Genomic DNA, 57,671 nt, shown 5'->3' on the forward strand with positions numbered 1-57,671 from the left:
TGATTTTGGTGATTTGAAATCTGATCTACCAATTCATACTCAGGATTTAGTATTTCTATATATTTTCCCCAGTAATCAACCTGAGTTTTTCCAAAAAGTTTTATCTTTTGTTTTTCTTTAAAAAGTTTTTTTAAAAAAATCTGGTTAAACCACTTTGCTTTTAGAAAGCCTGTTCCATCTGATATCACTATTTCTATAATTGATAGTTTAGTTTTTGTTTTGATTTCATTAATCTGAACTATCTTACCTTCCGCAGTAACAAATTCACCTGGTTTTATCTCAAAGATATTTTTTTTATTTCTTCTGTCTTCATACTGGTAAGGTAAATAATATAAGGCGTCTTTAACTGTTTCTATGCCTAATTTTCTAAGAAGACTTGCTTTTCTAGGACCTACGCCTTTTAGATATTGAATAGGAAGGGTTAACCCGTGAGTCAGCATTTATCTTGCTATTCATTTTTTTGCTTCTGACTGTTTTCTTTTAATGATTCTTCTGTTTCTTTAAACTTCATCTGGGTATACTCAGATTCACTTAATACATCAATACTCCAACCTGTTAATCTTGATGCCAGCCTTACATTCTGTCCCTTTTTGCCAATTGCTAAAGAGAGCTGGTCATTTTCAACAACTACCACTGCTGTTTTCTCGTTTTCATTGGTACCAACCTTAAGAACGGTTGCTGGAGTGAGAGCTTTTGCAATAAAAAAACTCATATCTTCACTATAAGGAATTATATCAATTCTCTCACCTTTTAACTCTCGAACAACAGCCTGAACTCTGGTTCCTTTCATGCCAACGCATGCTCCAACAGGATCTACTGAAGTATCCTTTGAGTAAACAGCTATTTTGGTTCTTTCTCCAGGGTCTCTTGCAATACCTTTTATTTCAACTATTCCATCTTGAATCTCGGGTACCTCTAAATTAAATAACCCTATTACAAAATTAGGATGCGTTCTTGAAAGTTTTATTACTGGTTCCTTTATCGCCTGTTTTACTTCATATATGTATGCTTTTACTAAATCTCCTCTTTTTAAATTATCCTGTGGAAGTATCTCTTTTTCCGGGAGTATAGCCTCTGCCTTACCCACAAGGATATAAAAATTGCCCTTTTCCTTTCTAAGCACTGTTCCGCTAACAATATTACCAACTTTATCTTTAAATTCTTCATAAATAAGAGATCTTTCAATTTCTCTTATTTTCTGAAAAAGTACATGTTTTGCAGTTTGCACCGCAATTCTTCCAAAATCTTGAATCGATAAAGGAACTTCTACTGTATCACCAATCCCCTTATCTACATAGTTTTGTTGTGCCTCTTCAATTGAAATTTCTGATGAAGGATCGGTAACCTGCTCCACTACTTTTTTAATTTCAAAAATATTAATATCAAAACTTTGAGGATCAATCTTTATTTTAATTGAAGATTTATTACCATATTTTTTTCTTATTGCGGAAATAAGAGCTGTCTCAAGAAGCTCAATAACAGCATCTTTGTTAATCCCCTTTTCTCTCATTATCTGTTCTACTAAAAATTTAAGTTCTTTTCCCATAAAACTACCCTATATAAATTTGTGCTTTCAGTATTTTATTAAAAGGAATAAATAAAAGTTCGGTTTTTTCTTTTTTCTTAATTCCTTTTATTTTTGGGTTATAAATTTCTATTCTCACCCAGTCATCTCCTGCTTCAAGGATTTTACCTATAAAAAAAGTTCGGTCTGCTATTTTTTCTTTTGTAGTAATCTGTACATTTCTTCCTATATTTCTTAAAAAATCTCTCTTATCTTTAAGAGGTCTATCAAGACCTGGAGATGAAACCTCAAGAGTATAAGAGCTGTTTATTGGATCCTCAACATCCAGGATAGCTTCTATATCTCTTGAAAAATGTTCACAATCTTTTATGGTTACTCCTCCTTCTTTATCAATAAAGATTCTTACAATTAATCCCCTACCCCCGGGATATATTTCTACACTACGAAGTTCAACTCCCTCCTGTTCACTTACTATAGTTGCATAATTTGTTATTATTTCTTTTAATTCTTTAAAATTCATCTTATGATTATTCAAAATAAAAGAGTGGGATAACCCACTCTTTTGAAGAAGTTTAACATTTTTAGATAGTTTAAAGCAACACCAGGAAACATCCCGGTGCTGCTTTTGTAGTTACTCCTTATAAAACTATTTTTTCTCAGGAGCTTTTTCAGGAGCTTTTTCAGGAGCATTTGGAGCTTCAGGAGCTTTTGGAGCCTCAGGAGCTTTTGGAGCCTCAGGGCCTGGTGCAGGAGCTGGTGCTGGTGCAGGAGCTGGTGCTGGTGCCTCTGCTGGTTTCTGCTCCTCAGCCTTTTTGCATCCTAATGCAAAGCTAAAGGATACCATTAGAATTAAAGAAAGTACTAATGCCAATAATTTTTTCATCTTATTTAGTCACCTCCTTTCTACTTATTTTTAAACTAAAAACTGAAATCCCTTTGATTTATTTTTTTACCATTGGTTTTATCTTTTTGTCAACTCTTATCAATTATTACTATTTCACCGCTACTTTATGGCCTGTAAGATTGATAATTAACACAACTAACGCTATAATAACAAGGGCTAAAATTACCGCAGCTCCTGCATCTCCTGCTACTTTTAATTCATCAATCTTCAAAGCAAGCTCGTGAATTGTCTGTTCATCAAGTGTAGAAAGTCTATCCATAATCTCTTTTTCAGAATAGCCTAAATCTTTAAGTCTCTGTGATATAACTTTCATTTCAAGAGTTTTTTGAATTTTTTCAATGTCCTGAGTTTTTGTGTTAAGTGTTAAGTCAGAAGGAATAAAAGCAGCACCTGCAGACTGAACCATTCCGATTGTCAAGATTGCTACTGCTAAATAAATAACAAGAAATTTCTTAAACATAACCATACCTCCTTATATGCTTTTTACAACCAATATGGTTGATTTGTTTAATATAAAGCATTTTATTCATATTGTACTTTCAGTTTTTGGATTTTTTCAATTGTATCCTCATAAATTTTAACTTTATCAGCATTATTTTTTTCAATTTCGATTGCTTTTTTTACTAATTCTTCAGCTTCATCAAGATTTTTTCTTTGTAAACAGTAAACCCACGCAAGATTATTATAAGCATCAGCAAGTTTATCGTTTTTTCTGATTGCTTTTTTATAATATTCTTCAGATTTATCATAATTATTTTTATTCAAATAAAGATTACCAAGAAAAAGAAATCCCTTTGCATCTTCTTTGGATGCTTCTTCATAATGTTTTATAGCATCTTCAATAAGCCCCTTTTTTTCATAACTAAGTCCGAGTTGAAGATGTTCTTGAGGCGTTAAAGGGTCATGTAAAACAGCAATGCTTGGCATGCTGCAGCCTGTTATTATAAGACAGCCTATTATCAGGTATTTAGATAACATTGACTAACATTATATCATAACTTTTACTCAAATTCAACGCCACGAAATTGTTGGGATAGAGTAAAATATTTTGCTCTATCCCAACAAAGGCTTTATAGAATCAAATTTTTCAAAAATGGAATGTCAGTATGCCAGAGATAGGAAAAATGACAAAATTAGAAGAAGCACTTGAAGAGTTTATAATAAGCGTAAGTATAGAGTTTCATAAATCTTACAACTGTAAACTTCGCACTGAATCTGAAAACAATCTATTTTCTTGAAAGATTAAGTATCTATAAATTTTTTAAATAAAAGGGACGCATTTGTTCCACCGAAACCGAAGGAATTACTCATAGCATATCTTACTTGTTTTTTTCGTGGTTTATATGGAACATAGTCAAGATCACATTCAGGATCAGAGTTATCAAGATTAATGGTTGGAGGAACGATATCCTCATAAATACTCAATATGGTGAAGATTGCTTCAACTCCACCCGCTGCACCAAGAAGATGTCCTGTCATTGATTTTGTTGAACTGACAGAAAGTTTATAAGCATGTTCACCGAAAACTGTTTTGATGGCTTGGGTCTCAAGTTCATCTCCCTGTTTTGTGCCCGTTCCATGTGCATTTATATAATCTACTTCCTCTGGAGATATACCAGCGTCATTTAGTGCCATTTTCATACAGGATGCTCCACCTGTTCCAGCTGGTGCAGGTGCGGTGATATGATAGGCATCTGAACTCATTCCATATCCAACGAGTTCTGCATAAATTTTAGCTCCTCTTTTGATTGCGTGTTCAAGTTCTTCGAGGATAATAATACCAGCTCCTTCACCCATGACAAATCCATCTCTGTTAAGATCAAAAGGTCTGCTCGCTTTTTCTGGTTCATCATTTCTGGTTGAAAGAGCTCTCATAACTGCAAATCCTGCAATAGCCATAGGTGTAATAACAGCTTCTGCTCCTCCTGCGATAATTACATCCGCATCTCCATACTGAATCATTCTGAAGGCTTCACCGATTGAATGATTACCTGTAGCACAGGCAGTTGTTACTGCAAGAGTTGGTCCCTTTATTCCATATCTTATTGATATCTGTCCGGCAGCAAGATTAACAATCACCATTGGAATAAAAAAAGGACTTACACGTTTCCAGCCTTTTTCAAGCAATATCCTATGATAGTATTCAATAGCCGGCAGTCCACCCATTCCAGAACCAATAACAATTCCTGTTCTTTCAGCATTCTCAGGAGTAATTTTCAGCATGGAATCCTCAAATGCCATATGAGTAGCAGCAACTGCAAAATGTATGAATCTGTCCATTTTCTTTACTTCTTTAAGTTCAATATAATTGGAGGGATCAAATCCTTTTACTTCAGCCGCGATTCTCACTGAATAATCACTTACATCAAAATGAGTGATATATCCAACTCCTGATTTACCTTCAATAACAGCCTTCCATGAAGACATCAAATCAAGACCGAGAGGGGAAACCATTCCCATCCCGGTAACAACAACTCTTCTTTTAGCCATAAACTATTATGCCTGATCTGTTTTGTTTTTTATGTAGTCAATTGCGTCTTTTACTTTAGCAATTTTTTCAGCATCTTCATCAGGAATCTCAATACCAAATGCCTCTTCAAACGCCATAACTAGCTCAACAGTGTCAAGTGAGTCTGCTCCAAGGTCTTCAACAAATGATGCCTCCGGTGTTACCTGAGAAGCCTCAACTCCAAGCTGCTTTGCTATGATTTCTTTTACCTTTTCTTCTACCATTACTTACCTCCCTTTTCTTTTTTATACGTACATTCCGCCATTTACATGAATAACCTGACCGGTTATATATCCTGATTCTGGCAAAGCCAGAAATATTATAGCATTTGCAACATCCTCAGTTGTGCCAAATCTTCCAAGAGGAATCATTCTTAACATCTCCTCTTTAACTTTTTCAGGTAACTGCTCTGTCATGGCTGTCTGAATAAACCCAGGTGCAACTGCATTCACAGTAATTCCTCTTGATGCATACTCTTTTGCAATAGTCCTGGTTAAAGCTACAAGCCCAGCCTTTGATGCTGAATAGTTAACCTGGCCTGGATTACCCATAAAAGCAACAACAGAGGCTAGATTTATAATTCTACCATATTTTATTTTTGACATAATTTTAACAGCTTCTCTTGAGCATAAAAAAGCTCCTTTTAAATTAATGTTAAGCACAGCATCCCATTCTTCATCTTTCATTCTTATTAAAAGATTGTCTCTCGTTATACCTGCATTGTTTACCAGAATCTCTATTTTGGAAAATTTTTTAACAGCTTCATCAAAAAGTTTTTTTACATCATCTGATTTAGAGATATCAGCTTTTATCCCAAGTGTTTCAACTCCATACCGGCTTTTAATTTCCTCTGCTACTGTCTCAGCATTGCCTCCATTTATATCAACAATTATTATATTTACGCCTCTTTTGGCAAACTCTTCGGCAGTTGTTCTACCTATTCCTCTTGAAGAACCTGTTATTATTGCTGTCTGTCCTTTCATGAAAACCTCCTTATGCATTATTCAGAAAATCAAATTATAAAAAAATTTTATCTAAAATTTCTACTCCTGAAATTGACCGGTGAACTATTGAAGCTAGTAATTCTAAATATGTATGATATAATATTACTTATGCCTTACATTGGAATCGATATAGGTGGCACTAATATTAAAATTGGAGTAATATCCACAGACTGGGAAATCATTAAAATATCTAAATGTCCAACCGGTAATAATCCTTTTGACTTAATCTTACAGGAAATAAATAACATTTTAAATGAATATAATATTGAAGGAATTGGTATTGGCATAGCTGGCCTGGTGGATACAGATGGTAATGTTATTAAAGCTGCCAATATACCCTTTTTTAACAATTTCCCCTTACATAAAGAATTGGTAAACAGATACCATTTAAATCTAAAAATAGAAAATGATGCAACAGTAGCAACAGTTGCCGAAGCTTTATTTGGAGAAGGCAAAAACTGTAACAGATTTATTATGCTTACTCTTGGAACAGGAATTGGAGGAGGATTGTGGTTTAATGGAGAAATTGCCCCGTTTCCAATGGAAGTTGGACATATAAGCATTGATTATCATGGAAAATCATGTAGTTGTGGTAATGCAGGATGTTTTGAAATATACGCTTCAGCAAGAGCTATAAAAGATAGTTTAATATGGAACATTGAAAACAGCAAGGAACTTTCCATTAAAGAACTCTACGGAGGCAATTTTTATAAACTAACATCAGAAGACATATATAAAATGGCAATGGAAGGCGACCCTCTGTGCAGAAGTGTTCTTAAGGAAGCAGGAAAAGCTTTAGGAACAGGAATGGCAAATTTAATAAACATTTTCGGTCCTGAAAAAATCATATTAACAGGAGGGCTTTCCAATGCTGTTAACATTTATCTTGAAACAGCAATTCAGGAAGCTAAAAAAAGAGCAATGAAAGGGCTTGCTGAAAATACTGATATAGTTCAATCATCACTGGTTGATAAAGGCGGGATATTAGGTGCTGTTGCAATTCTGAGAAATCAGGATGAGATAAAACTTTGATGCAAAAAATAAGAAATTTTTCAATCATTGCTCATATAGATCATGGTAAATCAACTCTTGCTGATAGACTTCTTGAAATTACTGGTGCTGTTAATTTAGGTGGCAAAATGGGGCAGATTCTTGATTCTATGGACCTTGAAAGAGAAAGAGGCATTACAATTAAAGCTCATGCTGTAAGATTACACTACAAAAGTCAGGATGGTCAAACATATATTCTGAATCTTATTGACACACCAGGTCATGTGGACTTTTCCTATGAAGTATCACGATCTCTTGCATGCTGTGAAGGCAGTCTTCTTGTGGTTGATGCAACACAAGGAGTAGAGGCTCAAACTGTTGCAAATGCTTATCTTGCAATAGAACACAACCATGAAATAATTCCTGTAATAAATAAAATAGACCTTCCTCAAGCTGATCCTGAAAAGGTTAAAAAACAAATAGAAGATATTCTGGGAATAAGTTCTAAGGAAGCGATACCGGCTTCTGCAAAGGAAGGAACTGGTGCAAGAGAGATTCTGGAAGCAGTTGTAAAAAAAATACCTCCGCCAAAAGGTGATCCTGAAGCACCGCTTCGGGCTATGATATTTGATTCATGGTTTGACAACTATCTCGGGGTTATTGTTCTTGTGCGAGTTTTTGATGGAATAATCAAGCAGGGAATGAGGATAAAATTCTTTGCAACTCAAAAGGAGTATGAGGTTCAGAGACTCGGTATTCTCACTCCACTTCCTAAGGATATTGAAAAGCTCACAGCAGGAGAAGTTGGATTTATCATAGCTGGAATAAAGAATATTGCTGATACAAAAATAGGAGATACAATTACTGATGCAGGCAATCCTGCAAAGCAACCACTGCCAGGCTTCAGAGAAGTTAAACCAATGGTATTCTGTGGACTCTATCCAACAGAAACTCATCAGTATGAAGAGCTAAAACTCAGTCTGGAGAAACTCAGACTTAATGACTCGTCATTCTTTTTTGAACCGGAAACCTCAGCAGCTCTTGGTTTTGGTTTTAGGTGCGGTTTTTTGGGATTACTTCATATGGAAATCATTAAAGAACGTCTGGAAAGAGAATTCAATCTTTCCCTTATAAGCACCGCACCCACTGTAAGATATAAAGTTGTCGATAAGAATGAAGAATATCTGATTGATAGCCCGAGCAAAATGCCAAAACTCTTTGAAAGAATTGAAGAACCCTTTATGAAAGTTTCAATAATCGTTCCAGAAGAATTTGTGGGAGAAATTCTCAAACTCTGCCAGGAACGAAGAGGAATTCAAAAAGAATTCTCATACATAACAAAAGACAGAATTCTTCTTGTTTATGAAATGCCTTTGAATGAAATTCTCTGGGATTTTTACGATAAACTAAAATCACTTTCCAGAGGATATGCATCAATGGATTATGAGTTCAGTGGATATCGACCTTCTGATCTTGTAAAGCTTGATATTCTTATTAATGGGGAACAGGTGGACGCTCTGTCAGTTATTGTTCATAAAGACAAAGCTTACTATAAAGGTCGTGCAATAGCTCAGAAATTAAGAGAAGTTATTCCAAGACAGCTTTTCGAAGTTGCCATTCAGGCAGCTATTGGTGGCAAAATTATAGCAAGGGAAAGCATTGCTCCATTGAAAAAAAATGTTCTTGCAAAATGTTATGGAGGCGATGTAACAAGAAAGAGAAAATTGCTTGAAAAACAGAAGGAAGGTAAAAAAAGAATGAAGCAGATAGGACGGGTTGAAATACCTCAGGAAGCATTTCTTTCAGTTTTAAAAGTTGAGTAAGGAGAGAAAATGACAGGCAAAAAAATTCTTGAATACATAAAAAGTATCGGTATCGCTATATTAATCGCTCTGTTTATAAGAGCATATATTGTTCAGGCATTTAAAATACCTTCCGGATCAATGATTCCAACTCTATTAATAGGTGATCATCTTCTTGTAAATAAATTTATTTATGGAGTAACACCTCCGCTTTCAGAGAAAAAATTTTTAGTTCTGGACAAACCTGAAAGAGGAGACATAATAGTTTTTAAATATCCTGAAGATCCAAGTAGAGATTTTATAAAAAGGGTTATAGGAGTCGGTGGAGATACTGTGGAGGGGAAAAACAAAAAAATTTTTGTTAATGGGATTGAGATTAAAGAACCATATGTCAGACATACTGATCCCAGCATTCACCCAAGAGATCTTGACCCAAGAGATAATTTTGGACCTGTAAAAGTACCTGAAGGAAAGCTCTTTGTAATGGGAGATAACAGAGACCAGAGCTACGACAGTAGATTCTGGGGCTTTGTTGATTTGAAGGCTGTAAAGGGTAAAGCGCTTATCATATACTGGTCATGGGACAATGATAACAACAAGCCAAGACTTCAAAGAATTGGTAAACTTATAAAGTAATGTTTACGGGAATTATTGTTGAAGTTGGAATGGTTTATGAAATTCAGAAATTTGCTCAAGGAGCAAGAATAAAAATATTTTCAAAAAAAGTTGTACCCCGTTCAAATCCTGGTGATAGCATTTCTGTTAATGGAGCCTGTCTTACTGTTTCTGAGATAGATAAATCAAAAAGTATCTTTTCTTTTGATGTATCCCATGAAACACTGGATAAAACAACACTTGGCATGCTAAAAAAAGATGATCCTGTTAACCTTGAACCAGCTCTCACACTTAATACTCCACTTGGTGGACATCTTGTAAGCGGTCATGTTGAAGGAGTTGGCAGAATAAAAAAAATTGAAAGCATCGGAAATGATTTAAAAATAGAAATTAACGCTCCTGAAGACATCCTCAGATACTGTATAAAAAAAGGTTCAATTGCTGTAGATGGAGTCAGCCTTACAATTGTTGACCTTTTTTCAGATTCCTTTACAGTAGTTATAATTCCTCATACTGCAAATACAACAACAATAGGAGCAAAAAAAATTGGAAGCTCAGTTAACCTTGAATCTGATATAATTGCCAAATATGTAGAGAAATTTGCAAATCAAGCACCAAGAGATAAGGAAGATAGGTTTATAGAAAAACTGAAAAATTATGGATTTATTTAAGCAGGAGGAACAATGAAATTTATAGTTCTTGCTGGTGGTTCAGGAACAAGGCTATGGCCTCTTTCAAGACAAAACTTTCCAAAGCAGTTTTTAAAACTTCCAACTTCAACTAACCACGAAAATGAAAGTTTTTTTCAGAACACATTGAAAAGACTCTGTCTTTATCCTGAAGTGCATATTTTTGTCATAACAAATGAAAAATATAAATTTTATGTAATCAATCAAATAGAAGAAATATCAGATAAACTGAAAAATAAACCTGAAATAGAGCTTGTTTTTGAACCAGCATCAAAAAATACAGCACCTGCAATTGCCCTTGCCATAAAATATGCACTAGAAAAAGGAGTTTCTCCAGAGGAAGTCTTCTTTGTATGTCCATCAGATCATCTAATTAAACCAGATGAAAGATTTATTGAATACATAAAAGCTTCTAAAGAAGTTGCTCAAAAAGGATATATCGTAACATTTGGGATAAAACCATCCTGCCCTGAAACAGGCTATGGCTATATAAAAGTCAAAACAATTTCAAAAATAGAACCATTTTATAAAGTCGAAAAATTTGTTGAAAAACCGGATATTGAAACAGCAAAAAGATATGTTCAGTCAGGAAATTATTTCTGGAACTCCGGTATATTCGCCTTCAGAGCTGACACAATAATTGAAGACTTCAAAAGATATACTACTCAATTAGGTGAATTTTTTGAAAAATCATATGAAGATGTACTGAAAAATTTTCAAAATCTTGAGGATATATCCATTGATTACGCCATTATGGAAAAAACAGATAAATCAGCTTTAGTTGAGCTTGATGTATTATGGTCTGATATAGGTTCATGGGAAAGTCTTTATGATATCCTTGATAAAGATGAACATGGTAACGCAATAACAGCCAGATCAATAAATATAAATACAACGGGAAGTCTCATTGTTGGCACTAAACGATTAATCACAACACTGGGTCTTGAGGATGTAATAGTTGTTGAAACAGAAGATGCTCTGCTTATTGCCAGAAAAGGTGAATGTCAGAAAGTTAAAGATATTGTAAAAATTCTCTCTGATAAAGCAATGCCTCAGGTTAAAGATCATCTCACAGTTTATAGACCATGGGGAAGCTATACTCTTCTTGAAGAGGGATTAAGATATAAAATAAAGAGACTTACAGTAAAACCTGGAGAAATGTTATCCATGCAGATGCATCATCATCGCTCTGAACACTGGGTTGTTGTAAAGGGAACCGCAAAGGTAAAGATTGGTGATGGAGAAATATTTGTTCACGAAAATGAGTCAGTGTATGTGCCCAAAAGTACTCTTCACAGACTTGAAAATCCAGGTAAAATACCATTAGAGATAATAGAAGTTCAGGTAGGAGAATATGTAGAGGAAGATGATATAAAAAGAATTGACGATATATATGGAAGAGAGAATCTTTAGAGAGTATGACATAAGAGGTATTTATGGAAAAGACCTCACAGAAGAGATTTCCTGTTTAATTGGGAAAGCCTTTGTCTCTTTAGCATGCAGGGAACTCAAAAGAAAACCTGAAAAAATCTCAATTGGAATGGATGCAAGGCTTTCATCTGAATGCCTGAAACAGGCATTAATGCGAGGAATTACAGAATGCGGAGTGAATGTTGTGGATATAGGGCTTTGTCCAACACCACTTCAGTATTTTTCCCTTTTCAGACTTTCTCTTGATGGTGGAATAATGGTAACAGGAAGTCATAATCCGCCTGAATTCAATGGATTTAAACTGAGCATCGGTAAGGATACTATTCATGGAGAAAAGATAAAATCATTAAAACAGATTATTGAAAAAGAGGATTTCATTAGCTCTCCTGTAACAGGTCAAGTAGAACAATACAATATAATGAATGACTACATTGAATATATGTTAAATCAATTTTTATCTTTCAAAGGAATAAAGGTCGTTCTGGATTCTGGAAATGGCACAGCAGGTATTGTTGCGCCTGTTATTCTAAAAAAACTCGGCGCAGAAGTGATAGAACTCTACAGTGAACCTGATGGTAGATTTCCAAATCATCATCCTGATCCCATTGTTCCTGGTAATATCATAGATTTAAGAGAAACGGTTTTAAAAGAAAAAGCACATCTAGGGATTGGTTTTGATGGTGATGCAGACCGCATAGGAGTAATTGATGAAGCAGGAGATGTGGTATGGGGTGATAGGCTTATGATTATATTTGCAAGAGATATCTTAAAGGAAAATACCGGAGCAAAAATAATTGGAGAAGTAAAATGCTCAAATTTAATGTATGAAGAAATCCAAAAAATGGGCGGTGTAGCAATTATGTGGAAAACAGGGCATTCTCTTATAAAGAGAAAAATAAGAGAAGAAAAAGCCCTACTTGCAGGTGAGATGAGCGGGCATATATTTTTTAATGATAGATATTTTGGATATGATGATGCCATCTACGCATCTTTGAGACTTGTTGAAATATTAAAAAAATCAGGCGAACCATTTGGATTAAAAAAATTTTTTAAAGATTTAAAAAAAGTGTACAGCACTCCTGAAATAAGAATCGACTGCCATGATGAACAAAAATTCATGATTGTGGAAAAAATCAAGGAATATTTTAAAGAATTTGAATGCAATTTTATAGATGGAGCAAGAATAAATTTTCCAAATGGATGGGCTTTAATAAGGGCTTCCAATACTCAACCTGCACTGGTTATAAGATTTGAAGCTGAAACAGAAGATGACCTTGAAAATATTAAAGATCTTGTTCATCAAAAGCTTTTTGAAGTATTTCAAATTTCTAAAATTTTATGATATACTTAAAAACTTTGTTAACAAGAGGTTCTTTGTGAAAAAATTCAAAGTTGCTCCGATTTTACTCTCTTTAACTCTTCTATTATTTTCACTTCAATCCTTTGCAGAAGAAAACCAACAGGAACTTCCTTTAATTACAGGTATTCAGATAAAAGGACTTAAAAGAATTGAAGAGGGAGCTGTAAAAAATAGAATTTCTATTAAACTTGGAGAAGTTATTTCCAGAGAAAAAATTTCTGAAGATATAAAATCTATCTATAAAATGGATTATTTTGAAGATGTAAAAGTTGATATTGAACCTTTTGAAGGTGGAGTAAAAGTAATCTATACAGTTAAAGAAAAACCAACAATTGTTAAAGTAAGTTTCGAAGGTAATAAAGAATATAATGAAGATAAACTCAAGGAAATTGTAACCATTACTGCCGGTGCAATTGCAGATGTAACTCTTATTAATGACAATGCTTTAAAACTTAAAGCCTTTTATGAATCAGAGGGCTATTATTTTGCTAAAATTGTTCCCGTATTAAAGCGAAAAAATGATGAAGAAGTTGAGCTAACTTATGTGATAGAAGAAAATAACAGAGTTAAAATAAAAGCAATAAAATTTGTAGGTAATAAAGCCCTATCCGCAAGTAAAATTAAAAAAGCCATGTCAACATCTGAAAGAAAATTTTACTCTTTCATAACAGGAAGTGGCTTTTATAAAAAATATGAAATGCTGCAGGATTTAGAAAAAATAAAAAATCTTTACTATGACAATGGATTTCTCAAGGTTTCTGTTGGAGAACCAAAAATTGAATTTTCTGAGGATAAAAAGTGGATGACATTAACAATTCCAATTTCTGAGGGACCTCAATATAAAGTATCTTCAGTAAAAATTACTGGATACAAAGATCAGAAAGAAGAGGCAGAACTTAAAAAACTTATCAAGCTTAAACCGGGTGAAATTTTTAGCAAATCAACAATGCGTAAGGATATTGAATCCATAACATCATTTTATTCAGATAAAGGCCATGCACTTGTATCAGTATCTCCAGATATTATGCCAAATGAAGAAAAATTAACAGCAAATGTAATTTATAATATCCAGCCAGGTAATAAATTCACAATTGGAAGAATAAATATCTCAGGAAATACAAAAACAGTTGATAAAGTAATAAGAAGAGAAGTCAGAGTCGATGAAGGGGAAGAATACTCTGCTTCAAAAATACAGAAAAGCAAAAAAAGACTTGAAGACCTTCAATATTTTGAAACAGTTGACATAAACCAGAAACCTGATCCTGATAAAAAAATAGTTGACTTGGATGTGAATGTTAAAGAAAAGGAAACAGGATTTTTAACATTAGGAGGTGGATACAGCTCTATTGATAATGTTATTGGAATGGCTGATATAACACAGACAAATTTATTCGGAAAAGGTTATATTTTAACCTTAAGAGGAGAGCTCGGTGGACAGAGCAATTACTCTACTCTAATTTTTAGAGATCCCTGGTTTCTGGACAAACCTCTTCTTTTTGGTGTAAGTGCTTACAGAGACAACAGAGAATATGAAAACTATACAAGAAATGCATTAGGACTTGCTATTACATTCGGCAAGAGATATGGAGAAGACTGGTCTACATCAATAACTTATGATATTGAAAGATCCCATGTTACAGATATTGATGACGATGCTGATTCAATAATAGAAGACATGGAAGGAAACCTTATTACAAGTTCGATTACTTTTGACGTTACAAATGATACAAGAGACAGTATAATTGATACTACAACAGGTAGAAAACATTCGCTAAGTGTAACAATGGCAGGACTTGGAGGAAATACAGCTTTCTGGAAGAGTCTGCTAGATTTTGGTTGGTATTTACCGGTCTTTGAGGAGTCAACTCTGCATTTAAGAGGAAGATTGGGAATGTCTGCAATGATGTTCGATAAAAAATATCCACTTTATCAGAGATTCTACGTTGGTGGACCTGATACAATAAGAGGACTGGATTATGGTGAGGCTGGGCCAAAAGACAGCGATGATGACCCTATTGGAGCAAAAAAAATGATGGTATTTAATGTTGAATACCTTTTTCCACTGGTAAGCGAGATGAAACTTAAAGGACTTGTATTTGTTGATACTGGTAAAGGATGGAATAACGGAATATTGAAACTTGGAGAGTCAGAAGATGCTGATATAAAATATACATCTGGAGTAGGTATCAGATGGATTTCTCCATTTGGTCCAGTTAAAATAGACTATGGAGTAAATCTTAATAAAAAGAAAGGAGAATCCGGATCCAAAATTGAATTCGGATTTGGTTCATTTTTCTAAAACTTTAATAAAATCAGGAGGAACAAATGAAAATCATTGTATCTGTCGTATGTGCTTTAATTTTTGTCATGTCTTATGTTTCACTTACTCATGCTGAGGTAAAAATAGGAGTTGTTGACTTGTACAAGATTTTAAATGAATCTGAAGAAGGCAAAAAAGCTGTAAATGATCTTCAAGTAATGCTGGAGCAAAAACAAAAAGCTCTTTCTGATAAGCAAAATAAAATCCAGTCCCTTAAAGAGGAGCTTGAGAAGAAACGAGCAGTTCTCAGCGAGGATATTAGAAAATCAAAAGAAGAAGAGATTGAACGTCTAAGCAGAGACTTTCAGAGAACAGCAACAGATTATCAGGTAGAACTTCAGAAAAAACAAAATGAAATTACTCAGAGCATGCTTAAAGAAATAAGACAGCTAATTAATGAATTTGCTCAGAAAGAGGGTTATAATCTAATCATTGAAAAAGCTGAACAGATAATTCTCTATACGACTCCAGAAGTTGAGATTACAGACAAAATTATCGCTATTTTTAATCAGAAAACTCAGCAACCGAAAGGTAAAAAATGAAACTTTCTGAGATAGCCAGAATTCTCAATGGAAAACTTGAAGGAAACACAGACATTGAGATCTCAGGTGCAAAGGGAGCTCAGGATTCTCAAGAAGGTGATATTACTTACATAACAGGTTCAAAATATATTGAAGTTGCTAAAAAATCAAAAGCATCAGCTTTTATAGCAAAAGAAAAAATAAAAGAACTGGACAAACCGCAAATAATCGTTGAAAATCCTCAACTTTCTTTTGCTAAAGTTCTTGAACTCTTTTATGTAAAACCACATCCATACAAGGGAATCAGTGAAAAAGCATTGCTGGCTTCAACAGCAAAAATTGGGGAAAATGTCACTATTTATCCATTTGTTTATATTGATGACGATGCGATAATACAGGATAATACTGTAATTTATCCTTTTAGTTTTATTGGGAAAGGAAGTTTTATAGGTTCAAACTGCATGATTTATTCAGATGTAACAATAAGAGAAGGAGTAAAAATCGGAAACAGGGTAACAATTCATGCTGGAAGTGTTATTGGCTCGGATGGATTTGGATATATTTTTCATGAAGGTAAACATGTTAAGATTCCTCAAATAGGAGGAGTTATTATTGAGGATGATGTGGAGATAGGTGCATGTGTAACAATAGACAGAGCAACTACTGGAAATACAATTATAGGTAAGGGCACAAAAATTGATAATCTCGTTCAAATTGCACATAATGTAAAAATTGGACAGAATGTGATAATTGTATCACAGGTTGGTATTGCTGGAAGTTCTTCAGTTGGAGATGGATGTATTCTTACTGGACAGGTGGGCATTTCAGACCATGTAGAAATTGAGGCGGAAACAATCATTACAGCTCAATCAGGAGTTATGCCAGGCAAGGTTCCTAGAGGTATTTTTTCTGGTTCTCCCATAATGCCTCATAGAGAATGGCTTCGAGCAAATGCAATTTTTCAGAAACTTCCTGAGCTTTATAAAAAAATAAAAGAACTTGAAGAAAAAGTAAAAAAACTGGAGGATAGAAATGATTGATATTAAAGAAATAATGAATATTCTTCCTCATAGATATCCATTTCTTTTAGTTGACAGAGTTTTAGAGCTAATTCCTGATAAAAAAGCAGTAGGCATAAAAAATGTTACCATGAATGAACCATTTTTTCAGGGGCACTTTCCAGGAAATCCTGTTATGCCAGGAGTTTTAATTATTGAAGCAATGGCTCAGGTAGCTGGAATTTTAGCCTTTAAATCAGGAATTGAGGGAACAGGAGTTTTATTTTTAAGCATCGAAAAGGTTAAATTTCGCAAACCAATTACCCCAGGGGACCAGATCAGATTTGAAGTTAATGTTATGCACAGACGTGGTGGAGTATGGAAGTTTTCAGGAACAGCAAAAGTTAATGATACCTTAACAACAGAAGCTGAATTCACAGCAATGGTTACACAGTGAGGTAAGATTTAATGAAAAACATACACAAAACTGCAATTATCAGCCCAAAAGCAGAACTTGATGAGAATATAATGATCGGTCCTTACTGCATAATAGGAGATCATGTCAAAATAAGCAAAGGAACAGAACTTGTAAGTCACATTCAGATTGAAGGTAAAACAGAAATAGGACAGAACTGTAAAATATTCCCATTCACTATAATTGGCTTTCCACCGCAGGATACAAAATACAACGGAGAACCCACAGGAGTCAAAATTGGCAACAACAATATCATCAGAGAATATACTACAATCCACAGGGCTTCTGTTTCAGGTGAGGGTTGGACTGTGGTTGGAGACAATAATTTTATAATGGCTTATGTTCATATCGCCCATGACTGCAATATAGGTAATTCAGTAATTATAGCAAATCTCGCAACACTGGCAGGGCATGTTTTAGTTGAAGACTGTGTGTTTATTGGTGGATTAGTAGCTGTGCATCAATTTACAAGAATAGGTGCATATGCTATGATAGGAGGATTCAGTGGAATAGGACAGGATATTCCTCCTTTTACAATGGCTTCAGGTCCAAGAGCAAAACTCTATGGACTTAACTCTGTAGGACTCAAAAGAAGAGGATTCAGCGATGAAACAATCAATATTCTTAAAAAGGCTTATAAAATACTTTTCAGGGATAAACTAACTTTGAAAGAAGCAATTAATAAAATCAAAAAGACTCTCCCTCCCATTCCAGAAATTAAACATTTATTAGATTTTATAGAGGTGAATAAAAGAGGAATATGCAGATAGGAGTCATTGCCGGTTCCGGCATTATTCCTCTTATAATTAGCAATGCACTTAAAAAAAAAGGTTACACAGTTGTTGTGCTTGCGTTAAAGGAACTCGCCAATGAAGAGCTCACAAGATACAGTGATATAATTCAATGGATCAATATCGGCAAAGCCGGAAAAATTATAGATTTTTTAAAAACTAACAATATAAAAAACGTAATTCTCACAGGCAAAGTACCCAAGAAGATGATTTTTGAAAGAGAAAAAATCAAACCTGATATCAGAGCACTAAAAATTATTTTTTCAGCCAAACTCAGAGGAGATAATGAGTTACTTAAAATTGTTGAGAGAGAACTTTTAAAGGAAGGAATAAAAATTGTTGATATGTCTGAATTCTGCCCTGAGCTTCTAACTCCGCATGGCATTCTAACACAAAAAAAACCTGCTAAAGATGAATGGAAAGATATAGAATATGGATTTAAAATAGCAAAAAAAATCGGACAGCTTGATATCGGACAGACTGTGGTGGTCAAGGAAAGATCCGTGATTGCTGTAGAGGGAATAGAAGGAACAGATGAAACAATTTTAAGAGCTGGAAGATTTGTAAAAAACACTGTTGTGGTAAAGGTCAGCAAACCTCAACAGAGTTTAAGACTTGACCCTCCTGCTGCTGGAATGGATACAATAATAAATATGGGAAAGGCAACTGCTAAAATTTTAGCGCTAGAAGCTGGAAAAACCATTCTGATAGATAAAGAAAAAGTTATTGAAAAAGCTAATGAAATGAATATAAGTGTGGTGGGTCTATAAAAACTGTGAATCTTTTTACCTGTATAAATGATGCTTTAAAGACAGTTCATAAAAACTATCAGTTACTGTTTATTCATTTCTTATTTTTATTTTTCACATTCTTTGGTTTGTTTTTAATACTGAGCATTCCCCTTGGAATTCTTTTTGTAGTATTCGGGATTGATATGACAGATATCCTGAAAGGTAGTTTTATTGAAATATTTTTATCTTCTATAAATCTCATAAAAAAGTTTTTAATTTTTGCCATTATTTTCATGTTTTGCCTTTTTGTTTATGTTATATTTATCATCAGTTTATGGATTTATATTTTTTCGGGTACAATTGGCATAATGTGTCAATATTTACAAAAAGGAATCATATTTAATTTCAAGGATTTCAATAAATATGGTAAAAAATTCTTCTGGAAGGTTGCCTTTTTCGCTTTGTTCTCTGCTTTGGTATTTATTCTTTTAACTGTTTTATTTGGATTTATAAGCGAAATAAGTTCAAAAATAGTAATGTTTTTGAATCATTACAGCCACGCTATCTCAGTATTTTTCAGTGTTTTTATTTATTTATGCATTCTGTTAGCAGGTATCACCACATTCATTCTATGGATTACCTATACACTTTTTGGATTTTATGGCTTGTTTATAAAAAATTTTACAGTGAAGGACTCTATCAAAGAAAATTTGAAATTTATTATTACCTATCCTCAATGTATTGGAAAAGCAACATTGCTGTTTATAATCTATATTTTAACTGGTGGTATTATTCTGTCATTCAGCTCATTACTGGCAATAATTCCCAATATAGGAACTTTTCTGGTGGCGGTTTATCAATTTATCATTCAACTGGCTCATGTTTATATCAGTATGGTTGTATTTGCGGCTTTTCTGTCCTATTACATCAGGCAGGTTGCTTTTTCTGTAGAAGCTTCTCAGCAAGAACCAGTTCTTTCTTCTGAAGACAATCAACAACAACTTCAAAACCCTCCTCCTTCAGAACTCTCTTAATATTTTCCTGAAAAATTTCAATATTAAACTCACCAAACAATTCCTTTATTCCTGCTATATTGTTAAGGTCTTCTGAATTGCATAAAAAAACTTTGCTCAACAATTCTCTGTCTACAGTGAGAGGAATGGTACCCTGTTGTAAGAAACCATCAGTCCATCTTTTTTGAGCTGAGCCTATAATTTTTATATTTTTAAAACATATTTCTCCAAAAGATGAGCGAGCAAAACAAACAGAACTTCTATTGAAATTTCTTTTCTCTCTGATAATCTCTACATCAATACCTGTTAAATAAAAAGCTTTTGCAAATATACGGCTTAAGATTTCATAAGCTTGAAAGAGATTTCCTCTGAATCTTTCTTCTCTTCTACAGGAAAAACTATAAGTCACATCCTCATTGTGTAAAATCCCCTTGCCTCCTGTAGGTCTTCTTATAACCGGAATATCATGAAGAATGCAAAAATTCTGATTGATTTCTTCCAGATTCTGAAACTCTCCAATTGTTATTGCCCGTTTATTCCATCCATAAAATCTGAAAGTCGGTAAAAGCTCGCCTTTGCGCACAAAAATACTTATTGCTTCATCAATAGCCATGTTTAGACGTGGGTCATAGTTCTCAAACTCAATAAACCGAATAAGCATTAATCTTTTAAATTCTTATTTGTCCTCTTGAAGAATAATTTTATGATTCAGTAAGGACATTTCTTTGATTTTGCCTTTAAAAACCTTCTGCTCTCCAAATATGTTTCTGAGATATATCTCTTCTCCTTCAGGCCGAATTATATCAACAGATTCCAGATAAATCTCTTCTTCACCGTTTTTGATAATATATGCATTTGCTTCACACATTGAACTCCTCCTTTATATGAAGGATCAGTTTTTCCACAAGATGTGGAAGAGGTTCTTTAATACAACCTATAACATCGATTCCTTCCTGATTAACAGGTAATAAAATTTTTCGTGCAGGACTGCTTCCTACTGCCTCTGCCATTTTTGAAGTCAACTCTCCAATCATTCCATTAGCCACAAGAATACTCAAAGAACCTATAATCAGGTCAACTCTCTGAACATTCCATACAATTGCATTCGGTCCGGAAGCCCCTTTATTTGCCTTACATTTCATCATATTGGCTGTAGCTGCAGCGTTAGTTCCAAGTGCTAGAATTTCTATCTTATCGCCAAAAGCTTCTCTTAAAGATTTTATAATATAACTACCTATCCCTCCACCCTGACCATCAATTACCGCGACTTTTAACATATTGATAATACTACAAACTTCAGAAAATAAATGTCAAACTTATGAAGGTCTCACCAAACAATTCCAGCTTTAATTTGCGGTTGTCATGAATAAAAATTTTTGATATACTTATAAAAAAGATTGGAGGTAAAAATGTCTTTAATCTTGTGGTTAAATCAAATAAGCATGAAAGATATTCCCCTCGTTGGAGGGAAAAACGCATCACTTGGAGAGATGATAAGAAACATCTCTTCGAAGGGAATAAATATCCCGGATGGATTTGCTGTAACAGCAGACGCATATAAATACTTCATAAACGTAAATAATCTCAATGAACCAATAAAGAAAATTCTTTCAGATCTTGACAAATCAAATGTAGAGGAGCTGAAAAAAAGAGGAAAAAAAATAAGAAACTTAATTCTTTCAGGTAAAATGCCCGAAGATCTTCAAAATGCCATTATTGAAGCCTACTCAGAAATGGAGAAAAAGTATGGAAAGAATGTTGATGTGGCAGTTCGTTCATCAGCAACCGCTGAAGACCTCCCTGATGCATCTTTTGCAGGACAGCAGGAGACATATTTAAATATTCAGGGAGCTCAAAATGTTATTCAGGCAGTAAAAAAATGCTTTGCTTCCCTTTTTACAGACAGAGCAATATCTTACAGAATAGATAAAGGCTTTAATCACTTTTCAGTCTATCTTTCTGCAGCTGTTCAAAAAATGATTCGTTCAGACAAAGCTTCTGCAGGAGTAATATTCACCATTGATACAGAAACAGGCTTTAAGGATGTTGTATACATAACAGGCTCATGGGGACTCGGTGAATACGTTGTCAAGGGTGTGGTAAATCCCGATGAATTTTATGTTTTTAAACCAACTTTAAAAGAAGGGTACAGAGCTATTATTTCAAAAAAACTCGGTGCTAAACAGCAAAGGCTAATTTACAGCGATGATCCTTCAAAACCAACACGTGGTGTCAAAACATCTTCAGAGGAAAGACAGAAATTTATTTTAAATGATGATGAAATATTAACACTTGCTAAATGGGCAGTGATGATAGAAAATCATTATGGAAAACCAATGGATATTGAATGGGCAAAGGACGGTGATGGTGTAACCACAGGTAGCGGTAAGCTTTTCATTGTTCAGGCAAGACCTGAAACTGTGCATTCCTTGAAAAGACAAAACTATTATGAAATTTACGAGCTTAAAAGCAGTGCAAATGTTTTGTGTACTGGATTGGCTGTTGGAAGCAAAATCGGACAGGGCAATGCATGTCTAATAAGAAACCCTTCAGAGATCAATCTTTTTAAACCAGGACAGGTTCTTGTTACTGACATGACAGATCCTGACTGGGAGCCAATTATGAAAATTGCAAGTGCAATTGTGACAAACCGTGGTGGAAGAACATGTCATGCTGCGATAGTATCCCGTGAGCTTGGAATTCCATGCATAGTAGGAGCTGGAAATGCCACAGAAATAATAAAGCCTGAACAGGAAATCACAGTTGATTGCTCAAAAGGAGAAGAAGGCTATGTTCTGGACGGACTCATTCCATTTGAAGTCAAAAAAATCGATTTAACAACACTACCAGAGACAAAGACAAAAATCATGATGAATGTGGGAATCCCTGAACAGTCATTTGCACAGGGACAAATTCCAAATGATGGAGTGGGACTTGCAAGAATCGAATTCATAATAAGTTCTCACATAGGAGTTCATCCTCTGGCGTTAATTGAATATTTAAAATTAAAAGAACAGTCTCAGCATGATCACAAAATTGCTAAAATAGTTAAAGAAATTGATCTAAAAACACCAATGTATGAGCATAAACCAGATTTTTATGTTGATAAATTAGCACAAGGTACGGCTATGATTGGTGCAGCATTCTATCCAAATGATGTGATTGTTAGATTTTCAGATTTTAAAACAAATGAATATGCAAATCTTATTGGTGGTATTCTATATGAACCTGTTGAATCCAATCCAATGCTTGGATGGCGGGGAGCCAGCAGATACTATGACCCGAAGTTTGAGCCAGCGTTTGCTCTTGAATGTATTGCCATTAAAAAAGTCAGAGATGAGATGGGACTGAAAAACGTGAAAGTTATGGTTCCTTTCTGTAGAACAGTTGAAGAGGGTAAAAAAGTTATTGAAGTGATGGAAAAATATGGACTTAAACAGGGTCATGATGGACTTGATATATATGTAATGTGTGAAATACCAAGCAATGTAATTTTAGCTGAAGAGTTTGCAAAAATCTTTGATGGATTTTCAATTGGTTCAAATGATTTAACACAGCTCACACTGGGTCTTGATAGAGACAGTGAATTGGTGTCCCATATTTATAATGAAAGGAACGAAGCTATAAAAAGACTTGTAAAACATGTAATTGAAGTGGCAAAAAAATACGGCAAAAAGATTGGAATCTGTGGTCAAGCACCTAGTGATTTTCCAGAGTTTGCTGAATTTCTGGTTGAATGTGGAATAAACTCTATAAGCCTGTCTCCAGACACAGTGCTTAAAACAAGACTTCTTGTTGCAGAAAAAGAAAAGGAATTGGGCTACTGAATATTGTAATAGATTAAAAGTGTAAATAAAGTATTGACAAAAATTCTGAAATTTTGTAAGCTTAATTTATCAATGGTTGCCCTCCTGCAGGGTTAATTATTTAAAAAAGTGAAAAAATCCTTTAAAATCCATAATTGAGGTAAAATAATGGAAAACAACACTATTCCTATTTCTATTTCAGAGCTAAAGCAGAAAAAGATTCCTGAACTAATGGATATGGCAACTTCTTTGAACATTGAAAACGCAACATCCATGAAAAAACAGGAGCTCATTTTCTCAATCCTTCAAAGTCAGATCGAAAAAATCGGGACTGTTTATGGGGCAGGTGTTCTTGAAATTCTTCCAGAAGGATTTGGATTTCTGAGAAGCCCTGATTACAGCTATCTTCCAAGTCCTGATGACATTTATGTCTCGCCTTCACAGATAAGAAAATTCAGTCTGAGAACAGGAGATCTCATCACAGGTCAAATCAGACCTCCAAAAGAAAATGAGAGATATTTTGCACTCCTCAAGGTAGAAACAATCAATGAAAAACCAGTTGAAGAAAGTATAATAAGGCCTCTTTTTGATAATCTAACTCCCTATTATCCCACTGAAAAAATCAATCTTGAATATAACCCTTCAGATTATTCAACAAGAGTTATTGACTTGCTCATTCCTGTTGGAAAAGGGCAGAGAGGTTTGATTGTTGCTGCTCCAAGAACAGGAAAAACAATGTTACTTCAGTCAATAGCAAAAGCTATAAAAAAGAATCATTCTGAAATATATCTGATAGTTCTACTAATCGATGAAAGACCAGAAGAAGTTACAGACTGGCGCAGACAAGTTACAGGAGCTGAAATAATAAGTTCAACATTTGATGAACCTGCTCAAAGACACTGTCAGGTTTCAGAAATGGTTATTGAGAGGGCAAAAAGACTGGTGGAAGAAGGTAACGATGTTGTAATACTACTTGACAGTTTAACGAGGCTCGCCAGGGCATATAATGCAATGACACCTGCTTCCGGCAAAGTGCTTTCCGGTGGATTGGAAGCAACAGCATTACAGAGACCAAAAAGATTTTTCGGTAGTGCAAGAAATATCGAAGAAGGCGGTTCTCTCACCATTATTGCAACTGCCCTTGTAGAGACTGGAAGTAGAATGGATGATGTAATTTTCGAGGAGTTTAAGGGTACTGGAAACATGGAAGTCCATTTAGACAGAAAACTTGCTGATAAGAGAATTTTCCCCAGTATTGATATTGGTTCTTCCGGTACCAGAAAGGAAGAACTTCTTGTGCCTCCGGATGTTTTAAACAAAGTCTGGATTTTAAGAAAAGTTCTAAGCACTCTCAGCCCGATTGAGGCAATGGAATTTTTGCTAAGCAAACTCAAGGGAACAAAGTCCAATAAAGAATTTCTTGAGATGATGAACAAATGATTAAAACTGATGATTACTGTTTTGTCTGTGGTAAACAAAATCCAAAGGGTTTAAAAGCTGTATTCATTCATGGCAATGGCAGATCTCAAGCAGTAATTGTTCTTGACAAAGAGTATCAGGGTTACAGTGGAATAGTTCACGGAGGAATTATCTCAGCTTTACTTGATGAAGCCTGTGTGTATGCTGCAAACTCTCTTGGATACAACACTGTTACAGCAGAATTAAAAACAAGATTTAAAAAACCAGCCTATCCAGGAGAAACAATAACTGTAGAAGCTCAAGCAACCCAATTAAAATCAAAGCTCATTGAAGCAAAAGCATGGATAAAAAACTCTGAAAATTCCATAATTGCAGAAGCAGAAAGCAAACTAATAATAAAGGAAAAAACACGGTGATTCTGAGATTTTATAGAAAAGGCGTGCTTTCTGAATATAAGAAGCAAGAACTTTTAAAAAAGGTTCAATCCGAGATTTCAGAAACTATTAAAAACATAGAAACAGAGTTCTGCTACAACATCTTGACAACAGAAAAATTAACTAACATTGAACTGGAGATTCTAATCTGGCTTTTGGCTGAAACTTTTGAGAAAGAAGCCTTTTCCCAGAAAAGTTTTCTCTCTCAGGACAATGGAATGATTTTTGAAGTCGGTCCCAGACTTAATTTTTCAACAGCATGGTCAACCTGTGCGGTTTCAATATTTAACTGCGTGGGGCTAAATAAAATTAAAAGAATAGAACGTTCTCGAAGATATAAATTAATTCCAGTGATTGATAATTTTCCTCAAAAACTTTTTCTTAATATGATTCATGACAGAATGGTTGAATGTCCATATCCAGAACCACTTAAAGATTTTTCTCACGGACAAACAGCAAAACCTTTAAAAATCGTTCCGGTTATTGAAGAAGGCAGAAAAGCACTGGAAAAAATAAATCAGGAACTTGGACTGGGGTGGGACAACTGGGATATTGATTTTTATTTAAGACTCTTCAGAGATCGACTCAAGAGAAACCCAACAGATGTTGAATGCTTTGACCTTGCTCAGTCAAACAGTGAACATTCAAGACACTGGTTTTTTAGAGGAATTCTTCTTATCGATGGAAAACCTGCTCCATACTCTCTTTTTGATATAGTAAAAGAACCTTTAAAGAAAAATCCTCGAAATTCTGTAATCGCATTCAAAGATAACTCAAGTGCCATATATGGATCAAAAATTCAATACTTGCAACCTTTAAAACCCGGTAAATCATCCAGATTTAAAATAAAAAATGAGCTTTATCATCTGATTTTCACAGCGGAAACCCATAATTTCCCAACAGGTGTAGCTCCTTTCCCAGGCGCTGAGACCGGCACTGGTGGAAGAATTCGTGATATTCATGCAACAGGCAAAGGTGCTTTAACAGTTGCAGGAACAGCAGCTTACTGTGTCGGCAATCTCCATATTCAGGATTATGAACTGCCATGGGAAGATAAATCATTTAAATACCCGGGTAATCTTGCAAAACCTCTTCAAATAGAGATTGAGGCAAGCAACGGTGCATCTGACTATGGAAATAAATTCGGTGAACCATTAATTGCAGGTTTTACCCGCTCCTTTGGATTAAGACTCAGAGACGGAGAAAGAATTGAGTGGATAAAACCAATTATGTTTACAGGCGGAATTGGGCAGATAAATGCGACTCATATTGAAAAGGATCCTCCTCAACAAGGAATGTATGTGGTAAAAATCGGTGGTCCTGCATACAGAATTGGAATAGGAGGTGGAGCAGCTTCCTCTGTTGTTTCCGGAGAACTCAGTGAAGAACTTGATTTCAATGCTGTGCAGCGTGGTGATGCTGAGATGGAAAACAAACTCAATAGAGTGGTTCGAGCCTGCGTTGAGCTCGGCGATAAAAATCCTATAGTAAGTATCCATGACCAGGGTGCTGGTGGAAACTGTAATGTGGTTAAAGAACTTGTCTATCCTGAAGGAGCAAAGATTGATATAAGAAAAGTAATTGTTGGAGATGAAACTCTTTCAATTCTTGAAATATGGGGTGCTGAGTATCAGGAGAATGATGCAATATTGATAAAAAAAGAGAGCGTGAAAACACTTGAAACGATATGTGAAAGAGAACGTCTTCCCTGGTCAATAATTGGTGAAGTAACAGGAGATGGACAACTGATTGTTTATGATAGCAGGGATGGACAAATTGCAGTTAAGTTTGACCTTAAAGATGTTCTTGGAGAAATCCCCAAAAAAGAGTTCAGACTTCAGACAGTTGAAAGAAAACTTGAACCATTAAAAATTCCAGAAAATTTAACAATCAAAGATGCGCTAAACAGAGTTTTGAGACTTCTTTCTGTTGGCTCAAAAAGATTTTTAACAAATAAAGTGGATCGATCTGTTACAGGATTGATTGTAAGACAGCAGTGTGCAGGTCCTGTTCAACTCACTGTCTCAGATGTGTGTGTTGTTGCGCAGAGCTATTTTGGCAATACCGGAATAGCCCATGCTATTGGTGAACAGCCATTAAAGGGCATCATTAATCCAATGGCAATGGCGAGGCTGTCAGTAGCAGAGGCTCTTACAAATATAGTCTGGGTAAAAATATCTCATATTGAAGATATAAAATGCTCTGCTAACTGGATGTGGGCTGCAAAACTTCCAGGCGAAGGTGTCCGTCTTTATCAGGCAGCCGAGGCAATGTCTGAATTAATGATAAAACTTGGTATAGCAATTGATGGCGGCAAAGATTCTCTTTCAATGGCTGCAAGAGTAAAAAATCAAGAAGGAGTCGAGATTGTTAAATCTCCTGGAAGCCTTGTAATTTCTGCATATGCTCCATGTCCTGATATACACAAAGTAGTAACTCCAGATATAAAACATCCAGGAGAAAGTGCAATTTTATTTATTGACCTTTCAAGAGGCAAAAAACGACTTGGAGGAACTGCATTGGCTCAATGCTTTAATCAAAATGGAGATGCTTCCCCTGATCTTGAAGATCCTGAACTTTTAAAACAGACTTTTAACACCATCCAAACATTAATTGACAGAAAATTAATTCTTTCTGGTCATGACCGTTCAGACGGAGGGCTGATAACAACCCTGCTTGAGATGGCATTCTCCGGTTCATGCGGTCTTCATATAAAACTGAAAAATGAAGTTCGGGAACAAGAGCTTATTCCTGAACTTTTCAATGAAGAGCCGGGTATTGCAATAGAAGTGAATCTAAAACAGATTAAAAAAGTCAGAAAAGCCCTCGATGTAAACAACATACCTTTTTATGAAATCGCAAAAACTTTAAATGAAGATAGAATTATTATTGAATACAGAGATAAAACAATTTTTGAAGAATCAATGACCAGTCTTAGAGACATCTGGGAAGAGACAAGCTATAGAATAGATATGTTACAGGCAAATCCTGAATGTGTAAAAGAAGAAAAAACAGTAATCTATGCAAGGACTTCTCCTGAGTACACACTTAGTTTCACACCAGAAAAAACTCCTGCAATTTTGCTTAAAAAAAATGCTAAACCGCCTGTAGCAATAATTCGTGAGGAAGGAAGCAATGGAGATAGAGAAATGGCTGCTGCATTTTACCTTGCTGGATTTGAGCCATGGGATGTATGTATGCAGGATTTGATTGATAAAAAAATCTCTCTCAGTGCGTTTAAAGGTGCTGTATTTGTTGGTGGGTTCAGTTTTGCAGATGTGCTTGATTCAGCAAAGGGATGGGCGGGATGTATCAAGTTTTCACATTTAAAAAAGGAGTTCGAAGATTTCTATATGAGGGAAGATACATTCAGTCTTGGAGTCTGCAATGGATGCCAGCTAATGGCACTTCTTGGCTGGATTCCATGGTATGGAATTGCGGAGACCAGACAGCCTAGATTTATAAGGAATAATTCAGGACGATTTGAATCTCGATGGAGCAGTGTTAAAATATTACCTTCACCATCAATTATGCTTAAAAATATGGAAAACTCTCAACTTGGAATATGGATAGCTCATGGAGAAGGAAGAGCATATTTCCCTGATCAAGAAATATTAAAAACTGTGCTAGAGAAAAACCTTGCACCAATACGATACATTGATGATGATGGAAAGATTACTGAGTCATATCCATTTAATCCAAATGGTTCTCCTTCAGGAATAACCGCTTTATGCACAGAAGATGGTCGTCACCTTGCAATGATGCCTCATCCAGAAAGGTCATTTTTACTATGGCAGTGGCCATGGCTGCCTGAAAGCTGGAAAAAATTAAAAGCATCTCCATGGCTTAAGCTTTTTCAGAATGCCCGTAAGTGGTGTGATGGTATTCTTTAAATTTGACATCTCCTAAAAAATTAAGCTATATTAATGTTTCTATGCATTATTTTCTAAAAAATAAACTATCTGAAGCACTTAAAAAACTTAATTATCCTCAGATTGAGATTGAGGTTGAAATTCCCAAAAATGAAGCTTTTGGTGATTTAAGTACACCCATTGCAATGGAAATTTCAAGACATTTAAAAAAACCTCCGAGAACAATTGCTGAAGATATAATCTCAACCATTGACAGAGATATTTTTGAAGATATTCAAATAGCAGGTCCTGGATTTATAAATTTCACATTCAAAAATAACTATATTTTTTCAGAACTATCAGAGTGTTTAAAAGAGGAAGAAGCTTTTTTTGTTCAGAATACAGGAAAGGGTAGAAAAATTCAGATAGAGTTCGTAAGTGCCAATCCCACAGGTCCTCTTCATCTTGGACATGGTAGAGGTGCTGCTTTAGGTGCTGCACTGGCAAATATTCTCAGAGAAGCCGGATATAATGTCTCAACTGAATACTATATCAATGATGCCGGTAAACAGGTTGAACTTCTCGGTTTGAGTGTTTATGTCGCTTTGCAAAAACTCTTTGGGAAAGAGATGGAATTACCCGAAGAATGCTATAAAGGTGAATATATAAATGAACTGGCAAAAGAAATTTACGATCTTTATAAAAATGATTTAAAAGATAAAAGTTTTGATGAAGCGGGTGACCTTTTAATTGAGTTTTCTTATAAAAAAATTCTGAATGACATTATGAAAGATCTTGAAGATTTCGGAGTTGTGTTTGATAAATGGGTAAGCGAAAGAAAGCTCTATCACACAGGTGAAGTTCAGAGAACAATCCTCAAACTCAAAGAACTTGGATATATCTATGAAAAAGATGGAGCTTTATGGTTTAAATCAACAGCTTTTGGAGATGATAAAGACAGGGTTATCATAAAAAATGATGGAACATATACTTATTTTGCATCAGATATTGCATATCATAAAAACAAAATTGAAAGAGGATTTGACGAACTCATAAATATCTGGGGAGCTGACCATCATGGATACATTCAAAGAGTAAAAGCCGCTGTTCAGGCACTTGGCATGAGCCCATCTCAGATTAAAATACTCCTTGTTCAGATGGTAAATCTTCTCAGAGAGGGAAAGCCCGTTCAGATGTCAAAAAGGGCTGGAACTTTTGTTACTCTGAGAGAACTTATTGATGAAATAGGTGCTGATACTACAAAATTTATCTTTCTTACTCGCAGACATGACTCTCAACTTGAGTTTGATATTGAGATTGCCAAGAGACAATCACAGGAAAATCCTGTTTATTATGTTCAGTATGCTCATGCAAGAATCAACAGTATTTTTGAAAAAGCTGATATCAACCCTGAAAAATTTTCAGGAGAACTTTTCAATGAAAATGAGATTAAAATTATAAAAAAAGTACTCATGTATCCAATGATATTTGACTTAAGCGTACAGATGAGAGAACCCCATAGAATAACATTTTATCTTCAGGAACTCGCAGCTATGTTTCACAGTTATTATCACAAATACAGAGTCGTATCTGAAGACAGCAATTTAACAGAAACGAGACTCTGTCTTTGTAGAGCTGTGATGCTTGCCTTAAGACATGGATTAAAAATGCTCGGAGTGAAAGCTCCGGAGAAAATGTAAAAAAGTTTAAATTATACCAAATTTAATAGCATCAGCCATTTTTACAACTTTTGTCATAAATTCAACATCATGAACCCTTACGATGTTGGCTCCATTAAGTACTGATATTGCAACAGCTGAAGCTGTTCCTTCAACTCTCTTTTCAGGTGATCTTTCATTTAAAATTCTTCCAATAAAACTCTTTTTTGATACTCCAATAAGGATTGGCTTACCTAAATTGGAAAATACTCTGAGATTTTTTATTATCTCAAGATTGTGCTCTGGTAACTTACCAAATCCAATACCTGGATCAACAATTATCATGTTTTCATCTACACCTGCCTGCTTTGCAATAATTATAGAATATCTCAAGTACTCAATAATTTCCGGTATAAGAGCTTCATAGCAAGGTTTTTGTTGCATATTTCGAGGAGTTCCATTTATGTGCATAATAATAACTGGAACCTTGTATCTGTTGACAATTTCAGGCATTGCTGAATCAAATCTAAGGCCACTTATATCATTGATAATTGTTGCACCAGCTTTAATTGCCTCTTCTGCAACAATGGCTTTGTAAGTATCAATGGAAATAGGAATAGAAACTTTCTTACAGATGCTTTCAATTACAGGAATAACCCTGTTTAATTCTTCATCAATACTTACTGGTTCTGCACCTGGACGGGTTGACTCTCCTCCGATATCAATGATATCAGCACCTTCCTCAACTAGACGAAGTGCATGGTCAACAGCTTTCTGCAAACTAAAATATTTACCACCATCGGAGAAAGAATCAGGAGTTACATTGACAATGCCCATTATATAAGTTTTTTTTGAGAAATCTAATTCGAAATTATGAAAACTAAGCTTCATGCAGCTTTTTTGAACTCTGAAATAATCTCGTCTATTTCTGGAGCTTCAAGGGTTTCTCTTTCAAGTAAAGCTTTTGCAATTGCATCAAGAATGAGTTCATTATTTGAAAGTAGTTCTCTTGTCTGACTATAAGCTTCAGTCACAATTCTCTTAGTTTCTTCATCAATCTCTTCTGCTGTTTTGTCAGAGTAGTCTCTATGTTTTGCAATTTCTCTTCCAAGAAATACATGTTCTTCCCTTTTACCAAATGTAAGAGGCCCCATTCTATCACTCATTCCCCATTCAGTAACCATTTTTCTTGCTAGTTCTGTAGCTCTTTCAAGGTCATTACCAGCTCCTGTTGTCATTGTATTTAAGGCAATCTCCTCTGCAACTCTTCCTCCAAGAAGAACCTTTAGCGTACCATAGAGATAATCTTTTGAATATGTATAACGGTCATCAAGGGGAAGTTGCTGAGTTACTCCAAGAGCTCGTCCTCTTGGAATTATACTTACTTTATGTATTGGATCAGTAGAGGGTGTAAGTTTTGCTACAAGAGCATGTCCGGCTTCATGATAAGCTGTAATTCTTCTTTCTTCATCACTTAAAACCATGCTTTTCCTTTCAACGCCCATCAAAACTTTATCCTTTGCTGATTCAAAATCCGCCATATGAACAGTATCACTGTTTCTTCTAGCAGCTATCAAAGCTGCTTCATTTACCAGATTTGCCAGATCTGCTCCTGAAAATCCCGGCGTTCCTCTTGCAATTTTTTCAAGATCAACATCGCTGTCAAGAAGAATCTTTTTTGTATGAACTTTGAGTATTTCAACCCTGCCCTTTACATCTGGCAGAGGAACAACAATCTGGCGATCAAACCTTCCAGGTCTCAATAAGGCAGGATCTAAAACATCAGGTCTGTTAGTTGCTGCAAGTACAATAATTCCTTCATTGCTCTCAAATCCATCCATCTCAACAAGAAGTTGATTAAGAGTCTGTTCCCTTTCATCATGGCCTCCACCAACTCCTGCTCCGCGCTGTCTTCCAACAGCGTCTATTTCATCAATAAATACAATACATGGAGAGTTTTTCTTTGCTTGATCAAAAAGGTCACGAACTCTGCTTGCTCCAACACCAACAAACATTTCAACAAAATCTGAACCAGATATTGAAAAAAAAGGCACTCCTGCTTCACCTGCAATTGCTTTTGCAAGAAGCGTTTTACCTGTACCCGGAGAACCAACAAGAAGAATACCTTTAGGAATTTTTGCTCCAAGTTTTATATATTTTTGTGGATTTGTAAGAAAATCAACAATTTCCTTAACCTCTTCCTTTACTTCCTCAATACCTGCAACATCTGAAAATGTTACTTTTACTGTTTTATTTGAAATCATCTTTGCTCTTGCCTTACCAAATGACATGGCACGGCTACTTCCAGCCTGCATCTGTTTCATGAATAAAACCCACAGAAATACCAGGAAAATTACAGGACCCCATGATATAAGAAAATTAATATACCATGGTGTCTGATCAGGCGGTTTTACAGAAATTTTAACGCCATGAGAAGAAAGCTCTTTTACAAGCTCTGGATAGTTTATGTAATAAGTTTTAAACTCTGAACCATCCTTAAGTTTACCTGTTATTGCATTGTCCTTTATTAATACTTCATCTACCTGTTCACTCTGAACTTTAATGAGAAATTCAGAAAATATTATCTCCTTTTCATTTTTTTTAGGAACACTTAAAATATTAAAAAGAGCAATTATTGATACACCAATTACTAACCATATTAAAAATGTTTTTAAAGAACCCTTTGCCTGTCCATTCATAAATTAATTTTACCTTAAAAGAACTATAAAAGTAAAAAAACAGGGCTAAATATAGTAAAATTAAACAAGTAACAAAAAGGAGTTAGCAATGAAACAAAGTTTTTACAGGCTTTTGCATCCAAAAATTGTCTTTTTCCTTACATCAGCAGGAAGGGATGGAAGAGACAATGTCATGTCATGTGCATGGTCCACTCCGGTATCTGAAGAGCCTCCTAAAGTAATTGTGGCAGTTTCAAAAGAACACTATACCGCAGAGTTAATTCTTGAAACCGGCGAATTCGCCATTAATATTCCCACAAAAGATTTGATTAAAGCTATATGGATATGCGGAACAAAGTCAGGCAGAGAAATTGATAAGTTCAAGGAAGCAAAACTTAAAAAGCTTAAAGCAACTAAAATCTCTGCACCTTTAATAGAGGGTTGCGCAGGATTTATTGAATGCAAGCTAACTCAGGTTATAGATGCTGGAGAGTGCTATGCTTTCCTGGCTGATGTAATTGTATCATCGGCTGATGAAAGATATTTCTCAAAAGGAGTATGGCTTCCAAACAGTATTCCAATGCATCTTGGAGGAAGAAAAATTGTTTATTTTGGAGATTAAATAATTTTTATAAGGAGAAATTTTGAATACTTGCATTGAATCAATAAATTCAATAATAATATACAAATTTATCTTTTTTATTTTTATAGACTGTAATAGATTGGCAATAAATGATACACTATTTCCTGTATCTGTCAAATTTATATAAAAGATGATACTATATAAATTATTGTTGTATATCAAGCATTAATAATTAAGAGATTATGGCTACAGATAAAATATTTAAAATATTATATTTACCAGTGCAAATCAAAAAACGTGCTTTCATATCAAAGTTACTTTTAGGATATTTATCTTTACAGTACGGCTACAGTTTTGTTATAGGAAAAAGGACTTCAGTCAAAAAAATAGCATTAGACGGACCTGATGGAATATATCTGGAAAAGGATTTTTTTGGGAAAAAAAGTGAATATTTCCAGAAATTTCATGATAGAAATATAAAATTTTATGCTTTAGATGATGAGGGTTTAGTATTTCATGATGATAATGAATACATAAACAGAAGAGTTGACTACGAGAGTTTAAAATATATGAATAAGATTTTTGCCTGGGGACAAAGACATGTAAAAATCTTAAAAGATTTTTTAGGACCAAAAGATGAAGAGAAAGTTATATTAGCTGGAAATCCACGTATCGATCTTCTAAGCAGGATCGGAGAATATACATATACAAAAGAAATTGAGTTAATAAAAAGAAAATACAATAAGTTTATTCTTTTCAACTCGTTTTTTGCCCTCGCAAATGGCATAAGACCAATAGAGTCACAAATAAAACGATTAAAAAAAATGAAAACTAACATATCTGAAGAAATGCTTCAATATTGGTTCAATTTTTATCTATATCAAAAAAAATTATACGATTTAATTAAAGAAGCGTTACTTACAGTAGCAGAAGATCATTCGTTAAATTTAGTTATAAGACCACATCCAAACGAAAGAGTTAGCACATGGAAGAAAACATTTAAAAACTTTCAAAATGTAAAAATAACAAAAGAATATGATGTCTTTCCATGGATTTATTGCGCGGATATTGTTATTCATAATAGCAGCACAACAGGGTTAGAAGCATATTTACTGGATAAAAATGTTATTGCATATAAACCAGTAAGCTCTGATGAATTTGACTTAGAACTTCCTAATTCAGTAAGCGTTGTGGTAAACAATGTTAACACATTAAAAGAGACCATAGATAAAATGCGATCTAATACATATCATGAAGATATTAAAGACATTGAAATAAAAAAACAAATTATTAATTATCATGTCTATCGTGGGAAAAAATTATCTTCAGAAATTATATTAGATGAATTTAATAAAAATTTTTTTTATGAACAAACTCCTATTTTTAAAAAAAGCTATTTTGATTTAACTATTAATATTTTCTTTAAATTTTTATATTTTATAAATAAATTTGTAACTCTTAACTTAAAAAATCCTCGATTAATCGATGAGTTTCCTCCAACAAATAAAAGAGAGGTCAAGCATTATTTAAATTGTATAGATCAATATTTTGGATTTAAGTTTAAAATCAAAATAATACAATTGGCATCAAGCTGTTTTTTAGTCAAAAAAATTGACAATACTTAATGTGCCTGAAGCATTTATAAATAAACTCATGATATAATTCAAGAATATAGTAAAAAAATAAATTGGAGATAGTCATAAAAAAAGTAGGAGTTATACCTTTAAGAAAGGGTTCAAAATCCATTAAAAATAAAAACAGAAAAAAATTGTTAGGAAGGCCACTGTTTGCATGGGTATTATGGGAAGCTTTGAAAAGCAAACTTGATGAAGTCTACATTTTTACTGATGATAAAAATATTATAGAATATGTGAAAAATGAATATAAATATAACCAAAAATGTAGGGTTATTGAACGAAGCGCTGAAAGTGCCACAGATGAAGCAAGTACAGAATTAGCATTAAAAGAGTATGCTCAAAAGATAAATAACAATTATGATATTCTCTGCCTTTTGCAGGCAACATCACCTCTTACTACGACTGAAGACATCAATAAAGTTCTACATAAAATACTCAATGATAATTTAGATTCTGCCTTAACAGTTGTTGAATTTAAAAGATTTATCTGGAGCAAAGATGGTTATCCTTTAAACTATGATTATAACAATAGACCCCGAAGACAGGAATTTGAAGGACTTCTGGTAGAAAATGGAGCTATATATGCCACTACTAAAGAACAATTTGAAAAAACAGGTATTAGAATAGGAGGTAATATTGGAATTATAAAAATGCCAGAAGACACATTTACAGAACTTGATGAAAAAAGAGACTGGATCATAGTTGAGAAGTTATTAGAAAATCGTTTAAGAATGAATAAAAAATTATCAGACAGAATAAAAGCTATTTTTTTAGATTTAGATGGAGTTTTTACTCCTGGAACAGTGTTTTTCGGTGCCGCGGGAGAATTATCAAAGGAATTTAACATACGAGACGGTATGGGTTTGGAAATATTAAGAGAGTCGTCTGATGTGGAAATATTTGTTATAACATCTGAAAACTCAGAGATAGTTTCCAGTAGAATGAAAAAATTGAAAATTGAAAACTATTACCCAGGCATTAAAGATAAATATGCCAAGGTTGAAGAGATTTTGACAGATAAAAATATTAAAAAATCTGAAACAGCTTATATAGGAGATGATATTAATGATCTAGCAAATTTATTGTCAGCAGGCTGGTCTTTTTGTCCATCTGATGCAATGAAAGAAGTAAAACAGGTGGTGGATTTAGTCCTTGAAGCAAAAGGAGGAAAAGAAGCTATCAGAGAAGCAGTTGATTTTATAATAAAATATAACCAAAGAGGAGAATAAAAATGAAATACGAAATCAACACAAATTATGAAGAACCAAAAATTATTGCTGAAATCGGATGTAACCATAAAGGCGATTTTGACATAGCTAAAGAAATGATCAAAATTGCAAAAATATTTTGCGATGCTGACGTTGTAAAATTTCAAAAAAGAACGCCAAAAGAACTATTAACAGAGGAAGAATACAATGCACCACATCCAGAACCCTGGCAGTCTTATGGTCAAACTTATGGAGAACACAGGGAATTTTTAGAATTTTCAGTTGAACAACATAAAGAACTTAAAAGATATGCAGAAGAAGAATTTGGTATAATCTATTCCTCTTCTGTCTGGGACATGACTTCGTTGAAAGAAATTATTTCTATCAAGCCAGAGATTTTAAAAATTCCCTCAGCAATGTCTACAAATTGGACAATGCATGAATATATTTGCAATAATTTTTCGGGAGAGATTCATATCTCAACAGGTATGACAAAAAAAACAGAAATAGAGCAAATTATAGAATTCTATGAAAAATATAAAATGAACCACAATATAGTACTTTATCATTGCATTTCAGGATATCCCATTGCTTTTGAGGATATTTGTTTGTTAGAAATTGCAAGGTTAAAAAAACATTACGGAGATAAAGTAAAATCTATAGGTTTTTCAGGACATCATAAAGGTATAGCAATAGATATTGCAGCTTATACATTAGGTGCTAAGTGGATTGAAAGACATTTTACATTAGATAGAACATGGAAAGGAACAGATCATGCAGCTTCTTTAGAGCCAGATGGTCTAAGAAGGCTTAAACGTGATCTTATCGCAACCTATAAAGCACTTAAATTTAAAGATGTTGATTTTATTGAAGCAGAAAAAAAGCAGGCGAAAAAGTTAAGATGGGACAGGAATAAGCTAAATATATAACGAATCTTCTTTATAATCATTTATTAAGGCTACGATTGGAAACGTAAAATTAAACACAAGAGCATCAATGAGTTTATCTAATATTTTCCATGTTTATTAAAAAGACAAAACTAATACAATAATTCAGTATTCTGCATATTTTTTATAGCAGTATTTAATGCATTGATTAATTCACATTCATGACGCTTACCATAGGCAAGCCATTTAGGATTGTTTATATTATTCATCTTAAGCAGTTGCTCCAGGTGATTAATTTTTATTTTAGCATCAAAGAACAATAGACGCTTTGTAGGCTTCTTATCATAGAAACTGTAGCGTAATAAAAGCGATAGAATCTTAGAAGCTTTTAAAAAACAAGGGTCATTCTTTACGATTTTTTTTAATAAACTCTGCGCTGCGTTTTCTAAATCTTCTTTAAGTGTATCTCTTTTCCCATTTAACTCATATAGTAAAGTTCCAAGATCAACTGCAGTTGCAATTGCTGGCTGTACAGATAAAATTACAGATACGCAATCGATCAGCTTTAAGGGAAGTTCTTTATCATTTGGTACCATAATATTTTTTAAATGTAAATCTCTATGACAAATGCTTAATCTGTGCAATGTAGTTAGTAAATCAATTAACTTGCTCATCAATTGTACTCTTTCTTCAAAGGAAAGATTACCATCCCAATATTCATAAAAATTTTTATAATCACCAAGGAATGGTTGAATTAAAATTTGCTGAGCTGGCAATCCGAGTTTTATATATTCACCAAATGCAAGAACAGGTACTCCATGTGGAGTATTCTTAGAAATTACTTCAGTGTTTATACATTCAGCAGTCAGATGATTACGACCAACCATTGAACCTCGTAATCCAAGAAAAGCTCCAATTCTTTTTCTTAATGGAATATTAAAACTGTGCTTTGCAAAATAATCTATAGAAGATCTATCGAGATTGATAATGCGATAAAAACGCCTTTTTAATGGATGACCGCTTTTTAAAACTATTACATTTTTAGATTCTTTATTGTCCAGAAATCTATCAATAGTTAAAAGAATAGGAATTATGTCAGGAGTTTTAATCCACCATATCCAGCCTGACGAAGAAATTTTATACGGTCCTTTAAATAGCTTCACTAAAACAGAAGGCTTATATAATCTATATTTCAAACTAATTTTTGATTTTTCAAGAATAATTGATTGTTTATCGTTTAATTTTTGCATATAAATTTACTTATTCGCTAAATACTATTTTAGCAATTTAATACCTTATATCAAAATCTCAATTTCCAAAAAGATAATCCATTTGAAAAATTATATAAAAACTTATATTCCATGTCTGTTATAAAAGTTGTTAAAAGCGGATCTAAGAAAAAATAAAAAAATCAAAAGTTTCTACATCAAAGGATTTAGTCTGGAAATTATATGTTTTTCTTTTAATTATTAATCGCCATTTATTATTGGCTCTATTTATTTCATAAATATTATAGCCACCGATTTGATTATGTTTTCTTAGAGCATAGGCTAATGGAGAAGCGCTAATTACAGGAATCTTACCATTTATTGAGGAAAAGTATCTTATACTGAAGCGATGAATATGTCCATATAAAACTAAGTTTATTATACCTGTCTTTAGAATTTTTATGATCTCCTTTGTATTGATAAGTGCTTTGTTCCAGAAAGTTATGCCATTTATTGGAGGATGATGAATTAACAGAATATTGAAATATCTGTTATCCAATCTTTCAGTTATCTCTTGCAATTTTTTTATCTGTGATTGTGTCAAATAACCGTACGAAACAACAGGAGGAGTAACAACAGCTGAATTTACACCGATTAAAGCACAATTATTAATGATTTTTACAAAAGGATATTGTAACTGAAACTCTTTATAAAAATGTTTTTTACCCTCTGAGACATAAAAATCATGATTACCAGGAATTATCGAGATATTTTCTTGTGAATGAAGTGACTGCAGAAAAGTTTTAACCTTATAAAACTCCTCTGGCAGGCATAATTGGGTTAAATCACCAGTAACTACAATGTGATCAAGTTGTTCTTTTTTGATATCTTCTTTAATCTCTTTTAACATTGAAAAATCAAATCGTTTACCTTTTGATAACTTCCAGAAAATATAACCATACAATCTCTTGGACATTAACTGTTTTATTGTTATATTTTCCGGATAACTATAGTGAATATCTGTGAGATGTCCTATCTTTGTTATATTATGCATAACTATTTGATACTATCTCTGAATGCATCTCATGCCATCTTTTTTTAAATATATCTACAACATTCTCATCTCTTATAATTGCTAATATTTCGTGATTTTCATATAAGGACCTCTTTGTTAAATTTAGACTTCCCAGACATACAGATTTTTCTTGTTGTTTTTCTAAGATTATAAATTTATTGTGCATAGGATACTTTTTCGGATGGATATATCTTTTGTAATCAATGGAGTATTTATTTAATAAAGATTCTATTTTTTCAGGAAACCGTCTTTCAGTATCATGGGAAATTATCTGAATATTGACTCCTTTTTTAGCAAGCTTATACAAAGCATCAGCAATTATTTTTGCTGTAAAATGTGAAATTGCGATATAGATGTTGTCATTTTTTTCAGCTCTATTTAAGAAGTTTAACAAAGTTTTTTTCCCTGCCCATGGGAAAAAATATATATCCATTTTTCTGGTGATTATTTTCGCAGGAAATCTTTTAATTAACTCATACCAACCATGCCTGACAGTTTTCATGTACTGAAAGTGCCTGTACAAAAATTCATTAATATCATTTTCCATGTCGAGTTCAACAAGATAATTATGCCCTCTATCTTGATCTCCTATGAGTTCAATTACATGGGGATCATCATTTTGTCTCCCGGATGGATTAAAAGTGCCTATATATGTAAAACACTTATTATCGTTTTTAAAATAATAAATTTTTTCATGAATTTTTGGCAGCTTTCTTGTAATTTTTTTATGAGATTTTCGATGCGTTATATAATGAATGTATATTTTATTACTGTTTTTAAGAAAGTTGCATACCTCATCATTTGCGAATTCAACTCTTGGTTTTGCTTCTAAAACAACAGAAACCTTTACTCCTCTGTCAGCAGCTTCAATTAACTTTTCAGCCAGATACAAATCTCTGAAATAGTAAGTAATCCAGAAAATCTCACCACCTGGGTTGATTGAAGACACTTTTTCTGCCAGAAGATTTCTTAGATGATACGGAGGTTTATCAGGACCGCCAAAGTATATTTTCATGTACTGAGTATCTTATTTACCAGTATAAGGTCTTCAATTTTATCCACATCAATACATGCTTCAGGAAATGGCATGATAATAAGTCCTATATTTATCTTTAGCTTTTTTGACATTATGTTAAGAGCGTTATCGGAGGTAAGCAGTCCGAGAGCAAAAAGGATAAGACCATACAGAGGCATGAGCATCATTGCCATTTTAAAAGGATTTTTTCTTACACGTTCTACTTTCTTCCAAAGCACTATCACTTCTTTACAGTTAGAATTCATAATAGCAAAAAGATTACAAAAGCAAAGAGAAATATCATTCAATTTTAAAACAGTCCTTTTTGATTCAGGATACTTTGCTTTAACATTTTTGTAATTGTTAACACCAATCAATATATCTTTTCCTGATCCTGAAGCCATTTTGAGGAAATAGTCTATCCACTCTTTTTTTATAAGTACATTATCAGAAGTTGTTATAAATATTTTACTATTATCCTTTACTTCCTCTACTTCCTCAAAAATGGACAAAATGCTTTCAACAGGGCTGGTCTTCTGCGGTTTAAATTCAATTTTATTTAAACGCAAGAGTTCCTGCAATTCGCTTGACTTTTCCAATAACAACGGATTACCGATAACATAGATATGCTCTATTAGATTGCTTTGCATAAGTGCATTAAGAATATATACAATCATGGGCCTGTCTTTTATTTTTATAAGAGACTTGGCTTCAGCATTGGCATATTTTAGTAATTCATTCTGTTGCTGACTTTCAGCTCTCTCTCCAGCTAAAATTATTGCCCGGTACATAAAATAAGTTATAATTAAACATGAATAAAAATCAAGAAATAAGAAATGGAGAAAAAAAGAAGTTTAAACTTTTTAATATCTTTATTTTTTTAATGTTAATCTTTTTTTCTGCAAATATTGCTTCCTCATCTCAAAGCATGACTAAACAGGAGTTAATATACAATATAAACTATTATATAAACAAAGCTGATGCTCTAGACGGAGATAACAGTGAAAGGGTAGAATACTTTAAAAAAGCATCAGAACTTGCAAAGTCTTTCACAAAACAATATCCGGATGATGACACAGGATATGCTTATCTGGCTTATAGTTTAGGTTCCATAATAAAAAATGCTTCTTTTTATAAAAAAATTTCTTTAACCAGAGAGGCTAAAACCGCAGCGGATAAAGCTTTACAGATAAATAAAAACAATTCTATGGCATTATTTATTTTGGGCATGATAAATAGAGAGTCTGCAGAACTTGATGGTGTACAACGAACATTAGCCAGACAATTTTTAAGCGATATTGTTAATGACTCTTCCTTTGAAAAGGCAATCAAATATTTTCAAAGAGCTGTTGAATTAGATGCAAATAATATTCAATACCTCTACGAATTAGCCAAAACATATGAAAAGATAAATGAGATGGATAAAGCTAAAAGCATATATAACAGAATATTAAAACTTGAAATAAAAAATGGTAAAGATAAAAAATACGTTGAAAAAACAAAGCGCAGAATTAATAAGCTGATTTAAAAAAAATGAATAAATTAAAAGTATTAAAAAGGTTATTTGAACTTCTCAAACCTTATAAATCCAGATTAATTACAGCTTTTCTAGCAACAATTGGAGTTTCAGCCACTACCGGTGCGCTTGCATATGTTATTAAACCAATAATGAATTACATATTTGTTAATAAAGAAAGCCAATATTTGTATACATTACCAATTGCTGTTATTCTGATTTTTTTAATAAGAGGAGTTTTTTTTATTTATCAAAACTATCAGATGACATTCTGTGCTATAAAAGTTTTAGGCCAGTTAAGAAGTCTTCTCTATCAAAAGATTATCAGATTACCCCTTGAATTTTTCGACCAATCCCGAGTTGGTTACCTAATGTCTCGTATAGTTAACGATGTAGAGCTTATAAGAAGAGGCATCCCAATAATAAATACATTAGCACAAAGAGTAATTACTACATTGGTATTGATAGGCGTAGCTTTTTATCAGAGTTTTATCTTGACACTCTGTTTTTTAATCGTTTTACCATTAGTTGTTTATACAAACTACTATGTAAATAAAAAGTTAAGAAAATTTTCGCACAAAAGACAATCAAAAGTCGCGGATTTATCTTCAATATTGCAGGAAATATTTAATTCAATGATGGTAGTAAAATCGGCTGCTACAGAAAACAAAGAGATTGAGAAATTTGACAGAGAAAATAGATGGTTGGAAAAAATTACTTTAAAAAGAGAAATATATAACATGATGAATGCACCCATTATACAAATATGCCTTGGGATTGGAATGGGCATTGTGCTGCTATTTGGAGGTTCACTTGTTATAAAAGGAGAAATGACTCCTGGCGGGTTGTTTTCTTTTCTTACCGCATTAATTTTGATATTCAGACCTCTTGGAAAAGTAGGTGATGCAAATATCAGAATACAGGAAGCTATTGTTGGAGCTGAAAGAGTTTTTTCTCTTCTTGATTCTCCTGATATTAAGGAAGAGGAGACTGGAAAAATAGAATTAAAAGAGCCTTTTCAGGAACTAATTTTCAAAAATGTGTATTTTACTTATCCTGGATCAACTGAGCCAGCATTAAAAAATATCAATTTCACTGTAAAAAGAGGACAAAAGGTAGCTATTGTAGGACCATCCGGTGCTGGGAAAAGCACAATTGTTAAATTAATTACACAGTTTTATAGACCAACAAAGGGTAACATTCTGATTAATGGAAGAGATATCTCTGAATTTACATTGAAAAGTCTCAGAAAATATATAAGTATTGTTACTCAGGGCAGCACACTTTTTAATACATCAATAAGGGAAAATATTTTGTATGGAACAGAAGAAGTTGATGATAATAAACTGCGTGAAGTAGCATCTATAGCATATGCTGACACCTTCATAGAAAATCTACCCGATGGCTATGATACTATTGTAAGAGAGCGTGGAAATGCTTTATCAGAAGGACAAAAACAGCGTATTATAATAGCAAGAGCACTGTTAAAAAATCCGGAATTACTCATCTTAGATGAAGCAACGTCTGCTCTTGATACAGAATCAGAATTCTTAGTAAGAAAGGCAATAGAGAACCTCCTCAAGGGCAGGACTGCCATTATAATAGCGCACAGATTAACAACAATATTGAATGCAGATAAGATTATCGTGCTTGACAACGGTGAAATTGTTGATCAGGGAACACATGACGAATTAATAAATAGATGCGACCTTTATAAAAAACTTTATGAATTAGAATTTGCCTCTGACGTTGAAGATAAAGAATATACTCATATCTTATAAGTTGGGAGTGTTCATAGTTTTGTGTCAGGATATATTTACTTGTAAATATTATCATAATTTTAATGCCTTTTCAAGCCTTCCTTCAAAGAATATAGATAGCTGAGATAAAATAAGCCCCCAGTTTGGGATTGGTTGTGTCCACTTCCTTTTAGCATTCTGGATTCCCAGGTATAATAGTTTTAAAAGGCTGTCCTCATTGGGGAAAGCTCCCTTGGTTTTGGTAAGTTTCCTGAATTGTCTATGCACAGATTCTATAATATTTGTAGTATACATAATTTTCCTGATTTCAGATGGGTATTTAAAATAATTGGTAAGATTGTCCCAGTTGTTCCTCCAAGAGGTAGTAACAATGGAATATTTCTTGCCCCATTTATCTTCAAGTTCATCCAAGGCTCTCTCAGCTATATCTTTGTTGGCAGCTCTGTATATAAGCTTTAAATCTCTCATAAAGGCCTTTTTGTCTTTATAAGCTACATACTTTAAACTGTTTCTTATTTGGTGTATTATGTGAACTTGCTTCAATTTTAAATTCTTTTGTGTAAACTCTTCTTTTAATCATTTTTTTCACCTCTCTACTTATTTTTATAGTTGCCTTATCTTTTTGTCTACTAAATTGTAGCAAGTTCACTTTTTATATGAGTCAAGGCAACCTTTAATGCATTGACAAGTTCTTGTTCGTATTTTTTGCCAAAGTTCTCCCAGTTTGGATCTATCAAGGATCCTTCATTTTCTTTTTTTAGCATATTCATTAATCGATCAATATTTATATTTGGTTGTAATAGTTTTAAACGTTTAGTAGACTTATTTTTTTTAAAATTATATCTTAATAAAAGAGATAAAATTTTAGTAGCTTTTGGTAAATGTGGACAATCAAATGCAATATGTCTTAATAATTCTATGGCTAATTCTTCTAACTCATTATTCACTATATGTCTTCTGCCGTTTAAATCGTACAATATTCTTCCTAAATTGATAGCAGTGGCTAATGAAGATGGAACTGAAAATGCTAGTGCCATACAGTCAATAATTTTTAATGATTTTTTTAAATTATTACTGACAAGGATATTGTTCGAATTCATATCCCCATGACAAACAGAAAACTTATTGAGAGTAAATAACATATCGATTAATTTTATTAGCAATTGAACTCTATCATCAAAAGCTAATTTATTGTTCCAATATTGATAGAATGTTACATAGTTATCTAAAAACGGCTGTATTAAAATTTGTTCTTTAGGTAATCCAAATTTTATATATTCTCCAAATGCTAACACAGGTAAGCCATATTCTTGCGATAGCGCATAAAATTTTTCTGTTTTTATGCATTCACTTGTCAAATGATTTCGACCAAATAGAAAATTACCAAAATTGAATAAGGCACCAATTCTTTTCCTCGCTGGAATATTAACGCTATATTTTACAAAGTAATTTGATAATGTATTATTTGTATTAAATATTTTGTAATAATATCTTTTATTTGGCTTTTCTGGTATGCCTTGCCCCTTAAGTACTTTGATATCTTTTGAATCTTTTGTATATAAAAATCTTTCAAGATTTAAGATATAGTCTAACAATGATAAATCTTTAACCCACCAAATCCATCCAGAATCTAAAACCTTATAAGGACCTTTAAAAAGTTCATTTAATATTCGAGGATTATAAAGTCTTATGGCTGATGATATTTGTTTTTTGAATAATTTCGTATGACCCTTTTTAGTAGTTGAATCCATAATTGTTGTATTAATTATATATTGTTATACTCAAAAAGTAAATGCCAAATACTTTAACAATTCAATTTAAATAACAAAGTCAGTTATAAGGTATAAAGTGGACCCCATTGTCAAGACAGAAAACAAGCTTCTTTAAGGTGTATTATTTCATCCTCCTTTTGTTTGTTTATAATTCTATTAGTGTACACTTCCTCTGGTGTTCGATATCCCAGGGATTGATGAAGCCTCTCATTATTATAAAATCGGGAGTATAATAAGAATTGTGTCTATTAATTGGCTGTTCACACAGTAGAGCAAATAGATCATAAAAAGGATAACATACTGGGGATGAAAAAAAGAAAAACAAGAAAGGAGGAGATAGCGAAAATGGGAGACTTAAACCTGGACAAAGTTCTATAGGAGCTTTCAAAAATTGACTCAAGAGAAGGCATAAAAACAATAGCAGCCATGCTACTTAACGAACTTATGAAAAAAGAAAGAGAAATCTATTTAAGAGAAAGTATAGAAAACAAAGCAAATGGCTACTATGAAAGGCAACTTGCCTGTTTTCTAGGAAACTTAGGTCTAAGTATTCCAGGGGATAGGAAATCGGAGTTTCGACCAGCAATTCTTCCTGCAGAGTGGCAGAAAGCTGATGAAAGTTTTCAGGACTTTATCCTCAATCTTGTGCTACAGAGTTACTCTCCAAATAGAATAAAAGCCTTGCTGCAGTCTATGAACCTTCCCTATTCAGCAGAACAGATAGAGGAAATAAAAGAGGATCTATACAATAAAGCAAAAGAGTTAAGGACAAGAGAACTTCCTGAGAATTTGTTTGCCATGTTTATAGATGCCTACCATAATCATATAAAGGATGCTGAAACAAACAGAATAAAAAAAGCAGTAATATACAACATAGTTGGGATAGATATGGACGGCAGGAAAAGTTTACTATCTTATTACATCTATTTTGGTTCAGAAAGCAAAGAAGACTGGTTACAGATACTGAATGATTTAATAAAGAGGGGGCTTAAAAGAGTCATGGTTATAGTGTCAGATGATTTTCCTGGACTTACACAGGCAATAAAAGCACTTTTTCCCGATACAGACCATCAACTTTGTTTTGTCCACATGCAGAGAAACATTAAGAAAAACATGTCAAAACAGGATGCAAAGCAGTTTTATGAGGAGTTAACCCTGATAAAAAGGCTTGATGACTATGACAGGGCAGTGTTGAAATTTGAAGAATTATGCAAAACCTATGAGAAGAAATATCCAGAATCAGTGAGAAAGTATATATACACGACAAATGGGGTAGAAAATATAAACAGCAGGATAGAGCTAATAAGAGCAAATACAGGGGGATATTTTCAATCTGTATGTTAAATCTAATTAAAAAGTTCAGAAAAGGAAAATAAAGAATATAGGATAAAGTATTGATATATCTTAATTTCTTTTGTGAACTGGATTTTGGAATTTTTGTGAAAAACTGAGCAGTAATAAGAAAATTACAAAATAACGGTTCACAATTTTACAGATAGGGGTTAATGTTTATAAATATTTAAAAACTTATTTAAAATCAGTAACTGAAAGGCGGATATATTCTATTGCTTTGCAAGTGTGTATATCAGTACAAAGTTTATGAATGCTTAAATTCATTATATAATCAGTTTTTGGCTCAAGTCGTCGGTTGCCAAATGGAATTTTGTTTTTATTGCATATAGGGCCTGAGCGATCAGTTAAGCAATTTTTAGATTCAATGGCAATTAAGGTTGCAACATCAGGAGGGTTCTCTTTATAAGATATGATATGAAAATCAAGTGCTGACATGAGACTCTTTATAAAAGGTAAAATTTGCGTTGCGTCAAGACAATTTATTTTTGCTTCTTTGCAATCAATAAAAAGAGACAAAGATTGCGATTCTGGGAAACTTTCCAATTTGTAAGATTTTTCATAATTATAAGAACCTAAATGTATAAATCTCCAGTAAATATTATTTGTATAATATTCGGCACGCTCACCCTTACCCTTCGATTCCTTGATCTCAATATCAGGAATTTCTTGCTTAAGCCACCAGGAAGCACTTTTAACAGCTTCCTCATTAATTTTGCTCTTCTGTTCAGATTCTCCAGGAATAATCAGAGCTATACCCAATATTAATAAAATAATTCCAGCAACTCTGTATTTTCCTTTATGTTTTAATATTGTCTCCTGTGCCTGAGCTTGTTTTTCGGTTCTTGTTTTGGTTTTGATGGTAACAAGCAATAAAATTGCACCAATTATAATAAAAATTAATCCAACAACTCCTATCATTTTTAAACCTCCTTATCGTTCTATTTCTCTGGCAAACCAGATGACTTTGCCATTTATTATTAACTCGTCAGGATTGACTATAAATGATTCGTATTTTGGGTTGTCTGATATGACTTTAATTTTTCTCTCTGGATAGAGTATTTGTAGCCTCTTAATCATAATATGATTATCTATGGATATAGCATATACTCCACCCTGAGGGTCAAGATAGTTTTTGCTGTGGTCAACAAGCACAAGATCTCCAGAGTAAAAAGTAGGCTCCATACTGTCACCTTTTACACGAATTAGAGACATGTTGCGGGGGTCTCCATGACGCTTTATCCAGTCTCTTCTGAATGCAAGGCGTAATTCAATGGTTTCATCAGGAATCAGTCCACCACCAGCACTAATCTCACCAGACATAACAGGCACTAATATAAAATCTTCCCCTGTTCCCTGTTTATTATAAGACTCTACCACTTCAGGCCTTCCTATAAACATCTCGCCTTCACCTGTAAGTAGCCAGTTAAGATTTATGCACAGATGTGTTGCTATTTTTTGCAAGTTTTCAAAACTTGGGGTTCTTTCATTGAGAAGATAGCTTTGAATTGTTCTGTAAGGAATATTGGTTTTTTTTGAAAATTCAGTTATAGATAAATTTAATCTTTCTATAAGAATTTTTAATCTTTCTGATGCTGCTTTGCTCATATTACCTCTTGACATTTATGCAACATCGTGCATATAATTTAAGCATGATAAACATTCCGTTAAACCACAGGGCACAAAAAAAATTTATAAAGATTGATGTAACTGCGTTAGCAAGGCATATAGGACTTAGTCGCACATATGTATCGCTTGTTTTGCATGGGCATAAAAAAAGTAAGCGTGCTCGCAAGCTCATTGCTGAAGCTCTTGGTATCCCGTATAACGAATTATGGGGAGATAGGTAATGCTTCATAAAAAGAGTTTACTTAAAAAAGATAAGGAATGTAAATGTCAAAGGATAAAAATAATCTGACATTTTCTCAGGCCGGGCTGTTTCAGAGAGGCTCTTTAGATGTATCAGTGGAGTTCAGAAAAGCATTGTCAGATGCAATTAGAAAAAGTAATTATTCAAGAGATCAGATTGTTGAGATAATAGAAATCCTGACAAAAATAAGAATTTCAAAGCATATGCTGGATCAAACAACATCTTCCAAACAAGAATATCGTTTTCCTGCTGAAGTTTTGCATGCTTTGTGTTTTATTACAGGAAGTCTTGAACCACTTAAAATTCTCCTTAATTCAATAGGTTGTGAAGTCCTTGAGCCTGCTGAAGCCAAAGAGTTCAAGCTTATGAGGCTTATGAGGGAAAAAGAAAGGATTGAAAGAGAAATTGAAAGACTTAAGGGGGATATTGATGGGCAGGTTTGATGCAGACGGAGGTTACAACCTTTTAGGCAAAGGTTGTAACCAAGGTTGTAACCAAATTGAAAAGGTTGTAACCAAAATTCAGGCTTTTTCCCCAAAAGGTTGTAACCTACTTCAAGATGATATTTATCTTACAAGAGCTGAAGTTCAAAAATTATTGGGCGTTACTCATGTAGCAATATTAAAAGCTATTAAAAAAAATAAAATTAAAGTAATCTCTACTCACGGTAACGGTGGTAAGCAATATCGTATAGCTCTATCCTCTCTTCCTTTACAGGCTCAAATAAAATGGATTCAAGAAAATCAAGAACAAGCAAAAACCCTACCTGAGCATATTGTTTTAAAGCTTGCTGTAGAAGCACAGCTTGAAGTAACGAAATTAAAAGCACCACAGGAGGAGGTTGGTATAGATGTGCTGGCCAGGGCAGATGAAGTAGAGAAATATGTTATTTCTGTTCAGAAAGCACTCAATGTTCCATCCGGCTGGAAAAAATCTAAATGGATAGAAAAAGTGGCTAAAGATGAAGGAATCTCGGTCAGGGCAATGTATGAGAGGATAAAAAAATACCAGCAGGAAGGCTCCAGAGCTTTTGTAAGAGACAGAGAAAATGGGCATTTAAAAAAGTGGGACACTCAAGCACTGCAATATCTACGGGGAGTATATCTTAAGCTCATAAAAGAAGGTGGATCGGGGCATAAAAAGAGAGCATATGAATGCGTTGCAGCGGAAGCAGAAAAGCAGGGCTGGAGGATTGGATCTTCAAGCTCGGCATATATGTATTTACAGCAGCTCAATCCCCTGCTCGAGCGATATGCGCAGGCTGGTTCAAGAGGGCTTGATAATATTTTTTATATTGTAAGGAAATACGATGACCTTGAGCCGTTTGAGTGCATAGTTGGAGATCAGCACAGATTTGATTTCTGGATAGAGGACAAAGAGACAAACAGAGTATTTCGTCCTGAGGGGTACTTTTTTGTGGACCTCAGGACACGCATTTGTTATGGTTTTTCATTAGCAGACAGATACAACTCATACATGATGGGGCTTGCTTTAAGGATGGGGCTTAAAGTATATGGAAAGTTCAGGACAGCATACACTGACAATGGCAAGCCTGAGGTATCAAGATACTTCAACGAGATTATAAAAGAGCTTCATGCGCATGGCATGGATGCGCAGGACATATCAGAGCTGTATAAAACAGACAGTGGCTATGCAGTTGAAATGGAAGAAGGAGAGGTCGTAGAGGTAGTTCAGTCCAGAAAAGAATGGCACAGGCATGCAAGGCCATACAATGCTAAGGCAAAGCTCATAGAAAGATTTTTTGGCTCACTTGAAAAAATCATGCTTGATCTTGGTGTCCCAGGGCTTATTCGTGAGCTTCGGGGCACATCAGAGGAAAAATCGCAGGACGAAAAAAGGCTTAAAACACTTAAACAAGAAGGAAAGCTTTTAAGCTTTGAAGAGTTTCTGCTTAAACTCTTTGAAGCAGTTCATATATATAATAACCGCAGGCATTACAGCTTAAAACTGTCTCCGCTGCAGACGCTCACAAAGGCAATAAAAGAAGGCTTCACTCCACGCAGAATTGTAGAGAAGGAGATAGACTTTGTTTTGATGAAGAAAGATTACCGCTCCGTAAACAGGGGCAGAATCATTATAGACGGCATTCTTTATGAGGGAAGCTCATTAGAGGAAGGGCTCTGGGACATTCCAGACAGAACCCGCATTGAGGTCAGATACGATCTTTACGAAAGAGATAAAGTTTTTATTGTCAGGCCTGATAATAGAATCGTTGAGCTCAGGATGGTGCCACTGAGTTCCATGAAGGACAAAGAAAAAACAAGCGAGCTTATGGCATGGAAACGGGATATGATTCGCAGTGTTAAAGATGAGTATCAGAAGCTCACGGCACAGATTGGTGGAGTTATTGAGTATTCAAATCGGACAAAAGAGATTTTAAAAAGAAAAAAGACAGACAGGCCTGCTGTGCTCGACCCGGAGCAATTACGCAGAGAAGTTGACGAGAAAAAAAGGCTTACGCTTGAAGCAGGACAGAAGCAGTATCGGTTTCAGAGAAAGACCGTTTTTTCAAATAACAGAGAAAGGTATCAGTATCTGATTGAATGTGAGTTAAACGAGGTGGAAATCAGTGTTCAGGACAGAGAGTTTATGAGACAGTATGAAGAGACAATGGATGAAACAGAGAGAATCTGGTTTAAAAACTTTAAAAAATGCTACCAGTATGAAAGGAGGGCAATATGTTTTTAGCTGAAATAATGAATCAGTACAATCTAAGTCTTTCTAAGGTTGAAGCACTCACAGGGGTGGATAGAACCACTATAAGTCTTCTTAAAAACAATAAATACAACGGAAACAGGGAGATAGAACAACAGATAATAGACAAGCTCAACAGTCATGGGTACACATATAAAAAGAGGCGATTCAGGGTTAACTCTGATGTTTTTATTCAAACTCAGAATGTCCTTCAGTTTAAAGACCTTTGCGATGAACTTTCAGCTGGAGATTTAACATCGAGCTTTGGAATCGTATCAGGTGTGGCTGGAAGAGGAAAGACCATGACAGCAAAATGGTATGCGGTGCAGAATTCTCAGGCAGTGTATATTCTCTTTGTTGATGGAATGACCATACCACAACTTTTAAGAAAAATCTGCTTTGAAATTACGGGACTAAAACCTAGAAGCTTTTATGACTGCCTTGAGGATATTGAAAGAAACACGAAAATTAAAAGGCATCTTGTACTGATTGACGAAGCAGACAAAATGCCCAAGCGTCATATAGAGATGTTAAGGGGAATGAACGAGCAATGTTTATGCCCTGTGGTGCTTATTGGAGAGGAAACGATCACAAGCAAGCTGAGGGAGGAGCGGAGGCTTAAAAGCCGTGTTCGCAGGATTATTAATTTTGAGCCCTTGAGCATCTCAGATGTTGTTACTTTTTATGAGATTGCAGTTGGCATAAGCCCAGATCCTTCTGTAGCTCTCAAACTCTGGGAACGGTCTCAGGGAGACTTCAGAATCATCGTAAGAGATGCGTATGCAGTTGTAAGGATGATGAATGCCTCTGAGGCAGCAGGAATAACTCCGGAGATGGTGGCAAAGCTATGAAAGCAAGTCTGGCAGAGAAAATCAGGCAGTATCTGAAAAAAAACAAAGGAGCAACATTGCAAGATATATGCACATCATTTCGCAACAGCAATGCAGTAAAAACAATAATCAGGTATCACATAAAAACAGGGAAGATAAAAGAAGTTGGTGGAATTCTGTACTACATTGGCAAGGAAAACAAGACAGACAGAGCATGGAAGGCGATGAAATATTTGAAAAGATTTAAAATCAAAAATGTCTCACAGCTCACGGGATGGGATAGACGGGCAATTGGGGCAGTGCTTACGACATTTGTTAGAGCGGGGGCGGTAAGAAAAGAGATAGGGAAAAACAGACGGGATGTCTATTATGTGGTGGTAGCAGAGGAAAGGCCAACACTGGTTGGGGGGAAAAGCAATGTTAGTTATAAACCAGAAAATAAGAAAATCAATGCTTGCTAAGGTGCATATTGCAAAAAAAGAACTTGGGCTTGATGAAGATACATACCGAATGCTGCTTAAAGAACTCACAGGCAAAGATAGCTGCAAACATATGAAGCATGAAGAGCTGGATACAGTTCTACAGGCAATGTATCTGCTTGGTTTTTCTGGTAGAAAAAAAATTAACTTAAATACGATTCAGTTTCACAAAGACGGTATGATCTTTCATATTGAAAACCTAGCAAAAATAATCATGGGAAGCAGATGGAGATACAGACTCAATGGCTATATAAGGAAAAAATTCAATTGTGATTCAATTCACTTTCTCAATTTCAAACAGCTTTGCTCAGTGTTTGCTTTTTTAAGATTGCTTCAAAAACAGACAGATCCATTTTAGGAGGTGCAGGATGGAGGAGATCAGCCCTCTGGCATTTAAGACATATTTAATATTAATGAACTATCAGGGCAGAGAAAATGCGATAGATATGGGAGATCTGTACAGGCTGGTTTTTAATAAGAGTTTTCAGAATAAAATCTCAGATACAAGGAAACTGAGAACGGTGATAACAGAGCTAAGACAGTGCGGATTTCCTGTCTGTTCATCGATGACAAAGGAAAACAGAGGATACTATCTGGCGGTGACCGCTAAAGACATAGAAGATTTTGTAAACACTATGGAAAGAAGGGCACTTAAAACACTCATGCTTATAAGCAGGGTTAAAAAAATCAGTCTGCCCGTGTATCTCGGACAACTAAGCCTCAGAGGAGAGTAAAAACAGTGGAGAGATTTATCAACAGAGCTGTTACGGCATTTTTAATTATTCTTATTGGAGTAATACTTGGCTATGGCTGGAGAATGCTTCACGAAGATAAAAACTATAAAAGCTGGAGGCAGACTGAAATGCTCAGAGAAAACAAGCAAGAGCAGAATTGGCAGTGCACGATACCATACAATGGTAAAAATAAAAAACATAACAGAGGAGGCATTAAATGGCAACAATGTTAAGCAAACTTAAAAAGGCGGCCGCACTGGCAGGCAGAAGGCTTATTGTTAAAATCGGCAAAGAAAAAAGAGAGATTGAAGACACTGAGCTTGCAGAGATAATTGATGCTGCAAGCTCAGTTTACTATGACATGAAAGCTCTTGAGCCAGCACTAAAAGATTACAAAAACAGGATTGCATCAAAGGCAAAATCGTTAATAGATGATAAAGGCACGGTGACATTTATAACAGACTCAGGGATTGAATGCAGGGTCACATTTCAATATGAGGCATTAATTCCTGAGGAACATATTGAAAAAGCGAAGGCTTTGCTTGGTGATAGATTTTCAGATCTGGTCAGGGTAAAAACAGTGTATCAGGCAACGCCAAAACTCATTGAGCTTGCAACGGATGCTGACTATGGAAGAGAGCTTGCAGATGCAATAGTTGTAAAAGAAAAGGCTGCGCAGATCAGCTTTAAAAGATAAGGGGGTGAGAGAATAATCGCACAAAAAACATACGGCTGCGGATTTATCTCAGGGATGCCCACCAATAAGGTGGGCTTTTTATTTTTGGGTAGCCATGAAACTGTATAAAGTAAAAGAAGTAGCAGGCATCTTCAGGGTAGCGGAAAGAACAGTTTACAACTGGGTAGAGTTTGGCTACATTCGGGCAGTTAAAGTTGGTAGTGAAGATGGTAAGGGCACAATCCGTATCACTGAAGATGCATTACAGGAATTTATTGAAAAATACACCACAATTGAATCCCCAGTACTTTTTCATCGTAAAAGATAGAAAATATTGCTTCTAACTGATTTTGATTCTTTTTAAAATTCCAGTATGGAATATGTAATCTGGGGAGACATAGTTTTTGAGCTTCTTTCATACAAAGAACATAGAGAAGAGCTCTCATTTCCATATGCTCACCATGAGACAATACTCCCGCCAGCCTCACTACAGTGGATGGGAGACAAAGAACTGAGGAAGGTAACTGTGGCAGTGAGGCTTCACAATGGATTCTGTGAGCCTCTTGAGGAGCATGAAGCACTGATCGAGCAATCAAGCACAGGAGAAGCTTATAACCTCATAATTGCAGAGCAGCCTCTTGGCGAATTTGCTCTGGAAAGGCTGTCCTCAACAATACAGCAGATAGATGCGTGGGGAAAGCCCGTCGTTATTGATCTTGACCTGGAGTTTTCTGAATACATAGAAAAGCCACTTGAGACGAAAAAAATCAAAACTACTCAATCAAAGGGCAATAAAGCGGTCAAAAAACAATCACAGCAAGAAGCAAAGTATAAAATTGTAAAAGTAAAAAACGCTGATGGATACGAAACAACAAGGATTGAGAGGGTGCAATGAAATATATAACAAAAGATAATGATAGATGGGACCTGATAGCATATCAGTTTTATGGTAATCCATATCTATATGAGCCCATCATGCTTGAAAATCCTGACAAGATATCCTATTTTGCTTTTCCTGCAGGAGTAATGCTTGAAATTCCAGCAATATGGGTTGATGAAACCATAGAGGTAAGCCCGCCGTGGCAGAGGGATTAAGGGTTCCAGAGGTATATCTCTATGTTGAGATTAACAATAAAGATGTCTCTGTTTATATCACGCCATATCTTCTGAACTTTTCATATATGGACAACGATGGATTGAATAAACAGGAAAGCGATGATGTAGAGATAGAGCTTGAAGACTCTCAAGGCTTTTTCAGGGACAATCCACCTGCTCGGGGATCTTCATTAAAAGTGAAGTTTGGATACACTGACAGAATTCGTTCTGCTGGAGTTTTTTATATAGACGGTTTCACATATAAAAGCTCCCGTCAGGGAGATGCATTTACAATCAAAGCACTTGCAAAAGATGTAAAAAGCTCTTTCAGAGAGATAAAAACAACAGCATTTGAAAACACTACTTTAAGAAAAATAGCCCAGGATATAGCCAGCAAACACGGGTATAAACTTAATTTTGCAGGTGCAGATGTATCATTTAAAAGAACCACGCAACAGGAAAAGACAGATCTCAAGTTTCTTGCAGGCCTCTGCAAGCAATACGGATACACATGTAAAATTGTGAACCGTCAAATTGTAATTCGTAGTCTTGATGAGAGCCTTGGCAGTCAAACAGTGTATGTTCTCACAAGAAATCATATTCTTGATTTTGAGTTTGAAACCTCATCACTTTATGAGGGCAGTGTAGATGTAGTGTATCTTGATGCACAAAAAAAAGATGTTGTTGAGGATAAAAAGAAAACGCAGGTAAAGGCTTCAGGGGATACAAAAAAGATAAATACAAGAATAGAAAGCAAATCTCAGGCAGAAGCAATTTCAAAAGCCCAGAAAACAATCAATGAGATGAAAGAAGTTCAGGCAAGACTCACATGCGTTGGGATTCCTGATTTACATGCTGGTGGGATTGTAGAGGTGCAGGGCTTTGGTGCATTTGACAGACAATACTATACAAGCACTGCAAGGCATATCATCAAAAGAAGTGGCTACACAACAGAGCTTGAACTATTAAGAAAACCAGGAGAGAAGAAAAAATGATCAAAGTGGGTAAAGTTGTAGCAGTGGATGAAAAAAATGCAAGAGTAAGAGTGCAGCTACTTGATTGTGATGGCATGGTGACGTATTGGCTACAAGTTGCTGTTCCGAAATCGCAAAATGATAAATTTTACTGGATTCCTGATGCTGGCGAGCTTGTGCTGTGTGCTTTTCTTGAGCATGGATTTGAACAGGGGTTTGTAATTGGTGCGATTTACAATGAAAAGGATACTACACCTGTCCAGGATAAAGACAAAATACATATAAAATTTCAAGATGGAAGCTATATTGAGTATGACAGAAAAGAGCATAAATTAAAGGCTGACATAAAAGGAGATATAGACATCAAAGCAACTGGCAGGGCAGATGTTGAGTGTCAGGGGCAGATATACATAAAAAGTGCAACAAATATAACAATCCAGGCACCCAGTATCAATATGAAAGGTGGTTCACCGGCAGAGGGCTGGTTTGAGGGGTATTTTAGAATTATTGGAAATCTTGAAGTTCAGGGCAATATTCACGCAACTGGTTCAATTATTGATGAAGGTGGTAACACAAATCATCACAGTCATTAAGAAAATATTGCTTTTAAAGAGGTTTAAAAACAGTTAAAGTGAACGGTATGGAAAGCATTTTAATAACAGAGCTGATACAGGCAGGATGGATAGTAAGCTTTCTTTTTATGCTTTATTTATTAAGGCAGCTTTCAGGCAGGATAGTAAACATAGAGAAAAAGGTTGAAGAG

Annotated in this window: 61 protein-coding genes and 2 pseudogenes (2 of these 63 running past the window's edge); 41 read left to right on the forward strand and 22 right to left on the reverse strand. The window is 34.4% G+C overall.

Annotated elements, in window-relative coordinates; genetic code table 11:
* The 6 genes from recG to G581_RS0103735 form a co-directional block, all read right to left on the reverse strand.
* On the reverse strand, nt 1-440 hold the beginning of the coding sequence (recG, locus tag G581_RS0103710) for an ATP-dependent DNA helicase RecG (RefSeq protein WP_028844663.1). It extends 1,633 nt beyond the left edge of the window; 440 of the gene's 2,073 nt are visible here — the first part of the coding sequence; its start codon is at nt 438-440; the stop codon falls past the left edge of the window.
* An 8-nt stretch (nt 441-448) separates the two neighbouring features.
* Nucleotides 449-1,546 carry a transcription termination factor NusA gene (gene nusA, locus G581_RS10495; protein WP_038064931.1) on the reverse strand — a complete coding sequence of 366 codons (1,098 nt, stop codon included), beginning with the start codon at nt 1,544-1,546 and terminating at the stop codon, nt 449-451.
* Between the two features lie 4 nt (nt 1,547-1,550).
* Nucleotides 1,551-2,045, reverse strand: coding sequence for a ribosome maturation factor RimP (locus G581_RS10500; RefSeq protein WP_051178790.1), 495 nt, complete (start codon nt 2,043-2,045; stop codon nt 1,551-1,553).
* Nucleotides 2,046-2,171: 126 nt separating this feature from the next.
* A complete protein-coding gene (locus tag G581_RS0103725) occupies nt 2,172-2,408 on the reverse strand; it encodes a hypothetical protein (protein WP_028844665.1) in 237 nt (78 codons plus the stop codon).
* Between the two features lie 109 nt (nt 2,409-2,517).
* A complete protein-coding gene (locus G581_RS0103730) occupies nt 2,518-2,889 on the reverse strand; it encodes a PA2779 family protein (protein ID WP_028844666.1) in 372 nt (123 codons plus the stop codon).
* A gap of 62 nt (nt 2,890-2,951) precedes the next feature.
* On the reverse strand, nt 2,952-3,356 hold the full coding sequence (locus G581_RS0103735; protein ID WP_051178792.1) for a tetratricopeptide repeat protein: 405 nt from the start codon (nt 3,354-3,356) through the stop codon (nt 2,952-2,954).
* Nucleotides 3,357-3,535: 179 nt separating this feature from the next.
* Between G581_RS0103735 and G581_RS12325 the strand changes: the two genes are divergently transcribed.
* The gene (locus G581_RS12325; protein WP_275574435.1) at nt 3,536-3,667 is read left to right on the forward strand and encodes a hypothetical protein; all 132 of its coding nucleotides are present in this window, start codon (nt 3,536-3,538) and stop codon (nt 3,665-3,667) included.
* Nucleotides 3,668-3,671: 4 nt separating this feature from the next.
* Here the strand turns inward: G581_RS12325 and fabF are convergent, their stop codons facing one another.
* The 3 genes from fabF to fabG are packed head-to-tail and all read right to left on the reverse strand — an operon-like array spanning nt 3,672 to nt 5,921.
* On the reverse strand, nt 3,672-4,919 hold the full coding sequence (fabF, locus tag G581_RS0103745; RefSeq protein WP_028844668.1) for a beta-ketoacyl-ACP synthase II: 1,248 nt from the start codon (nt 4,917-4,919) through the stop codon (nt 3,672-3,674).
* Between the two features lie 6 nt (nt 4,920-4,925).
* Nucleotides 4,926-5,162 carry an acyl carrier protein gene (acpP, locus tag G581_RS0103750; protein ID WP_028844669.1) on the reverse strand — a complete coding sequence of 79 codons (237 nt, stop codon included), beginning with the start codon at nt 5,160-5,162 and terminating at the stop codon, nt 4,926-4,928.
* 21 nt (nt 5,163-5,183) lie between these two features.
* Nucleotides 5,184-5,921, reverse strand: a complete 738-nt coding sequence (gene fabG, locus G581_RS0103755; RefSeq protein WP_028844670.1) for a 3-oxoacyl-[acyl-carrier-protein] reductase — start codon at nt 5,919-5,921, stop codon at nt 5,184-5,186.
* A gap of 129 nt (nt 5,922-6,050) precedes the next feature.
* Between fabG and G581_RS0103760 the strand changes: the two genes are divergently transcribed.
* From G581_RS0103760 to G581_RS12155, 13 genes are read left to right on the forward strand one after another with little or no spacing between them, the layout of a single operon-like run.
* Complete coding sequence (locus G581_RS0103760; protein WP_156875195.1) at nt 6,051-6,974, forward strand: ROK family protein; 924 nt, start codon at nt 6,051-6,053, stop codon at nt 6,972-6,974.
* A complete protein-coding gene (gene lepA / locus G581_RS0103765) occupies nt 6,974-8,755 on the forward strand; it encodes a translation elongation factor 4 (protein ID WP_028844672.1) in 1,782 nt (593 codons plus the stop codon). Before G581_RS0103760 ends, lepA begins: the two co-directional genes overlap by 1 nt.
* Before the next feature lie 9 nt (nt 8,756-8,764).
* Nucleotides 8,765-9,370: a signal peptidase I gene (lepB, locus tag G581_RS0103770; protein ID WP_028844673.1), complete on the forward strand. Its 606-nt coding sequence runs from the start codon at nt 8,765-8,767 to the stop codon at nt 9,368-9,370.
* The gene (locus tag G581_RS0103775; protein WP_028844674.1) at nt 9,370-10,020 is read left to right on the forward strand and encodes a riboflavin synthase; all 651 of its coding nucleotides are present in this window, start codon (nt 9,370-9,372) and stop codon (nt 10,018-10,020) included. Before lepB ends, G581_RS0103775 begins: the two co-directional genes overlap by 1 nt.
* Nucleotides 10,021-10,032: 12 nt before the next feature.
* The gene (locus tag G581_RS0103780) at nt 10,033-11,451 is read left to right on the forward strand and encodes a mannose-1-phosphate guanylyltransferase/mannose-6-phosphate isomerase (RefSeq protein WP_028844675.1); all 1,419 of its coding nucleotides are present in this window, start codon (nt 10,033-10,035) and stop codon (nt 11,449-11,451) included.
* Nucleotides 11,420-12,811 (forward strand): phosphomannomutase/phosphoglucomutase, encoded by a 1,392-nt coding sequence (locus G581_RS0103785; RefSeq protein ID WP_239639023.1) that lies wholly within the window; start codon nt 11,420-11,422, stop codon nt 12,809-12,811. The genes G581_RS0103780 and G581_RS0103785 overlap by 32 nt, the downstream gene beginning before the upstream one ends.
* A 34-nt stretch (nt 12,812-12,845) precedes the next feature.
* Nucleotides 12,846-15,128 carry an outer membrane protein assembly factor BamA gene (bamA, locus tag G581_RS0103790; protein WP_028844677.1) on the forward strand — a complete coding sequence of 761 codons (2,283 nt, stop codon included), beginning with the start codon at nt 12,846-12,848 and terminating at the stop codon, nt 15,126-15,128.
* A gap of 26 nt (nt 15,129-15,154) precedes the next feature.
* Nucleotides 15,155-15,691, forward strand: coding sequence for an OmpH/Skp family outer membrane protein (locus G581_RS0103795; RefSeq protein ID WP_028844678.1), 537 nt, complete (start codon nt 15,155-15,157; stop codon nt 15,689-15,691).
* Entirely contained in the window at nt 15,688-16,710 is a 1,023-nt protein-coding gene (lpxD, locus tag G581_RS0103800; protein WP_028844679.1) for a UDP-3-O-(3-hydroxymyristoyl)glucosamine N-acyltransferase, read from the forward strand. The genes G581_RS0103795 and lpxD overlap by 4 nt, the downstream gene beginning before the upstream one ends.
* The gene (gene fabZ, locus G581_RS0103805) at nt 16,703-17,125 is read left to right on the forward strand and encodes a 3-hydroxyacyl-ACP dehydratase FabZ (protein WP_156875188.1); all 423 of its coding nucleotides are present in this window, start codon (nt 16,703-16,705) and stop codon (nt 17,123-17,125) included. Before lpxD ends, fabZ begins: the two co-directional genes overlap by 8 nt.
* A gap of 11 nt (nt 17,126-17,136) precedes the next feature.
* A complete protein-coding gene (gene lpxA, locus G581_RS0103810; RefSeq protein WP_028844681.1) occupies nt 17,137-17,913 on the forward strand; it encodes an acyl-ACP--UDP-N-acetylglucosamine O-acyltransferase in 777 nt (258 codons plus the stop codon).
* A complete protein-coding gene (locus tag G581_RS0103815; RefSeq protein ID WP_028844682.1) occupies nt 17,904-18,704 on the forward strand; it encodes an LpxI family protein in 801 nt (266 codons plus the stop codon). Before lpxA ends, G581_RS0103815 begins: the two co-directional genes overlap by 10 nt.
* Nucleotides 18,705-18,709: 5 nt before the next feature.
* Nucleotides 18,710-19,699 carry a hypothetical protein gene (locus G581_RS12155; RefSeq protein ID WP_083962599.1) on the forward strand — a complete coding sequence of 330 codons (990 nt, stop codon included), beginning with the start codon at nt 18,710-18,712 and terminating at the stop codon, nt 19,697-19,699.
* Here the strand turns inward: G581_RS12155 and G581_RS0103825 are convergent.
* The 3 genes from G581_RS0103825 to G581_RS0103835 are packed head-to-tail and all read right to left on the reverse strand — an operon-like array spanning nt 19,593 to nt 20,955.
* Complete coding sequence (locus G581_RS0103825; RefSeq protein ID WP_028844684.1) at nt 19,593-20,339, reverse strand: lipoate--protein ligase family protein; 747 nt, start codon at nt 20,337-20,339, stop codon at nt 19,593-19,595. The two genes, G581_RS12155 and G581_RS0103825, sit on opposite strands and share 107 nt — an antisense overlap.
* 15 nt (nt 20,340-20,354) lie before the next feature.
* Complete coding sequence (locus G581_RS0103830) at nt 20,355-20,546, reverse strand: CooT family nickel-binding protein (protein ID WP_028844685.1); 192 nt, start codon at nt 20,544-20,546, stop codon at nt 20,355-20,357.
* Nucleotides 20,539-20,955: a DUF3842 family protein gene (locus G581_RS0103835; RefSeq protein ID WP_028844686.1), complete on the reverse strand. Its 417-nt coding sequence runs from the start codon at nt 20,953-20,955 to the stop codon at nt 20,539-20,541. The genes G581_RS0103830 and G581_RS0103835 overlap by 8 nt, the downstream gene beginning before the upstream one ends.
* A gap of 132 nt (nt 20,956-21,087) precedes the next feature.
* Between G581_RS0103835 and ppsA the strand changes: the two genes are divergently transcribed.
* From ppsA to argS, 5 genes are all read left to right on the forward strand, one after another.
* The gene (gene ppsA, locus G581_RS0103840; RefSeq protein WP_038064945.1) at nt 21,088-23,505 is read left to right on the forward strand and encodes a phosphoenolpyruvate synthase; all 2,418 of its coding nucleotides are present in this window, start codon (nt 21,088-21,090) and stop codon (nt 23,503-23,505) included.
* A gap of 168 nt (nt 23,506-23,673) precedes the next feature.
* Complete coding sequence (gene rho, locus G581_RS0103845; RefSeq protein WP_028844688.1) at nt 23,674-24,924, forward strand: transcription termination factor Rho; 1,251 nt, start codon at nt 23,674-23,676, stop codon at nt 24,922-24,924.
* The gene (locus G581_RS0103850; protein WP_028844689.1) at nt 24,921-25,319 is read left to right on the forward strand and encodes a PaaI family thioesterase; all 399 of its coding nucleotides are present in this window, start codon (nt 24,921-24,923) and stop codon (nt 25,317-25,319) included. The genes rho and G581_RS0103850 overlap by 4 nt, the downstream gene beginning before the upstream one ends.
* Nucleotides 25,320-25,342: 23 nt before the next feature.
* Nucleotides 25,343-29,230, forward strand: coding sequence for a phosphoribosylformylglycinamidine synthase (gene purL / locus G581_RS0103855; RefSeq protein ID WP_239639024.1), 3,888 nt, complete (start codon nt 25,343-25,345; stop codon nt 29,228-29,230).
* Between the two features lie 41 nt (nt 29,231-29,271).
* Complete coding sequence (argS, locus tag G581_RS0103860) at nt 29,272-30,888, forward strand: arginine--tRNA ligase (protein WP_028844691.1); 1,617 nt, start codon at nt 29,272-29,274, stop codon at nt 30,886-30,888.
* Nucleotides 30,889-30,894: 6 nt separating this feature from the next.
* Here argS and folP read toward each other — a convergent pair whose 3' ends face one another.
* Both folP and ftsH read right to left on the reverse strand, forming a co-directional pair.
* Complete coding sequence (folP, locus tag G581_RS0103865; RefSeq protein WP_239639025.1) at nt 30,895-31,683, reverse strand: dihydropteroate synthase; 789 nt, start codon at nt 31,681-31,683, stop codon at nt 30,895-30,897.
* 50 nt (nt 31,684-31,733) lie between these two features.
* On the reverse strand, nt 31,734-33,545 hold the full coding sequence (gene ftsH / locus G581_RS0103870; RefSeq protein ID WP_028844693.1) for an ATP-dependent zinc metalloprotease FtsH: 1,812 nt from the start codon (nt 33,543-33,545) through the stop codon (nt 31,734-31,736).
* A gap of 88 nt (nt 33,546-33,633) precedes the next feature.
* Here ftsH and G581_RS10505 point away from each other — a divergent pair, with 88 nt between their 5' ends.
* The 4 genes from G581_RS10505 (at nt 33,634) to G581_RS0103890 (ending at nt 37,881) form a co-directional block, all read left to right on the forward strand.
* On the forward strand, nt 33,634-34,146 hold the full coding sequence (locus tag G581_RS10505) for a flavin reductase family protein (RefSeq protein ID WP_051178795.1): 513 nt from the start codon (nt 33,634-33,636) through the stop codon (nt 34,144-34,146).
* A gap of 203 nt (nt 34,147-34,349) precedes the next feature.
* A complete protein-coding gene (locus G581_RS0103880) occupies nt 34,350-35,732 on the forward strand; it encodes a surface carbohydrate biosynthesis protein (RefSeq protein WP_028844694.1) in 1,383 nt (460 codons plus the stop codon).
* Nucleotides 35,733-35,794: 62 nt separating this feature from the next.
* Complete coding sequence (locus G581_RS0103885) at nt 35,795-36,973, forward strand: acylneuraminate cytidylyltransferase (RefSeq protein ID WP_239639026.1); 1,179 nt, start codon at nt 35,795-35,797, stop codon at nt 36,971-36,973.
* A 2-nt stretch (nt 36,974-36,975) separates the two neighbouring features.
* Complete coding sequence (locus tag G581_RS0103890) at nt 36,976-37,881, forward strand: N-acetylneuraminate synthase family protein (protein WP_028844696.1); 906 nt, start codon at nt 36,976-36,978, stop codon at nt 37,879-37,881.
* Nucleotides 37,882-37,991: 110 nt separating this feature from the next.
* Here the strand turns inward: G581_RS0103890 and G581_RS0103895 are convergent, their stop codons facing one another.
* From G581_RS0103895 to G581_RS0103910, 4 genes are all read right to left on the reverse strand, one after another.
* Entirely contained in the window at nt 37,992-39,089 is a 1,098-nt protein-coding gene (locus G581_RS0103895) for a serine/threonine-protein kinase (protein WP_028844697.1), read from the reverse strand.
* Between the two features lie 142 nt (nt 39,090-39,231).
* On the reverse strand, nt 39,232-40,101 hold the full coding sequence (locus G581_RS0103900) for a metallophosphoesterase family protein (RefSeq protein ID WP_028844698.1): 870 nt from the start codon (nt 40,099-40,101) through the stop codon (nt 39,232-39,234).
* Nucleotides 40,094-41,137, reverse strand: coding sequence for a phospholipase D-like domain-containing protein (locus G581_RS0103905; protein ID WP_028844699.1), 1,044 nt, complete (start codon nt 41,135-41,137; stop codon nt 40,094-40,096). The genes G581_RS0103900 and G581_RS0103905 overlap by 8 nt, the downstream gene beginning before the upstream one ends.
* Nucleotides 41,134-41,928, reverse strand: coding sequence for an NTP transferase domain-containing protein (locus G581_RS0103910; protein ID WP_028844700.1), 795 nt, complete (start codon nt 41,926-41,928; stop codon nt 41,134-41,136). The genes G581_RS0103905 and G581_RS0103910 overlap by 4 nt, the downstream gene beginning before the upstream one ends.
* A gap of 20 nt (nt 41,929-41,948) precedes the next feature.
* Between G581_RS0103910 and G581_RS0103915 the strand changes: the two genes are divergently transcribed.
* On the forward strand, nt 41,949-42,665 hold the full coding sequence (locus G581_RS0103915; protein WP_028844701.1) for a tetratricopeptide repeat protein: 717 nt from the start codon (nt 41,949-41,951) through the stop codon (nt 42,663-42,665).
* A gap of 5 nt (nt 42,666-42,670) precedes the next feature.
* A complete protein-coding gene (locus G581_RS10510) occupies nt 42,671-44,434 on the forward strand; it encodes an ABC transporter ATP-binding protein (protein ID WP_038064949.1) in 1,764 nt (587 codons plus the stop codon).
* A gap of 51 nt (nt 44,435-44,485) precedes the next feature.
* On the opposite strand, the pseudogene G581_RS0103925 reads toward G581_RS10510, so the two are convergent.
* A pseudogene (locus G581_RS0103925) lies at nt 44,486-44,950 on the reverse strand (transposase); the annotation flags it as partial.
* 92 nt (nt 44,951-45,042) lie between these two features.
* Complete coding sequence (locus G581_RS0103935; protein ID WP_028844703.1) at nt 45,043-46,164, reverse strand: hypothetical protein; 1,122 nt, start codon at nt 46,162-46,164, stop codon at nt 45,043-45,045.
* Between the two features lie 411 nt (nt 46,165-46,575).
* Here G581_RS0103935 and G581_RS10515 point away from each other — a divergent pair.
* Nucleotides 46,576-47,523, forward strand: a pseudogene (locus G581_RS10515) (IS256 family transposase); the annotation flags it as partial.
* A 189-nt stretch (nt 47,524-47,712) separates the two neighbouring features.
* On the opposite strand, the gene G581_RS0103945 reads toward G581_RS10515, so the two are convergent.
* Both G581_RS0103945 and G581_RS11560 read right to left on the reverse strand, forming a co-directional pair.
* Nucleotides 47,713-48,456: a hypothetical protein gene (locus G581_RS0103945; protein ID WP_028844704.1), complete on the reverse strand. Its 744-nt coding sequence runs from the start codon at nt 48,454-48,456 to the stop codon at nt 47,713-47,715.
* 12 nt (nt 48,457-48,468) lie between these two features.
* Nucleotides 48,469-49,143, reverse strand: a complete 675-nt coding sequence (locus tag G581_RS11560; RefSeq protein WP_051178799.1) for an XRE family transcriptional regulator — start codon at nt 49,141-49,143, stop codon at nt 48,469-48,471.
* A gap of 44 nt (nt 49,144-49,187) precedes the next feature.
* On the opposite strand from G581_RS11560, the gene G581_RS0103955 reads away from it, so the two are divergent.
* From G581_RS0103955 to G581_RS0104025, 15 genes are all read left to right on the forward strand, one after another.
* Nucleotides 49,188-49,385, forward strand: coding sequence for a helix-turn-helix domain-containing protein (locus G581_RS0103955; protein ID WP_169368373.1), 198 nt, complete (start codon nt 49,188-49,190; stop codon nt 49,383-49,385).
* A 43-nt stretch (nt 49,386-49,428) separates the two neighbouring features.
* Complete coding sequence (locus G581_RS0103960; protein ID WP_028844706.1) at nt 49,429-49,848, forward strand: hypothetical protein; 420 nt, start codon at nt 49,429-49,431, stop codon at nt 49,846-49,848.
* Nucleotides 49,835-52,114 carry a Mu transposase C-terminal domain-containing protein gene (locus G581_RS0103965; protein WP_028844707.1) on the forward strand — a complete coding sequence of 760 codons (2,280 nt, stop codon included), beginning with the start codon at nt 49,835-49,837 and terminating at the stop codon, nt 52,112-52,114. Before G581_RS0103960 ends, G581_RS0103965 begins: the two co-directional genes overlap by 14 nt.
* The gene (locus G581_RS0103970; RefSeq protein WP_051178800.1) at nt 52,105-52,971 is read left to right on the forward strand and encodes an AAA family ATPase; all 867 of its coding nucleotides are present in this window, start codon (nt 52,105-52,107) and stop codon (nt 52,969-52,971) included. The genes G581_RS0103965 and G581_RS0103970 overlap by 10 nt, the downstream gene beginning before the upstream one ends.
* Nucleotides 52,968-53,411: a hypothetical protein gene (locus tag G581_RS0103975; RefSeq protein WP_028844709.1), complete on the forward strand. Its 444-nt coding sequence runs from the start codon at nt 52,968-52,970 to the stop codon at nt 53,409-53,411. The genes G581_RS0103970 and G581_RS0103975 overlap by 4 nt, the downstream gene beginning before the upstream one ends.
* Nucleotides 53,368-53,787, forward strand: a complete 420-nt coding sequence (locus G581_RS0103980) for a phage protein GemA/Gp16 family protein (protein WP_028844710.1) — start codon at nt 53,368-53,370, stop codon at nt 53,785-53,787. Before G581_RS0103975 ends, G581_RS0103980 begins: the two co-directional genes overlap by 44 nt.
* 10 nt (nt 53,788-53,797) lie before the next feature.
* A complete protein-coding gene (locus tag G581_RS11565) occupies nt 53,798-54,163 on the forward strand; it encodes a hypothetical protein (protein ID WP_051178802.1) in 366 nt (121 codons plus the stop codon).
* Nucleotides 54,164-54,168: 5 nt separating this feature from the next.
* A complete protein-coding gene (locus G581_RS0103990) occupies nt 54,169-54,396 on the forward strand; it encodes a hypothetical protein (RefSeq protein WP_028844711.1) in 228 nt (75 codons plus the stop codon).
* Entirely contained in the window at nt 54,381-54,860 is a 480-nt protein-coding gene (locus G581_RS0103995; RefSeq protein ID WP_028844712.1) for a hypothetical protein, read from the forward strand. The genes G581_RS0103990 and G581_RS0103995 overlap by 16 nt, the downstream gene beginning before the upstream one ends.
* Before the next feature lie 94 nt (nt 54,861-54,954).
* On the forward strand, nt 54,955-55,167 hold the full coding sequence (locus G581_RS10530) for a helix-turn-helix domain-containing protein (protein ID WP_038064953.1): 213 nt from the start codon (nt 54,955-54,957) through the stop codon (nt 55,165-55,167).
* Between the two features lie 45 nt (nt 55,168-55,212).
* Nucleotides 55,213-55,734: a phage tail protein gene (locus G581_RS0104005; protein ID WP_028844713.1), complete on the forward strand. Its 522-nt coding sequence runs from the start codon at nt 55,213-55,215 to the stop codon at nt 55,732-55,734.
* Nucleotides 55,731-55,934 carry a tail protein X gene (locus G581_RS0104010; protein WP_028844714.1) on the forward strand — a complete coding sequence of 68 codons (204 nt, stop codon included), beginning with the start codon at nt 55,731-55,733 and terminating at the stop codon, nt 55,932-55,934. The genes G581_RS0104005 and G581_RS0104010 overlap by 4 nt, the downstream gene beginning before the upstream one ends.
* A complete protein-coding gene (locus tag G581_RS0104015) occupies nt 55,919-56,929 on the forward strand; it encodes a phage late control D family protein (RefSeq protein ID WP_028844715.1) in 1,011 nt (336 codons plus the stop codon). The genes G581_RS0104010 and G581_RS0104015 overlap by 16 nt, the downstream gene beginning before the upstream one ends.
* Nucleotides 56,926-57,501 (forward strand): phage baseplate assembly protein V, encoded by a 576-nt coding sequence (locus G581_RS10535; protein WP_038064958.1) that lies wholly within the window; start codon nt 56,926-56,928, stop codon nt 57,499-57,501. The genes G581_RS0104015 and G581_RS10535 overlap by 4 nt, the downstream gene beginning before the upstream one ends.
* A gap of 47 nt (nt 57,502-57,548) precedes the next feature.
* Nucleotides 57,549-57,671 carry the 5' portion of a hypothetical protein gene (locus G581_RS0104025; protein WP_028844716.1) on the forward strand. The gene runs 162 nt beyond the window's last position, so 123 of the gene's 285 nt are visible here — the first part of the coding sequence; the start codon lies at nt 57,549-57,551; its stop codon lies beyond the right edge, outside the window.

This window comes from Thermodesulfovibrio thiophilus DSM 17215 (assembly GCF_000423865.1).
GTDB lineage: Bacteria > Nitrospirota > Thermodesulfovibrionia > Thermodesulfovibrionales > Thermodesulfovibrionaceae > Thermodesulfovibrio > Thermodesulfovibrio thiophilus.

Bases quoted from the DNA above. Each gene is read 5' to 3' on its own strand.
- nusA (WP_038064931.1), bottom strand. From the start codon at position 1,546: ATGGGAAAAGAACTTAAATTTTTAGTAGAACAGATAATGAGAGAAAAG.
- G581_RS10500 (WP_051178790.1), bottom strand. From the start codon at position 2,045: ATGAATTTTAAAGAATTAAAAGAAATAATAACAAATTATGCAACTATA.
- G581_RS0103725 (WP_028844665.1), bottom strand. From the start codon at position 2,408: ATGAAAAAATTATTGGCATTAGTACTTTCTTTAATTCTAATGGTATCC.
- G581_RS0103730 (WP_028844666.1), bottom strand. From the start codon at position 2,889: ATGTTTAAGAAATTTCTTGTTATTTATTTAGCAGTAGCAATCTTGACA.
- G581_RS0103735 (WP_051178792.1), bottom strand. From the start codon at position 3,356: ATGCCAAGCATTGCTGTTTTACATGACCCTTTAACGCCTCAAGAACAT.
- G581_RS12325 (WP_275574435.1), top strand. From the start codon at position 3,536: ATGCCAGAGATAGGAAAAATGACAAAATTAGAAGAAGCACTTGAAGAG.
- fabF (WP_028844668.1), bottom strand. From the start codon at position 4,919: ATGGCTAAAAGAAGAGTTGTTGTTACCGGGATGGGAATGGTTTCCCCT.
- acpP (WP_028844669.1), bottom strand. From the start codon at position 5,162: ATGGTAGAAGAAAAGGTAAAAGAAATCATAGCAAAGCAGCTTGGAGTT.
- fabG (WP_028844670.1), bottom strand. From the start codon at position 5,921: ATGAAAGGACAGACAGCAATAATAACAGGTTCTTCAAGAGGAATAGGT.
- G581_RS0103760 (WP_156875195.1), top strand. From the start codon at position 6,051: ATGCCTTACATTGGAATCGATATAGGTGGCACTAATATTAAAATTGGA.
- lepA (WP_028844672.1), top strand. From the start codon at position 6,974: ATGCAAAAAATAAGAAATTTTTCAATCATTGCTCATATAGATCATGGT.
- lepB (WP_028844673.1), top strand. From the start codon at position 8,765: ATGACAGGCAAAAAAATTCTTGAATACATAAAAAGTATCGGTATCGCT.
- G581_RS0103775 (WP_028844674.1), top strand. From the start codon at position 9,370: ATGTTTACGGGAATTATTGTTGAAGTTGGAATGGTTTATGAAATTCAG.
- G581_RS0103780 (WP_028844675.1), top strand. From the start codon at position 10,033: ATGAAATTTATAGTTCTTGCTGGTGGTTCAGGAACAAGGCTATGGCCT.
- G581_RS0103795 (WP_028844678.1), top strand. From the start codon at position 15,155: ATGAAAATCATTGTATCTGTCGTATGTGCTTTAATTTTTGTCATGTCT.
- lpxD (WP_028844679.1), top strand. From the start codon at position 15,688: ATGAAACTTTCTGAGATAGCCAGAATTCTCAATGGAAAACTTGAAGGA.
- fabZ (WP_156875188.1), top strand. From the start codon at position 16,703: ATGATTGATATTAAAGAAATAATGAATATTCTTCCTCATAGATATCCA.
- lpxA (WP_028844681.1), top strand. From the start codon at position 17,137: ATGAAAAACATACACAAAACTGCAATTATCAGCCCAAAAGCAGAACTT.
- G581_RS0103815 (WP_028844682.1), top strand. From the start codon at position 17,904: ATGCAGATAGGAGTCATTGCCGGTTCCGGCATTATTCCTCTTATAATT.
- G581_RS0103825 (WP_028844684.1), bottom strand. From the start codon at position 20,339: ATGCTTATTCGGTTTATTGAGTTTGAGAACTATGACCCACGTCTAAAC.
- G581_RS0103830 (WP_028844685.1), bottom strand. From the start codon at position 20,546: ATGTGTGAAGCAAATGCATATATTATCAAAAACGGTGAAGAAGAGATT.
- G581_RS0103835 (WP_028844686.1), bottom strand. From the start codon at position 20,955: ATGTTAAAAGTCGCGGTAATTGATGGTCAGGGTGGAGGGATAGGTAGT.
- ppsA (WP_038064945.1), top strand. From the start codon at position 21,088: ATGTCTTTAATCTTGTGGTTAAATCAAATAAGCATGAAAGATATTCCC.
- G581_RS0103850 (WP_028844689.1), top strand. From the start codon at position 24,921: ATGATTAAAACTGATGATTACTGTTTTGTCTGTGGTAAACAAAATCCA.
- argS (WP_028844691.1), top strand. From the start codon at position 29,272: ATGCATTATTTTCTAAAAAATAAACTATCTGAAGCACTTAAAAAACTT.
- folP (WP_239639025.1), bottom strand. From the start codon at position 31,683: ATGGGCATTGTCAATGTAACTCCTGATTCTTTCTCCGATGGTGGTAAA.
- ftsH (WP_028844693.1), bottom strand. From the start codon at position 33,545: ATGAATGGACAGGCAAAGGGTTCTTTAAAAACATTTTTAATATGGTTA.
- G581_RS10505 (WP_051178795.1), top strand. From the start codon at position 33,634: ATGAAACAAAGTTTTTACAGGCTTTTGCATCCAAAAATTGTCTTTTTC.
- G581_RS0103880 (WP_028844694.1), top strand. From the start codon at position 34,350: ATGGCTACAGATAAAATATTTAAAATATTATATTTACCAGTGCAAATC.
- G581_RS0103890 (WP_028844696.1), top strand. From the start codon at position 36,976: ATGAAATACGAAATCAACACAAATTATGAAGAACCAAAAATTATTGCT.
- G581_RS0103895 (WP_028844697.1), bottom strand. From the start codon at position 39,089: ATGCAAAAATTAAACGATAAACAATCAATTATTCTTGAAAAATCAAAA.
- G581_RS0103900 (WP_028844698.1), bottom strand. From the start codon at position 40,101: ATGCATAATATAACAAAGATAGGACATCTCACAGATATTCACTATAGT.
- G581_RS0103905 (WP_028844699.1), bottom strand. From the start codon at position 41,137: ATGAAAATATACTTTGGCGGTCCTGATAAACCTCCGTATCATCTAAGA.
- G581_RS0103910 (WP_028844700.1), bottom strand. From the start codon at position 41,928: ATGTACCGGGCAATAATTTTAGCTGGAGAGAGAGCTGAAAGTCAGCAA.
- G581_RS0103915 (WP_028844701.1), top strand. From the start codon at position 41,949: ATGAATAAAAATCAAGAAATAAGAAATGGAGAAAAAAAGAAGTTTAAA.
- G581_RS10510 (WP_038064949.1), top strand. From the start codon at position 42,671: ATGAATAAATTAAAAGTATTAAAAAGGTTATTTGAACTTCTCAAACCT.
- G581_RS0103935 (WP_028844703.1), bottom strand. From the start codon at position 46,164: ATGGATTCAACTACTAAAAAGGGTCATACGAAATTATTCAAAAAACAA.
- G581_RS0103945 (WP_028844704.1), bottom strand. From the start codon at position 48,456: ATGATAGGAGTTGTTGGATTAATTTTTATTATAATTGGTGCAATTTTA.
- G581_RS11560 (WP_051178799.1), bottom strand. From the start codon at position 49,143: ATGAGCAAAGCAGCATCAGAAAGATTAAAAATTCTTATAGAAAGATTA.
- G581_RS0103955 (WP_169368373.1), top strand. From the start codon at position 49,188: ATGATAAACATTCCGTTAAACCACAGGGCACAAAAAAAATTTATAAAG.
- G581_RS0103960 (WP_028844706.1), top strand. From the start codon at position 49,429: ATGTCAAAGGATAAAAATAATCTGACATTTTCTCAGGCCGGGCTGTTT.
- G581_RS0103965 (WP_028844707.1), top strand. From the start codon at position 49,835: ATGGGCAGGTTTGATGCAGACGGAGGTTACAACCTTTTAGGCAAAGGT.
- G581_RS0103970 (WP_051178800.1), top strand. From the start codon at position 52,105: ATGTTTTTAGCTGAAATAATGAATCAGTACAATCTAAGTCTTTCTAAG.
- G581_RS0103975 (WP_028844709.1), top strand. From the start codon at position 52,968: ATGAAAGCAAGTCTGGCAGAGAAAATCAGGCAGTATCTGAAAAAAAAC.
- G581_RS0103980 (WP_028844710.1), top strand. From the start codon at position 53,368: ATGTTAGTTATAAACCAGAAAATAAGAAAATCAATGCTTGCTAAGGTG.
- G581_RS11565 (WP_051178802.1), top strand. From the start codon at position 53,798: ATGGAGGAGATCAGCCCTCTGGCATTTAAGACATATTTAATATTAATG.
- G581_RS0103995 (WP_028844712.1), top strand. From the start codon at position 54,381: ATGGCAACAATGTTAAGCAAACTTAAAAAGGCGGCCGCACTGGCAGGC.
- G581_RS10530 (WP_038064953.1), top strand. From the start codon at position 54,955: ATGAAACTGTATAAAGTAAAAGAAGTAGCAGGCATCTTCAGGGTAGCG.
- G581_RS0104005 (WP_028844713.1), top strand. From the start codon at position 55,213: ATGGAATATGTAATCTGGGGAGACATAGTTTTTGAGCTTCTTTCATAC.
- G581_RS0104010 (WP_028844714.1), top strand. From the start codon at position 55,731: ATGAAATATATAACAAAAGATAATGATAGATGGGACCTGATAGCATAT.
- G581_RS10535 (WP_038064958.1), top strand. From the start codon at position 56,926: ATGATCAAAGTGGGTAAAGTTGTAGCAGTGGATGAAAAAAATGCAAGA.